We start from the raw sequence: 56020 nt of genomic DNA on the forward strand, positions 1-56020 counted from the left end.
CCCTGCTGGGAACCCGTGGAGCCCTGGCGTGGTGACGAGACAGTGGCTTGACTCACATTGCTGGAAACTCTACCCTCGATTATCGATAAACAGGCAGGACCCTTCGCAGGAGCGACGATGACGCAGATGATGCAGGCCCTGGTGGTGCGCGAGCCCAACGTGCTCGAGATCGCCGAGGTTCCTGTGCCCGAGCCCGGCCGCAACGAGGTCCTGGCCCGAGTCCGCTCCGTCTCGATCTGCGGGACGGACGCCCACCTGATCAACGGTGACTACCCCGGGTTCTGGCCGCCCCAGTTCCCCTTCACCCCAGGCCACGAATGGGCGGGTGACGTCGTGGCGCTCGGTGCGGGCGCGGACACTCTCGGCTGGCGGGTCGGCGACCGGGTCGCGGGCACGAGCCACAGCGCCTGTGGGGTCTGCCAGAAGTGTGTCGAGGGCCAGTACAACCTGTGTGAGAACTACGGCAGGCCGGCTCTCCACGCCCAGTACGGACACAATGCACAGGGCGTCAACGCCACCTACGCCGTGCACAATGTCAAGGCCATCTTCCGGCTGCCCGATGACGTGAGCTTCGACGTCGGCGCCCTCGCAGACCCGGCCAGCATCGCCCTGCACGTAGCGCGTCGCGGGAACATCAAGCCCGGGGACACGGTCGCGATCACCGGAGCCGGCGCGATCGGGCTCCTGGCCGCCGACGCTGCACTCATCGATGGGGCCGCGCGCGTGGTCGTGGTGGGGCGCGGCCACCGCCTCGAGCGGGCTGCCGCCCTCGGGTTCGAGACCGTCGACACCCGCGCAGGCGACCCGGTCGCCGAGGTGCGTGAGCTGACGGGCGGACTCGGCGCGGACGTGGTCCTCGAGTGTGCGGGGGTTCCCGAGACCCTGACCTGGGGGATGGCGATGCTGCGTCGTGGCGGTCGCTGCGCGATGGTCGGCATCCCGACGGAAGACGTCAGCCTGAAGTGTCAGGCCCTCGTGCTCGATGAGCTCGAGCTGGTCGGTTCGCGCGCCTCCGCCGGTGAGATGCGCCGCGTCATGCCCTTCATCTCCAACGGGAGGATGCGAGCCGAGGAGCTGATCACCCACCACTTCCCGCTCTCGGAGTACGACAAGGCGCTGGCCACGTTCAACGATCGGTCCAGCGGCGCGATCAAGATCATCGTCAACCCCTAGGTCCCACGGTCTCCCGAGCTGAGAGGAGGGTCGGTGCGCTACTACCGTCCAGCGACGACCGCACAGGCGGTGGCCGCTCTGGCCAGCCAGCCGCACACGTCCCGCATCCTGGTAGGTGGGACCGACCTCCTGGTCGCCGTGCGCCATCGGAGCGCGCAGCCCACGCTCGTGGTCGACATCAAGGGGGTACGGGACCTGACGGCGCCGATCAGCGTCGACGAGCAGGGGATCACCTTCGGCCCCACGGCGACGATGGGTGACGTCATCGCCCACCCCACGGTCCGTGAGTGGTTCCCGGCGCTCGTCGAAGCTGCAGGGCTGGTGGGATCGGTGGCCATCCGGAATCGGGCCAGCCTGATCGCGAACTCCGCCAACGGGTCTCCCGCGGCGGACACGTCACCGCCGCTGGTGTCGTTCAACGCCTCGGTCACCATCACCTCGGTCTCCGGAGAGCGGACGAGTCTCCTGCGGGAGTTCTTCCTCGCCCCGCGCCGGACCCTGTGCGAGCCAGGCGAGATGGTGACCTCTCTGCGGGTACCTCGGCCTTCGCCAGGTAGCTCCTCCGCCTTCGAGCGGATGACCCGCCGCCGCGGCGTGGACCTGGCGACCTGCAGCGTCGGCGCGGTCGTGGACGCCGACGGTGCCATGACGGTCGGGCTCGGAGCCCTGGGCCCGACCACCCTCCTGGGCGGACCGGTCGCGCCGATCGACCTGACGTCTCAGGAGCAGCTGGAGCGAGCCGTCGACGCTCTGCTGGCGCCGGCGACGCCGATCGGCGACATCCGTGCCGGCAAGGCGTACCGGACCGCGATGGCCCGCGTGCTCGCCCGACGTGCCGTCCTCCGAGCCGCCGCGCGCCGCACCGACCCCGACCGACTGACAGGGAGAAGCTCATGATCCCTACCGAGGACCAGTCCGCCGACGAGGTCGGAGCCGACCTCGTCGTTGTCACGTGCAGCGTCAACGGGGAGTCGGCCAGGGTCTCCGTACCCCCCCATCGCACGCTGATGGACGCGCTCCGCAACGAGCTGGGTCTGACGGGTACCAAGACCTGTTGTGCCGAGGGGGAGTGCGGCGCCTGCACCGTGATCGTCGACGGCGCCACCGTGAACAGCTGCCTGATGCTCGCGGCTGAGGCAGAGGGCTGCGACATCCTCACGGTCGAGGGTCTGGGCGCCGGGGAGCCGGGCGGCCTGTGCGATCTGCAGGAGTCCTTCCTCGAGGCCGGCGCCGTGCAGTGCGGCTTCTGCATCCCGGGCCAGGTCATGGCAGCCGAGTACCTCCTGCGCACCAACCCGGATCCGTCCGTCGACGAGATCCGCGAAGGAATGTCGGGCAACCTGTGCCGTTGCGCGGGCTACCAGCGCATCGTCGCCGCAGTCGAGCTGACGGCGCGGAAGCGGGCGACCCGATGATCGAGCAGCACGGCTCCGAGCGGGAGGCACTGCGGACGGTGGGAGCGCCGATCCGGCGCTACGGCGGCGCGGCCCGGGTCAGCGGCCAGCAGGACTTCCTGGCCGACCTCCCCTTCCCGGATGCAGCCGCGGTGGCACTGGTCACCCTCCCGGTGGCGTGCGCAACCGTCACCGGCATCGATGGCAAGCGAGCCATGGAGATGCCGGGTGTGATCGCGGTGGTCAGCGCGGCCGACCTGCCGCAGCCGGTTCCTCGCTTCGGCATCTCCCATCAGGATCGCCCCGTGCTCGCGGACGGGGAGGTCCTCTTCCACGGAGAGCCGGTCGCGGCGGTGGTCGCCGAAACCCTCGACCAGGCCGAGGCCGGTGCGCGGGAGGTGGAGGTGGCCTTCGAGGAGAGGCCGGGCGTCTACAACGTGGATCAGGCGTTGGCGACCGGGGCCCCGCTCGTGAGGGATCCCTCCCGGCGCCCCGAGGACGACGAGAACCGCGACTCCAACGTCTTGGAGACCGCGTTGTACGAGTGGGGCGACACGACAGCCGCGGCCGGTGAGGCGGCGGTCATCGTGGAGAACACGTACACGTTCCCGATGGTGACCCACTTCCCGATCGAGCCGGGCGGCACCGTGGCGGTACCCACGGATGCGGGCGGCCTGGACATCTACTCCCCGGTGCAGCACCCCTATCTGCTGCAACGCACCATCGCCACGGTCACCGGTCTGCCGCTGTCCCAGGTCAGGGTCTTCGCCCCCGATCCGGGTGGTGGCTTCGGAGGCAAGCAGACCCCCCGGCTCGAGCCGCTGCTGGCGTTCTTGGCGCTGCAGACCGGTCGGCCCTGCCGGCTGGTGCTCTCGCTCGAGCAGACCTTCCAGATGATGCGGCGGGCGGCGTGCCGGGTCAAGGCCCGCACGGGCTTCGCCGACGACGGGGCGCTGATCTTCCACGAGCTGCACTGCGACTTCCTCATCGGGGCGTACGCCGACGTCGCCCCGCGGGTCATGACGAAGGGCAGCTACGTCGGTGCCGGCCCGTACCGGATCCCCCATGCCCGCACCGCCTCGCGCGCCGTCATGTCGAACACCACCCCCAGTACTGCCTTCCGTGGCTTCGGCGCCCCCCAGGTCGCATGGGCCACCGAGTCGCAGCTGGATGCCGGTGCCCGAGCGCTGGGGTTGGACGGGCTCCAGATCCGCCGACGGAACCTCGTGAACGTGGGTGAGGCGTTCTTCCGGGGCCCGTACGAGGCCACCGCTGACGGGCACTGGCACGAGGCGCTGGAGAAGGCGGCCGAGCTGATCGGGTGGGGGCAGCCACTCGCACCCGGTCGGGGTCGAGGCATCGCCGTCGCCATCAAGCCCGGGGCGACCTCCGGCCTCTCCCAGAGCCTGGTGCGCTTCCTCGCGGACGGCAGTGCCATCGCCTACGCCGGCACCTCCGACATGGGACAGGGCGCTCGGACGCTCTGGCAGCAGATCCTCGCTGACGAGCTCGGCAGCCCGCTGGACAAGATCCGCGTGGTGAGTGGGGACACCGGTGTCGTCCCGTTCGACCTGCAGACCTCGGCCAGCCGCTCCACGGTCTTCATGGGGAACGCGGTCCTCGAGGCGTGTCGTGACATCAGGAAGCGGGTGTTGGCCCTCTTCGCCGAGTCGACCGGGGTCGACGAGGCGATGCTCTCCGAGGCTCCGGGCGTGCTGATCACTCCCGACGGCGAGCTCTCCCTGCTCGAGGCGTCCCGCATCGCGCTGGGCGCACTGGGCGGTGAGTTCGTCGGGCAGGGGACCGCCCGGATGCGCGGTCGCAAGGGACACCCGTTGGGCGGTGACGCGGCCTTCTACGAGTTCAACTGCACGGCGATCGAGGTGGAGGTCGACGTCGAGACCGGTGAGCTGCTGCTGCACCGGCACGTGTCGGTCAGCGACGTCGGCACGGAGCTCAACCCCATCCAGGTCACCTCCCAGGACGAGGGGGCCTCGATCATGGGGCTCGGTCACAGCCAGATGGAGCAGCTGCTCCTCGACGACCACGGAGTGATCCGCAACCTGGGGGCGCTCGACTACCGGATCCCCACGTTCAAGGACGTGCCCGTCGAGCTGATCACCCACGGGATCGAGAACCACGACGGGCCCGGACCCTACGGGTCGAAGGGGATCAGCGAGGGCGCGTTGCTGTGCACCGCCGGCGCGCTGGGGTCGGCGGTCAGCGATGCCATCGGCATCCCGATCCGTGACCTACCGCTGACACCCGAGCGGGTCTGGACCGCGCTGCACCCCGACGCGGCCGACCACCCCGGGGGCGAGGAACCTGCCTAGCGGTCGCGACCGGCGAGCCGAGGACCTTGCCGGCCGCGTGTCGCGCACGAACAGATCGATGCCGCGTACTGGCGGCGCCGCACCAGAGTGCTTCAACGGGTCTGAAGCAACCACAACGCAAGTGATCGGAGAAGAGTGATGGAGCGCAAGGCTGTTGTGTGCCTCGCCGGGACCTTGGACACCAAGGGTGCGGAGTACGCCTATGTCAGGGACTGTCTGCTCGCTGCCGGAGTGGACGTCCATGTGATCGACTGCGGCGTCCTCGGGGAGCCGGGCTTCACGCCGGATGTCGACGCGGCCCACGTCGCCGAGCGGGCCGGCATCCGTCTCGAGGACTTCCAGTCCGGGGTCGAGGGCGCCGGGGGCCGGGTCCTGGCTGTCACGAAGATGAGCGAGGGTCTGCAGCAGATCCTCGAGGAGCTGGTGAGCCAGGACCGCATCGACGCGGTCGTCGGTCTCGGTGGGACGGGTGGCACCGACCTCCTCAGCGGCGCGTTCAAGAACCTCGGGCTGGGCTTCCCCAAGCTGATCGTCAGCACGATGGCGTCCAACAACACCCGCCCGTACGTCGGCCACTCCGACCTGCACATGGCGAACGCAGTCACCGACATCGCCGGGCTCAACAGCATCTCCAAGCAGGTGCTCGGCAACGCCGCCAACAGTGTCGCGGGCATGGCCAGGGGGAGGGCGCGGATCCGGGCCCAGGCCGAGGCCAGCAAGCCGCTGATCGCCGTCTCGATGTTCGGCGTGACCACCCCTGGGGTGATGCGCGTCCGAAGCCGCCTCGAGGCCGAGGGCTTCGAGGTCGTCACCTTCCACGCCGTCGGCGAGGGTGCCGGCATGGAGCACCTCATCGACCAGGGCGCCATCGACGGCCTCATCGACTACACGCTCCCCGAAGTGCTCAACCACTGGAACAAGGGCATCTTCGATCCCGGGTGCGAGCGCATGGCGGCCGCGATCCGGACGGGCATCCCGCAGGTGGTCGTGCCGGGTGCGATGGAGTGCTTCAACTTCGGCGCGGTGGACACGATCCCCGCCGAGTTCAACACCCCCGAACGGAACGTGCTCGTGCACAACCCGAACATCACCTCGCTCCTCGCTACTCCCGAGGAGCTCGTCAAGCTGGGCGAGTACCTCGCCGAGCACGTCAACCAGGCGTCCGGACCCAAGGCCGTCGGGCTGCCGCTGGCTGGCCTTGACAACTACTTCAAGGAGGGCAGCCAGTGGCATGGCGTCGACGTCACGCCGCTGTTCGACGCGATCCGCCGGACCCTCGACCCCGGCATCGAGCTTATCGAGATGCAGAACAACGCCAACGACGAGGAGTTCGCGGACGCCATCTTCGAGCTCTTCATGAAGCAGTGGGCCGTACGTGAGCAGCCGACCGTGGCGGTCGGGTGAGCGAGATCGAGCCCGAGCCCACCCGAGTTCCCGGGGGCACGCCCGGCGACGTTGCGAGCGACGCCGCCACCGCGCCGGTCACCGTGCTCCTCCTGCGGCATGCCCATGTCGAAGGCCACCGAGGCGACGTGCCCATCACCGATCAGGGGCAGGCGCAGGCGAGGCTCGCCGGCGCCTGGATCAGGTCGGCAGGCTACGACGTGGGTGCGGTCCTCTACGGCGGCACCCGCAGGACCCGCGAGACCGCCGAGGGGATCGTCGAGGCCCTCGACGCGAGCGGCGCAGAAGCGACGGGGATCCTCGACAGCTTCGCCCTGCGCAACCCGGACCTCTACCTCGGGGGAGATCGCGTCTCCATGGTCAGCACGGCGGCCGCGCTCGCGGAGCAGACCGCGAGCCTCACGGCCGAGGACGTCAACCGGGTGCCGTTCTTCCGGGACTGGCTGGCCCATCCGGAGCGGGTGGGCTTCTGGGTCGCCCACCAGTCGCCCCCGGGTGACACCGCAGCGGCTGTGGCCCGGCGGATCCTCGCGTTCGCCGGGAGCCTCACGGACGTGCCGAGCTGGCGAGGCAGGACGGTCGTCGCCGTCACGCACTCCCCGGTGCTGCGGGCGCTGGGGTTGTGGCGAGACGGCTTCGACCCGGGCGAGCCGGCCCTGGTCACCGGCTATCGGCTGTCGGTCGGGTCCGGCTCGCCCGACATCGAGGACGTCGCACCCGCGACGTCTTGACCCGAGCTCGTTGAGGAGGTTCCGTGCCAGACGCGATCATCACCTGCGCCCCCACCGGGGCGATCCACACACCCTCCATGTCCCCCTATCTGCCGGTGACGCCGCACGAGATCGCTGTAGCGGCGCTCGCGGCTGCCGACGCCGGCGCCGCGATCGTGCACCTGCACGTTCGTGACCCGCAGGACGGTCACCCCGTCCAGGACGTGGGGCTGTTCAGGGAGCTGCTCGCCGAGATCCAGGGCAAGTCCGATGTCGTCGTCAACCTCACCACGGGCGGCAGCCCGCACATGACGGTCGAGGAACGCATCGAGCCGGCGATCTCCCTCGCGCCCGAGCTCGCCTCCCTGAACATGGGCAGCATGAACATGGGCCTGTACCCGATGCTGGACCGGTTCCCAGAGCTCGACCACGACTGGGAGAGACGGCACCTCGGGAACAAGGACCTCGTCTTCAAGAACACGTTCGCGGACATCGAACGGATCCTGAGGACGTGCGGTGACCAGGGAACCCGCTTCGAGTTCGAGTGCTACGACACCGCCCACCTGTACAACCTGGCGCACTTCCTGGACCGGGGACTGGTGGAGCCGCCGCTGTTCATCCAGACGGTCGTCGGCCTGCTCGGTGGCATCGGCGCCGACGTCGAAGACCTGCTGCACCTGCGACGGACCGCGACGCGGCTGTTCGGTGACCAGTTCGAGTGGTCCACCCTCGGGGCCGGCGCGGCCCAGATCCGGGTGGGGACGATCGCCCTGGCCCTGGGTGCCAACGCCCGGGTCGGGCTCGAGGACTCGTTGTGGGACGGGCCGGGCAGGCTCGCCGAGTCGAGCCGGGTCCAGGTGGAACGTCTCCGGTCGGTGGCGACCACCCTCTACCGCGAGCTCGCCACGCCGTCCGAGGCCCGCCGCCGACTTGCGCTCCGCTCGGCGAAGTAACGCAACGGCCCGGGAGACGAGTCGTGAGAACATGGGGCGTACGCGAGACGTCCGAGGAGGAGCACCGTGATCAACGGGCACGGCGTTGAGTCGGCGATCCGCGGGGAGCTGTTGTCGACCTCGGTGAAGAAGCTCCTGCTCGACAGGATCATGAGCGGCTACTACAAGCCTGGGGAACGGATCATCGAGCTGCAGCTCTCCAAGGAGCTGGGCACCAGCCAGTCCCCGGTGCGCGAGGCGCTTCGAGACCTCGCCGCGATCGGAATAGTGACGATCCATTCCCGGCGCGGAGCGCGGGTCCGGCTGCCCACCGCGAAGGAACTGTCCGACATCAGCGTCGTCCGCTCGGAGATCGATGCGCTGGCAGCGACCCTGGCGGCACCGCTGCTGGACGAGGACCTGCTCGGCCAGCTGCGGGAGACCTACGCCGAGATGCAACGCCACCACGCCGCCGGCGACCACGTGGCACTGACACAGTCCGATGCCCAGTTCCACCGGCTCATCGTCACGACCTCCACCAACCAGGCCATCGCGCACGTCTTCGACCAGCTGGAGCCGTTCGCGCGCACGTTCATCACCCTGACGCTCCCCAAGGCGAACGTCACCTCGATCATCCGCGAGCACAAGCTGATCCTCGACGCGCTCGAGAAGGGGGACGCCACCTTGGCGGCTCGGCACGCACGCGAACACCAGCTCAACGTCAGCGCCCTGTTCCGCGATCACTTCGACGACGAGAACGGCGGGGCCGGCGCCGGCCCCGACGGGGGCTAGGTCCCGTCGTCAGCACCCCCGCCGGCCCGTCGGCTTGACGGTGAACAGGCCGTGCTCGTACGATGTAATCGATTATCGACGGCACCCTCGTTTTCACGCGCGTCTCGACAGAGCGACTAGTAAGGGGTGGGTTGCGGGAGTATGGGAGCGATCCCCTGCGACCGCTCTTTCGCGACGACGACCTTGGAGGGCGCCTCATGTCCAGCTCCGACCCGCTGACGCGCAGTGTGCTGGCCGACCAGGTCAAGGAGTGGCTGCTCGAGGCGATCCTGAGCGGCGCCTATCCTCCGGACTCCCGCATCGTGGAGACCGCTGTGGCCAAGGAGCTCGGAACCAGCCAGGCCCCCGTGCGTGAGGCGTTGCGCGGGCTCGAGGCCCTGGGGATCGTCGAGATCGCCCCGTTCCGGGGGGCCCGCGTCCGCCGGCTCGAGGCGACCGAGCTGCTCGAGGCCTACGTCGTCCGGTGCACGATCGAGGTGCTGGGCGCCCGGCTGGCGATGGCTCGGCTGACCGATGACGACATCGCCGGGCTGCTGGCCATCGGCGAGCAGATGCAGCGCGCCGCCGATGCGTCCGACGGCCGGGCCCTCGCCGTCGTGGACGCCAGCCTGCACGAGCGGATCATGGAGCTGGCGGGCAACCGCACGCTGCTTCGCGTGTGGCGGTCGCTGGAGCCGATCTCTCGTACCTACATCACGCTCGCGGGCCCCGGCTCGGACCCGCAGTGGACCGCAGGCCTGCACACCCCGATCCTCGACGCGATCCGCGTGCGCGACACCGACGGCGTCATCCGCGCGATCGAGAGCCACTTCGAGGAGATCCGTGACTGGCTGGCGGACCACCTCGCGGAGGTCGTCGAGCAGCAGGCGGCCGGCGCCTCGGAACGCGAGGAGAGCATGAGCGCCGGTCGGACCCACGACTGAACACGCTCACCCCGCTGGATGGGGGAGTCCGAGGCGCTACCTCGCCGGATCGGGAAGCAGCACGTCGCGCACCACGCTCTCGAGCTCGGCGCACGCGACGAGGAACTGGCGGAGCGTGCGCCGCGTGGCGCCGAAGTCCTCGAACTCGGTGATCGACATGCCGTCCGGCTCGTAGGCTCGCCGGAACTCGGGCAGCTCCCGGTGCAGACCGTCCAGGACGGCGTCGCCGACCGGCTCGTCGATCAGCGGCAGCGGCTCGATGCCACTGGAGTTGAGGCGTAGCTGCCACTCGAACGGTGGCGAGATCACGACGTCGCCCCCGACCAGCTCGCTCCAGTGCAGGTGGTTGCGGAACGCCGCTGAGAGGAGGCGGGTCCGGAAGCCGCGCTCGCGGAAGATGCGGTAGGCGCGCTTGAACACCGCGACCCCCGCCCACTCCAGGCTTTCGGCGTCCACGGGGGCGTCGTCACGCTCGGCCACGACCTTGAGCCAGTCGTCGAGCCGCCCGACCATGATCGTGCAGACCGGCCCCATGCGGGAGACGTCGAGGCCATCGGCCTCGCGGCGATCCAGGCCGCGCTCGATGGCCTCGGCCACGGCGACTGCCTGTGGCACCGTGAACGACACGGTCGCGTTGATGCTCACCCCCCGGTAGGTGGCCTCCTCCATCGCCCGGATGCCGACCTCGGTGGCCGGGATCTTGACGATGATGTTGGGCGCGAGGGCGTCGAACCGCACCGCCTGCGCGACCAGCGCGTCCGCGTCGCGATAGTGCCGCGGATCGGTCTGCACCGACAGGCGGCCGTTGCGCCCGGCGTGCTCGGCGAACGCGTCGGTGAGCAGGCCCGCGGCCTCGATCGAGAGCTCCTCGACCATCGCCCAGCCGATCTGCGACTCCGACGCCGTGGGGTGGGCATCGGCGTACTCGCGGATCCGCCGCTGCCACTGGGGCAGGTCCTCGCGCAGTGCGGCCAGGGCGATCACCGGGTTGCACGTCGCCCCGACCGCACCCCAGCCGATCGCGGCCGAGAGCTCCTTGGCCGTCACCGAGTCGCTCCACAGCCGGGTCGGAGTCTCCTCCGTCATCCGCAGCAGCGGGGGGACGGGCAGGCCGGGGGAGGGGGCGGCCGGGCTGGTCACTGGGTCGCGCATCTGTGCTCCTCACATAGTTGTCTGCCGAGGGCGCCGGTGGCGTCCGCCCTGCTGACGGCCGGCATCCTCACGACGGGTCACCGCTCATCAGCAGCACCGGCTTGACCACGTCCCCGTCGAGGCAGTCGGTGGCTGCCTGGTTGATCTCCTCGAACGAGTAGTGGGTGATCAGCCGGTCGAACGGAAGCAGCCCGCGCTGGTGCAGCGCGAGCATGCGGGGGATCATCTGGCTCGGAGTGCTGTCGCCCTGCAGGACGCCACGCACCGTCAGGCCCTTGGTCATCGCCTCGAGCATCACGATGCCACCGGTGGCGCCGGGCGGCGCCGTGCCGACGTAGGCGCAGGTGCCGAGCGAGTCCAGCGACCGCACCGCCTGGGTCAGCACGTCCGGGACGCCGGTCGTCTCGAGCACGAAGTCGACGCCGCGGCCCCCCGTCGCGTCCCGGATCGCCTCGACCGGATCGACCGTCTCCGGGGAGAACAGATGGGTGGCCCCCAGCTCGGCCGCCATCGCGAGCCGGGAGGCCCGGCGGTTGACCGCCACGATCGTCGTGGCGCCGCACAGCCGCGCCGCCATGACGGCGCACAGGCCGACCGAGCCGGTCCCGTAGATCGCCACCGACGAGCCGGGGGTCACTCGGAGCACGTCGAGAACGGCGCCCACGCCGGTCTGCACCCCGCACGCCAACGGTCCGGCGATGCGCAGGTCGGTGTCGTCCGGGACCTTCACGACACTACGAGCGTTGGCGACGCAGAGCGTTCCGAAGGACGACTGGCCGAAGAAGTGGTCCCCGATCGGGCGGTGGTCCAGGTCGGTCGTGGCCACCGAGCCGTCGGCGCGACAGCAGCCGAACTTCAACTGTGCGATGGAGTCGCAGTACGCCGACCGGCCGGTGTGGCAGCGCCGGCACTGGCCGCAGGACGGGAAGCTGAGCACCACCTTGTCGCCGATCGTGACTCCGCGGACCGCGCTTCCCGTCTCCCTCACGATCCCTGCTCCCTCGTGGCCGAGCACCGCGGGAAGCGACTCCGGCCGGGAGTCGCGCACCAGCAGGTCGGTGTGGCACAAGCCGGACGCCACCACCTCCACGAGCACCTCGTCCGACCGGGGCCCCGAGATCTCGACCTGCTCGAGCCGGAACGGCCCGCCCGTCTCGCGGACGACGGCGCACGTCGCCGTGGTGGCCACCGACCGGTCGCTCACTGGGTGGCCGTGAGGCCGCCGTCGAGCGTGAGCAGCTGTCCGGTCACGAAGGACGAGGCCTCGGAGCAGAAGAAGAGGACGGCGCCCACCAGGTCGTCGGTCTCCGCGATCCGGTGCAGCGGGATCCGGCTGACCAGGTTGTCGTAGAACCCCGGGGCGGCGAGCAGCTCCGCCGCCTGCTCGGTGCGCACGAACGTCGGCGCGATGGTGTTCACCCGGATGCCGTGCTTCGCCCACTCCGTGGCGTGCTGCCGGGTCAACGCGTCCAGTGCGCCCTTGGCCGCGACGTAGGCGGAGAAGCCCGCGTCGATGCCGAGCTGGCCGCGCACGGAGCTGATGTTGAGGATGGCGCCGCCTCGTCCGCCGGCGACCATCGCCCGGGCGGCGGCTTGGGAGACCAGCAGCGCTGTCGTCAGGTTCAGGTCGAGGATCCGATTCCAGTCCGCCTGCGGGTAGTCCTCGGCGGCGTGCAGGGCGGTTCCGGCGCCTCCGCCGATCCCGTTGACCAGGACGTCGACGCGGCCGAAGGCATCGAGGGTCTGCTGGACGGCGTCATCGGCGGCTGCCTTCTCCGACATGTCCCCGGCGATCACGAGAGCTTCGCCGCCGGCCTCCTCGACGGCACCGCGGGCCGTGGCGAGCCCCGCCTCGGACCGGCCGATGATGGCCACCTTGGCGCCGACCCCGGCGAGCGCAGCGCAGGTCCGGACCCCGACGCCGCCCGAGCCGCCCGCGACGACGGCCACGCGATCGTCGAGCCTGAAGCGCTGCAGTTCGGTCGTGTTGACGTGGGCCGTGGCCATGAGGTTCCTCCGGTCGAAGTGGGTGTGCAGGTTCAGCGGGCGGGAGAGCGCTTGGTGGTGAACTTGTCCCACAACGACGCGGCGTTGAGCGTCTGGATGTGGTCCATCATGTAGCCCTGGCCGATGTCGACCGGGCCGAACTTGTCGCGGAAGTCGATGCGAGCGATGGTCTCCTCACGCGACCAGCCCAACGCCACGGCCTCGGCGACGGCACCGGTCCACTCCAGGAGCACAGCGCGTTGGGTGGCCAGGTACGCCGGGGTGGTCACCGGTCCGTGACCGGGGACCACGTGGTCGACGTCGAGGCTGCCGATCACATCGAGCGCGCCGATCCACTGCTCGACGTCGGAGGTCATCAGCCAGGTCTGACACTCGGAGAACACCGTGTCGCCGGTGAAGACCACCCGCTCGTCCGGTACGTACACCGCGATCTGGCCGGGGGTGTGGCCGGGGGTGTGGATGAGGTGGAAGGTCTTCTCGCCGACCTTGAGCTCCAGGTCGCCGGTGAACACGAGGTCACCCCGGTTCGGATCCTCGTAGTAGGTGTCCCGGTCGGGCACGATGGCCGCCGCCTCCGGGTCGTCGGTGGGGATCGCCTCGATGGCGTACGCGAACGGGTCCAGGTCGGGGGTCGGGACCATGAAGTTGTCCGCGACACCCTGATGGTGGACCACCTCGCCGGCGCCCTTGAAGAAGTAGTTGCCGAAGATGTGGTCGACGTGGTGCTCGGTGTTGATCACGAACCGGATCGGGCCCTCGGCCTCGGCCTGCTTGCGCATCTGGACTGCCTTGGTCGGCAGCTGCGGCGTGTCGATGAGGACGACGCCGGCGGTGGTCACGACGTAGCTGGGGTTGCAGCCACGGATCGTGGTGGACGTGAAGACATGCGGCGTGACGCGCTGCACGTGGACCTCCTAGGGACTCGAGCCTGGGCCATCCCGGAAAGCGATCGCTCGTGCTCTCGTCCGGTTTCTAGACATAATCGATTCTCGATGTGAGGCTGTCAAGCGCGGCTAGCGGGCCGATTCCGGGGCCTTGACGGGTCATGTGACCACGGTTACATTCCATCTATTATCGAGAATCGACTGATTGAGACCTGGGTCCGAGACCCAGGAGATTGGGTGGAGATGGACGCGACTCACCTGACCGGGCGAGGCATGGCGAGCTCCCTCGCGTGCCGCGCTGTTGGCGGGCTGACGTGAGCGGCCGCTCGTCAGATCGGACCGTGAGCGCACGAGTTCCGGTGCCCTCGCCGGGGGGACTGGCGAGTCGCAACCTCGGCGGTCCGGGGAGGCTGGCGGCTGCCGCCGTAGCCGTGCTGGCCCTGATCTGGATGACCGGGAACCTGTCCTCGGTCGTCCCTTCCCTGGTCATCGGACTCACCGAGCATGCCCCCCTGGTGCTGGCCGCCACCGGCTTCGCGCTGCTGTACCGCCTGACCGGGCTGATCAACGTGGCCTACGCGGAGACGGTCACGTTGGGGGCCTACTTCGCCATGCACCTCAACACGACCTACGGGCTCGGCTTCTTCGCGGTGCTGGTCCCGGCAGGAGTCCTCGCCGGTCTCCTGAGCGTGGCGACCTACCTGCTGATCTTCCGGCCCGCGAAGCTCCGCGGCGTGGGGGTGCTCGAGCTGATCATCATCTCGTTCGGGTTGTCGATCGCGTTGCGGTACGGACTCCAGTTCGTCTTCGGCACGCCGGTGCGGTTCTTCGACGTCCCGCCGCCCGACAGCGTCAACATTCTCGGTGTCGGGGTGGCGTCATTCCGCCTGGTGGCCCTGATCAGCGTCCTGGTCCTCGCCGTCGGCCTCTACCTGTTCATCCAGCGGTCTCGCTACGGCCTGATGGTCCGCGCGTTGGCCGGGGACGAGGCGCTCGCCCAGGTCAGCGGGATCCGGCCGTTCGCGGTGACGGTATTGATCTGGTTCATCGCCGGACTCGCGGGTGGCATGGCCGGTGCGTTCTACGGCGTCGGGTCCTCGGTCAGTCCGATGCTCGGGAGCCGGGTCTTCATCCTCATCCTTCTCGTCGTCCTCGTCGGTGGGATCTGGGGCCTCAACGGCGTGATGGTCGTCGGCATCGGGACGGGCATCGTGCTCGCCTTCATGACCCTGACCCTGGGCCAGGTCCTGTACGCGCACGTGGTCCTCATCATCGGCTTCCTGGTCGTGCTCAAGGCGCGCGGACGCCGGCTCACCGAGAGCACGAAGGTCTGACGCCATGGTCCTCGACACGTTCCTCATCTCAGGCCTGTTCCACGTCGTCATGCTGATCGGGCTGGCGCTCCTGCTGCACCTGCAGCTCGGCCTCAGCCGGATCGCCAACTTCGGCGTCGTCGGGTTCTGGGGGGTCGGCCTCTACGCCTTCGGTGTGCTCTACGTCCGGGTCGACTGGCCGTTCGGGGATCCGATCCAGTTCGTCGTGTGCGCAGCGTTGGCCACCGTGGCCGCGGGCCTGTGCGGACTTCTTGTCGGCTGGCTGATCGCCGACCTCGACGTCGACGGTGTGATGGTCGGGACCCTGGGCTTCGCGACTGCCGTAGCGCTCCTCGCGACGACCGAACAGGACCTGACGGGCGGGGCGCTCGGCATGGGGGGCCTGCGCTTCCCCTACGACACGGGCGACGTGGCCGTCAACGAGCTGATCTGGCTACTGGTGCTGGTCGCACTCGTCGCCGGGATCCTCGCCTACGTCTGGCTCGTCCATCGCAACCCCTACGGTCGGCTGCTCATCGCGATCGGGAGCAACGAGCCGCTCGCCAAGAGTCTCGGCAAGCCCGCGACACGCACCAAGCTCGGGCTGTTCACCGTCACCTCGGCGCTCATGGGCCTGCTCGGGGCGATGTACGGCGTGATGGTGCGGTTCCTCGAGGTCTCCAGCCTCGGCATCGAGCTGACTCTCGCCGCCGTCGTCGGTCTCGTCGTCGGCGGCTCGGTGCGCGTTCTCGGGGCGGTGGTCGGGGTGCTGCTGACGGTCGGCGTGTTCGACATCGTCATCCAGTCCTACATCCCGCTGCCGGCGGACTGGTACACCCAGACGATCCCGCTGCTGCGCGAGGTCATGTTCGGACTGGCGCTGATCCTGGTCCTCGTCTTCCGGCCCCTCGGCCTGCTCGGCCACATGCGGCGCGACCGACTCATGAAGAGGATCCATGGTGCCTGAATCCACCACGACGGTTCGGCCCGAGCTGGCAGCTCGGACCGCGCCGCGCCCCCGGCTCACCCTCGCCAACGTGGTCAAGAGCTTCGCAGGCCGCACGGTGGTCGATGTCGAGGACCTGAGCCTCGGCAACCACCCCATCGAGGGCCTCATCGGACCGAACGGTGCGGGCAAGACGACCCTGATGCGCCTGATCATGGGCTCCCTCAAGGCCGACTCGGGGCAGATCCGCCTCGAACGAGCCGGGCATCGCGACGTCGTGCTCTCCCGGCTCCACGCCCACAAGATCGCTCAGTGCGGAGTGGTGAAGACCAACCAGGTGATCACCGACTTCGATGGGCTGACGATCCTCGACTCGCTCCTGCTGTCGGTCACTCCGGAACGCCGTGAGTTCCCGCTTCATCTGATGGGGGAGCGCGCGACGTACGAGGAGCACCGCGCCGAGATCGAGCGCCAGCTCGATCACTTCGGGCTCGAGAACACGCGTCGGCTGGCGCTCTCGGCCGGCGAGAAGAAGCTCGTCGACATCATCCGGTGCCTGCTGCTGAAGCCCGCCGTCCTGCTCCTGGACGAGCCGACGGCTGGACTTCCGGGTGAGGTGACCCAGAAGGTCATGGACGCCGTGGACGACCTGGCCGGCAACGGCACCACCGTCGTCATCATCGAGCACGACCTCGACGTGATCTGGAACCTCTGCACGCAGGTGACCTTCATGGCCGAGGGCCGGGTGATGCTCCGCGGTGAACCGTCGGAGATCCGAGAACACAGCACCGTCGTCGAGAGCTACTTGGGGCAGGGTCATGTCTGATACCACCAGGGTGCTCGAGGTCAGTGGCCTGCGAGCCGGCTACGACGGGATCGCCGTTCTCGACGAGGTCGACTTCACCGTCGGCGACGAGGTCTTCGCGATCCTGGGCGCCAACGGTGCCGGGAAGACGACCCTGCTCGCGACGCTGGCGCGCCTCAACCCGCTGATGGCGGGGACCGTCACCTTCCGAGGCACCGACATCAGCCGGATGCGGGCCTACCAGAGCGCGGGTCTCGGCGTGGGGTACGTGCCTCAGGAACGCGGTGTCTTCCCCGACCTGACCGTCATGGACAACCTGCGAGTGGGCGGGATGTTCGGCGACCGGTCCGTGTCCGAGCGCATCGACGAGGTCTTCGCCTTCTTCCCGGATCTCAAGCGCAAGCTGAACCTGCGCGCCGGCACGCTCAGCGGGGGCGAGTCGCGCATGGTCGCCTGCGGTCGAGCCCTCATGCAGGAACCCACGCTCCTCCTCCTCGACGAACCGACCGCGGGACTTTCTCCGCTGTACGTCAGCACGTTCTTCGAGGCGATCCGCCGCATCCGCGTCGAACGGCAGGTAGCCATCGTCGTTGCGGAGCAGAACGCCACGCAGGCACTCGGGGTTGCCGACCGCGTGATGGTGCTCAGCCTCGGCCAGAAGTCGGCCGTGATGGACGCATCCGAGCTCACCACCGAGCAGCTGAAGCACGCCTATCAGATCTGACCAGGAAAGAACTGGCACGGAGAGAGGAACACCCCGATGAAGCGTTCTGTCCCGGTGGGCCGCGCACTCGTTGCGCTGCTCGCCATCACGCTGGTGGCCGCTGGCTGCACCACCAGCTCCGGCAAGGAGAAGGAGGCGACGGGCGACGTGGCCGTCTGTGAGCTGGCCTACTACACCGGCGAGTTCGGCTCCTACGGCAAGTCCCTGACCGCCGACGTCGTGTTCCCGGTCGAGGAGGTCATCAACGAGGATCCCCCGCTCGGCCGGTCCTGGAAGCTGTTCCACGAGGACCTCGGCACGGTCGGCGAGGCACAGGCCGCGCGCACCTGCCTGGACCGTCACGGTGCGGAGATCCTGGTCAGCATCGCTCACGGCTACCGGACCTACCGCGACCTGATGTTGGAGCGGTGGCAGGAGGAGGACAGCCCCCTCGCACCCTCGGTCCACGGTGGCGCGATCCCCGGAAACCTCGGTGGCAAGGCCGAAGAGCCCATCTTCCGCGCCCAGGGCCTGGACGAGACGCTCGGCATGACCGGCGCCCTCTACGCCGAGCAGATCGGCGCCGAGTCGGTGGCCATCTTCGCGACCAACGTCGAAGGCTTCCAGCTCGCGGCCGACGCTGCGGAGAAGACCGCCGAGTACCTCGGACTCGAGGTCGTCGGGCGGATCGATGCCGGCGCCGAGCAGCCGTCCTATGTTGCCGAGGCACGGAAGATCGCCGACCTGGACCCCGACGTGGTCATCGTCCAGGCCGGCTCCGTCGAGTCCGCAACGCTGATCAAGCAGGCCACCGAGGCGGGCATCTCGCTGGAGTGGATCGGCGAGACCGGCTGGGTCCAGCCCGAGTTCATCAAGACGCTGGGCACCGGACCGCTCGCCAAGCAGCAGGGGATCGGCTTCGCAGCCTTCTCCTACAACGATGAGTCGCCGGCCTGGGACTTCTTCTCCGAGCTCTGGGAGAGCACACCCGGGTACGCCGACGAGTTCGGCCCGCCGAGCGACGCCTACCACTACTCCACCTACGACCTGATGGTGCAGACCGCGCTCGCGGTCGAGGCCGGTGGCTCCTACAAGGTGAGTGACTGGGCGCCGGCCATGCACGAGGTCGGGGAGGCACCCGGAACGATCTGCTACACCTACGCCGACTGCCTGAAGCTCATTCGGGACGGTGAGGAGATCGACTACGACGGCATCACCGGCTCCGGTGATTACACCGACGGCGGCGTGAACCAGATCGTCCAGTCCTACACGCCCTTCGCCGAGGACGGCAGCCACGGCGAGCCGATCGAGCTCGACCCGGAGCGCGCGTTGGAGGTCGTCCAGGCCATCGCCACCGAGGCCAAGTGCGACCCCGAGAACCCGCCGAACGTCTGCGAGTGGTGAGCCGGCTCACCGATGCCTGACGGCCGCGACCCCGGGGCAGCCGCCCCGGGGTCGCGGGCCCGGCTTGACGAGTGACTCACATCACTCTAGATTATCGATAATCCATTGTAGTGCCGTCGTCACGACGCCGACGCCACCCACCAGGAGGGGCCCTCGATGACCCAGACCGTAGCGACCTTCTTCGGGGACGAGGAGTTCCCCGTCCACTGGGAGAACGGGCAACAGGACCTCCTGTGGGTCCACGACGACCTGCACATCCCCAACCCGGTCTCGCCGATGTACGCCGATATCGGCGGCTGGTGGCTCAAGTGCGACTACATGTTCCGCCGGTTCGGGACGCCCTTCGCCTCGGACTGGATCTCCAAGATCGTCAACGGGTACGTCTACACCGCTGCCATCCCGGCGCAGCCCGGCCTGTCCGCGGAGACGACCGAGTACGGCGCCCGGTACGTGCCCCGCGTCCCGGACAACGACGAGTACGCCGCGGAGATCGGTGGCTACCTCGGCTGGACGTTGCCCTACTACGCGGAGAACTTCCTGCACTGGTGGCGTGACCGCCTCGTGCCCGAGATGACCCGCAACTTCGAGCGCTTCGACGCCTACGACTACGACTCCGCCAGCCTGGTCGAGCTCGCGATCCTGCTCGAGGACGCGATCGACATGCACGATCGTCACTGGCAGATCCACTGGGTGCTCAACTTCGCCCAGTTCTCCTCCACCACGAACCTCAACGCGATCATCGCCGAGGTGAAGGGTGAAGGCGACCACTCCGACCTGACGGGTCGCCTGCAGAGCTCCCTCGACAACCGCAACTGGGACTCCATCGAGGAGCTGTGGAAGATCAAGGAGCAGATCAAGAAGGTCGTCGGACCGGTCGCCGATGCCTTCACCAGGGACACCGCGGCCGAGATCCGTGTGGAGTTGGAGTCGACACCCGAGGGCCGGGCCTTCCTGGCGGAGGAGATCGAGTCCTACCAGGCCGTCTTCGGGTACAAGTCCATGTACGCCCACGAGTTCTCGTTCAAGACCTGGCGCGAGGACCCCGCTCCCGTCCTGGAGTCGATCCGCAGCTACCTCGAGTCCGACTACGACTACCCGGCCGAGATCGCCGCCGTGGGCACGGACCTCGAGGCGGCCAAGGCCGAGGCGATCGAGGGCGTCCAGGGCGAGGACCTCGAGCGACTCCGAGGCGCGCTCGACCTCAGCTTGCGGATGAACCCGTTGACGCCCGATCACCACTTCTACATCGACCAAGGAACCAACGCCCGGGTCCGGCTCGTGCTGATCGCGATCGGCAAGATGCTCGTCGATCTCGGCAAGCTCAGCGATGCGGAGGACGTCATGTACCTGCGCTACAACGAGCTGCGCACCCTCATGGCCGGCAGCAACGGATTCGACGCCGAAGCGCTGGTCGGTGATCGACGCGACGACCGTGAGACGGCCTACGAGCTGCGCCCGCGTGACTGGCTGGGGACCGCGACGGAGGAGAACCTGGCGTTCCCGTACCTGGCGCTGTGGGCGTTCCCGGACAAGGTCTACCGCAAGCCGTCCGAGGTCGAGGGGGAGATCCAGGGCCTGGGAGCATCGAAGGGTGTCATCGAGGGGACCGCTCGTGTCGTGCTGTCGCCTGAGCAGTTCAGCCAGGTGGAGCAGGGCGAGATCATCATCTGCCGGATGACCAGTCCCTCCTGGGTCGTGCTGTTCACGAAGATCGGAGGCCTCGTCACCGATGCCGGTGGCATGGCGTCGCACCCCGCGGTGGTCTCTCGCGAGTTCGGCATCCCGGCTGTCGTCGGCACGTCGGACGCCACCCGCAAGATCAAGACCGGCGACAAGATCCGCGTGAACGGGGCGACCGGCATGGTCCAGGTGCTCTCGACCGACCCGAACGACGGCGCGACAGATCGGGCCGCGCACGTGCGAGGTCAGCTGTGAGCACGATGATCCGGTCGGAAGCGCCCCGTCGGAAGGAAGCCTCCATGCCCGAGACCCCCCTCGTCCTCGCCTTCACCGACGAGCGATGCCGCGAGGTCGCGTTGTCGGGCGGCAAGGGCGCGAGCCTCGCGTCCATGACCCAGAACGGGCTTCCGGTGCCGCCCGGCTTCGTCATCACGTCGACGGCGTTCGCGGAGGCGGTCGACGCCGAGAGGCTCTTGGGCTGCCTCGAGGTCCGAGACCTGGAGGGTGCCCGTGCCGTCGTCGCGCAGACCGTGCCCCCTGCCGGGCTGATCAAGGCCGCCTACGACGAGCTGCCCCGAGGCACCTCCGTCGCGGTGCGGTCCTCGGCCTGCGCCGAGGACGGGAACGACGCGTCCTACGCCGGCCAGCAGGAGACCTACCTGTTCGTCGAGACGCTCGACGACGTCCTGGCGAAGGTCGTGGACTGCTGGCTCTCCTTCTTCTCCGAGCGTGCGCTCTTCTACCGCGAGCACAAGGGGGACCTGCGAGACATCTCGATGGCCGTCGTCGTCCAGCAGATGGTCGACGCGGAGAAGGCCGGCGTGATGTTCACCGTAGATCCGGTGAACCACCGCAGGGACCGCATCGTCGTCGAGGCCGCCCGCGGGGTCGGGGAGTACGTCGTCTCCGGCGAGGTCACCCCGGACTACTACACGCTGGATCGCCAGGGGACGCTGAAGAAGGCGCGGGTCGTCGACGAGCCGGTGCTCTCGGCGTCCGAGCTGGCCGACCTCGCGAGGCTGGGACTCCACCTCGCCGAGCTGAACGGTGGCCCCCAGGACATCGAGTGGGCCTACGACTCCACGGGCCTGTACATGCTGCAGTCGCGGCCCGTGACGACGCTCTAGTGACCACGTGATGACCATCGGCAGAGTCGGGGAGCCCGGCGAGTGAGGTATGTGACCTACGAGTCCCCGGACATCCGCGGTCGCAGGGTCGGCTACCTCGACGGCGACGCCGTGGTCGATGCAGGTTTCGATGGCGACATGGTCGCCTTCATCGAGGCCGGGGCACCGATCGGGAGCACCCGCGGCGTGCCGAACGCCGTGCTGCGCGCCCCCCTGCGGCCGCGCACCCTGCGTGACTTCCTCGCCTTCGAGGGCCACCTGCTCAATGTCTTCCCGGCCCTCGGCAAGGCGATACCCGAGGAGTGGTACCGGATACCGGCCTACTACAAAGGGCTGCCGGACACCGTCATCGGACCGGACGAGGAGATCCCGTGGCCGGCGTACACCGAGAGGCTCGACCACGAGCTCGAGCTCGCCGCGGTCATCGGCCGTCCGGGGAAGGACATCGCCGAGGCCAGTGCCCTCGACCACGTCTTCGGCTACACGATCTGGAACGACCTGTCCGCTCGTGACGTCCAGGTGGGCGAGCTGGCGGTGGGGATGGGGCCGGGCAAGGCCAAGGACTGGGACGGCTCGAACGTCCTCGGCCCCTGCATCGTCTCCGCTGACGAGATCGACCCGCACGACGTCGACCTCGACGTCCGCGTCAACGGCGAGCGCTGGGGTGGCGCCAACACCCGAGACATGCACCATGCGTTCGAGTCGATGATCGCCTATGCGTCCCAAGCGCTCGTGCTGCACCCCGGCGAGGTGCTCGGGTCCGGCACGGCCACCGGTGGCAGCGGCATGGAGCTCGACCGCTGGCTCAGCGCCGGCGACATCATCGAGATGGAGGCCTCCGGTATCGGAGTGCTCCGCAACGTCATCGGGCCTCGACCGGCCTGACCCCGAGTCAGCACACCGGTACGACCCCACCAGAGGAAGAAGAGGTATCGCTCATGGCATTCGTCGTAGCCGCCATCTGGAAGGCCAAGGAAGGCGAGCAGCAGCGGGTCGAGGACGTCATCCGAAAGATGACACCGCTCTCTCGCGGCGAGGAGGCCAACCTCTTCTACCAGGCACAGGTCTCCCCTGAGGACCCGCGCACCTTCTTCCTCTACGAGCAGTACTCCGACGAAGCCGGGTACGAGGCACACAAGGCCACGCCGTACTTCCAGGAGAACGTCTTCGGCTACATCCTCGAGTACCTCGAGGAGCGATCGGTCAAGACGTACACCACCATCGATGTCTGAGGTCCGGCGGGTGCCGAACACCCATAGGGAGAGGGGGTCTCGACATGGCCGCTGACCCGATCATCACCGTCGACCCCGCGACCGGCCGTGAGCTGGGCCGCTACGACGTCATGACGGACACGGACATCGAGGGCGTGCTCACCCAGGTCACCGTGGCCCAGAAGCTCTGGGCTGACTCGTCGATCGACGTCCGCACCGCCGTACTGCTCAGGACCGCTGGGATCCTCCGGGACCGTGCCGCCGAGCTCGGCGCTCTTGCCACCGCCGAGATGGGCAAGCCGATAACGGAGGCCATCGCGGAGGTCGAGAAGTGTGCGTGGGTGTGCGAGTACTACGCCGAGACCTCACCCGGGCAGCTGGCGGACGAAGAGGTCGCCGCCAGCGGCTCCCGGAGCTTCATCCGCTACGAGGCTCTCGGCACGGTGCTCGCGGTGATGCCGTGGAACTACCCGTTCTGGCAGGTGTTCCGCTTCGTCGCGCCCACGCTCGCCGCGGGCAACGCGGGCATCCTCAAGCACTCGCCCAACGTGACCGGGGTCGCGCTCGCCATCGAGCAGGTGCTGACCGAGGCGGGTCTTCCCGCTGGTGTCTTCCGCACCCTTCTCGTGGCCGAGGATGAGGTTGCCAGCATCGTGGACCGGCTCATCCAGGACGACCGCGTTGCTGCGGTGACCCTGACCGGCAGCAACAGGGCGGGAGCAAGCGTCGCCGCGAGTGCCGGCCGCGCCGCCAAGAAGACCGTCCTGGAGCTGGGCGGATCCGACCCGTTCGTCGTGCTCGCCGACGCCGATCTCGACCTCGTCATCCCCAGGGCGGTGGCCGGGCGCTTCCTCAACACGGGCCAGTCCTGCCTGTGCGCCAAGCGGTTCATCGTGCACGAGACCCTGGCCGCCGAGTTCGCTCGACGGTTCGCTGCCGCGGTGGAGGACCTGGTGATCGGGCCGCCGGACGAGGAAGGCACCAGGATCGGGCCGCTCGCCCGGGCCGACCTGGCCGAGAACCTCGGGCGCCAGGTCGACGAGTCGGTCGCAGCCGGCGCGGTCGTCCTCACCGGGGGCAAGCCGCTGGACCGAGGACCCGCCTGGTACGCCCCCACCGTCCTGGTGAACGTCACGCCCGACATGCCGGTGATGGCCGAAGAGACCTTCGGCCCGGCAGCAGCAGTCATCGAGTTCGGCACCGATGACGAGGCGGTCGCGCTGGCCAACGCCACCCCGTACGGGCTGGGGGCCAGCGTGTGGTCCGCGGATGCTGGCCGCGCGCTCGAGATCGGGTCCCGCATCAGCTCGGGCGCGCTCTTCGTCAACGCCACCACCGCGTCCGACCCGCGGCTCCCCTTCGGCGGCGTGAAGCAGAGCGGCTACGGGCGCGAACTGGGTGCACTCGGCGCGCGAGAGTTCACCAACATCCGCACCGTCGTCATCGGGTGAACCCGACGATCGTTGCCGCCGTCAGGGGGTGAGCCGGGTCAGGTCGCGCGGGAAGAGCGTCACCTCGCGGATGTTCGTCACCCCGGTGAGCCGGGCCGTCCACCGCTCGAGGCCGATCGCGAAGCCACCGTGCGGCGGCATGCCGTGCTCGAAGGCCTGCAGGTACGACGCGTACGCCGCCGGGTCCTCGCCCCGAGCGCGGATCGCCGCGTCGTACTCCGAGGGCCGGTGCAGGCGCTGCCCGCCGGTGACCAGCTCGAGCCCGCGGAACAGCAGGTCGAAGCTGTTCGACCACCGCTCGTCGCCCGGCCACGGGTGGGTGTAGAACGGCCGCTTCGCCATCGGGTAGCCCTCGACGGCCACGAGGTCGCTGCCGTGCTCGGCGAGCGCCCAGGCACCGATCGCCCGCTCGTGCTCGGGCGCCAGGTCCGGCTCGTCCTCGGGGGCGCCCACCAGCGCCAGCGCGTCGCGGAAGTGCAGGACCGGGATCTCCTCGGGCACGACCGGCAGCTCGGCGCCGCACCGCTCCACCGCCGCGCCGGCGTGCTCGCGCACCGCGGCGACCATCCCGGCCAGCACCTCGCGCAGCACCGCGAGCACGTCGCGGTGGTCGCGGACGAAGCCGAGCTCGACGTCGAGCGAGACGTACTCCGCCAGGTGGCGCACCGTGTCGTGCGGCTCGGCGCGGAAGACCGGGCCGACCTCGTAGACGCGCTCGAAGACGCCGACCAGCTGCTGCTTGTAGAACTGCGGGCTCTGGGCGAGGTACGCCGGGCGCCCGAAGTAGTCGACCTCGAACACGTTCGCCCCGGACTCGGTCGCGGACGCCACGAACTTCGGGGTCTGCACCTCGGTGAAGCCGGCGGCGTCCAGCGTCGCGCGGAAGCCGCGGACCGACGCCGCGGCCAGCTCCCACCGGGCCCGCTGCCGCGGGTGCCGCCAGGTGACCGGCGCGTGGTCGAGCAGGGTCGGCAGCGCCACGTCGAGGCCCGGTCGCCACAGCTCGACCGGCGGCGTCGCCGCCGGTTCGGTCAGCGCGGTGACGGTCGGGCCGGTCAGCTCCATCCCGCCCGGCGCCTGGGCGTTCGCGGTCGCGGTGCCGACCACCTCGACGGTCGTCTCCTCGGGCGGCACGGCCGAGCCGTCGCGGACCACGACCTGCGCCAGGCCGCTCCGGTCGCGCACGACCAGGAACGTCAGCTCGCGCAGCACCCGGCGGCGGTGCACCCAGCCCTGCAGCCGGACCACCTCCCCGGGCCTCGCGGCGGCCAGGGCGGAGCAGAGCGTGCGGGGTGGTACGGATGTCATGGCTGCCTCCAGTCGCGTGAAGCCCTGGAGGTGTGGGCGGGGGCAAGGTCGCGGTGCCACCACACCTTCGCCGATTTCCCGTTGTCGGGGCTCGGCCTCTCGTCGGTACGCCGATCCGCGCGGGCCGGACTGTCACGAGGGTCGTCACGCCTCACCCGGCCACCCCGATCGTAGGTCGGCACGGCGCCGGGGCGCCAACCGATTGCCGCCGTACGCTCGACGGGTGCTGGCCCACCTGCGTCTCACCGTGCCCCGCGAGCTGTCCGAGCCGGTCCGCACGCTGCTCCTCGAGCACGCGTGCACCACCAACGTCACCGTGGCCGAGGGGGCGTGCCTGCGGCCCGAGGGCGACCTCGTGGAGTGCGATGTTGCGCGAGAGCAGGCCGGCCAGTTGCTCGACGAGCTCGACCGGCTGGGGCTCGACGAGTCCGGGGGCATCGTGATCATGACGCCGACGGGGACACCGTTCGCGGCCGCCCGCCGGCTCGAGGCCGCCGCCCCGGGGCATCCCGACGACGCGGTGATCTGGGAGTCGGTCGAGGCGCAGGCCGAGTCGGGTGCGGTGCCGACCGTGTCCTACCTGGTGTTCCTGGTGATCGCGGTCTCGCTGGCTGCGGTCGCGGTGATCACCGACTCCGCGGTGCTCGTGGTCGGCGCGATGGTCGTCGGCCCCGAGTTCAGCGCGATCGCCGCGGCCTGCGCCGGCCTGGTCCTGGGCCGCTGGGGCCTGGTCGGGCGCAGCCTGCGGCTGCTCGTGCTCACGTTCGCCTTCGCGATCGCCGTGGTCACCGTGCTCGCCCTGCTCGCCACCTGGACCGGGGCGATCACCGCGGCGGACGTCACCCGGCCGCGGCCGAACACCGGCTTCATCTGGCACCCCGACCTCTGGTCGTTCGTGGTCGCGCTGCTGGCCGGCGCCGCCGGGGCGCTGGCGTTGGCGGTCGAGAAGACCGCAACCATGGTCGGTGTCTTCATCAGCGTCACGACGGTGCCGGCGGCCGGCAACCTCGCGCTCGGCCTGGCAGTCGGCGAGCCCAGCGAGATCCTCGGGTCGCTGGCCCAGCTCGGCGCCAACATCGGGAGCATGATCGTCTCCGGGACGCTGCTGCTCGCTGTGGTGCGGGTGGCCTGGCCCTGGATCACCGCGCGCAGCGAGCGGCTCCTCGGCGCTCAGGGACCGGCAACGGGCGGCGGCGCCAGGTAGCGGTAGGCGTGGTGCGTGGTGAACCCCAGCCGCTCATAGAGGGCGACGGCGGGCTCGTTGTCGCCGAGCACCTGGAGGTACGCCGTGGTCGCGCCGCGCTCGGCGCCCCACTCCAGCAGCGCCGCCATCACCGCGAGCCCCAGCCCCCGCCGGCGGTGCTCCGGCGCGACCTCGATGCCCCGGAAGCCCACCCAGTCCCGGTCGTACGCCGCCACCCCGCGGGCCCGGTCGCCGAACCGGACGGTCGCCAGGTCGCCGTGCTCCTCGAGCTCGGCCGCCCCGGTCGGCTCCGCCGGCCGGGCACCTCGCAGCGCCCGCCGGACCTGGGCGACCCCGGCCAGCTGGAAGTGGGTGTCGGCGTCGTGGCTCTCGACGACCCAGCCGTGCGAGCGGAACAGCTCGTCCTCGGCCGAGTCCGGCAGCACCGCCGCGATCGGCCGCCCGGTCCGGCCGGCGTAGAACTCGAGCACCTGGGCGTAGTCGTCGGCCACCCCGGACGGCGCCATCGCCAGCACCGAGTTGGCCCGCCGCGCGGTGGTGGCCGGGGAGTGCCGCAGCAGCCAGTCGCCCAGCGGCCGGGTCTCCAGCCCGGGCCACAGCGCGAGCGCCCGCAGCTGCGCCTCCTGGGCGGGCACCCGGTGCCGGGGCGAGGGCCGTGGCGGCACCGGCTTGCCGGAGACGATGTCGGCCGTGGCGATGGTCACCGACTCGCCCGACCCATCCGAGTCGCGGCGCACGACACAGACGCCGTCCGCCCACGACACGCACACGCCCAGGACGTCGGTGAACGCCGGTCCGCCCGACGGCCCGGTCCGGCCGTGCAGCACTCGGCGTACCACCACTCGCTCGCCCACGACGTGCGGCCCCAGGGAGTGCGATCCGAGCGGGTGTCCGCCCACATCTTGGGGTCCTGCCGCCTCAGCCACGTTTCGGATACTAGGCTGTGCCGAGCAGCGCTTCCGCTACGCCCTACAGGAGGATTCGGTGACCTACGTCATCTCTCAGCCGTGCGTCGACGTGAAGGACCGGGCGTGTGTCGACGAATGCCCCGTCGACTGCATCTACGAGGGCAAGCGGATGCTCTACATCCACCCGGACGAGTGCGTGGACTGCGGGGCCTGCGAGCCGGTGTGCCCGGTCGAGGCGATCTTCTACGAGGACGACACCCCGGAGGAGTGGAAGGCGTACTACGACGCCAACGTGCACTTCTTCGACGACCTCGGCTCCCCGGGCGGCGCGGCGAAGCTGGGTGAGATCGACCACGACCACCCGATGATCGCCGAGCTGCCCCCGCAGAACCAGGACCATTGAGGCACCCGTTGGTTGAGGTGCGAGCGACGCGAGCCTCGAAACCAACGGTCTCCGCCCGGCTGCCGGACTTCCCCTGGGACCACCTGCTCGCGTATGGCGAGCGGGCCCGGTCGCACCCCGACGGCATCGTCGACCTCTCGGTCGGCACCCCGGTCGACCCCACGCCCGAGGTCGTCCAGGAGGCGCTGCGGGCTGCGGCGGACTCGCCGGGCTACCCGCTGACCGTCGGGCGGGCCGACCTGCGGGAGTCCTGCCTGGACTGGCTGGCCCGGCGGCACGGCGTGACCTGCCTGGACACCGCAGACGGAACCGTGCTGCCGGTGATCGGCTCGAAGGAGCTGATCGCCTCGATGCCGGTGCACCTCGGCCTCGGCCCCGGTGACCTGGTCGTCTACCCCGAGCTGGCCTACCCGACGTACGAGGTCGGCGCGGCGCTCGCCGGGGCCCGCGCCGTCGCCACCGACTCGCTGACCTCCCTCGGCCCGGAGCGGCCCGCGCTGCTGTGGCTGAACTCCCCGTCGAACCCGACCGGCCGGGTGCTGCCCCGCGAGCACCTGAAGAAGGTCGTGGACTGGTGCCGCGAGCGCGGCACGATCCTGGTCTCCGACGAGTGCTACCTGGAGTGCGCCTGGGAGGACCGCCCGCTCTCCGTGCTGCACCCGTCGGTCTCCGGCGGCTCGGCCGAGGGCATCCTCGCCGTGCACTCGCTGTCCAAGCGCTCCAACCTGGCCGGCTACCGGTGCGGCTTCGTCGCCGGCGACCCGGCGCTGATCGGCGAGCTGCTCGCGGTGCGGAAGAACCTCGGGCTGATGATGCCCGGCCCGCAGCAGGTCGCGATGAAGGCCGCCCTCGACGACGACGCCCACGCGCTGGAGCAGCACGCCCGCTACGCCGCCCGCCGGGCCAGGCTGCGCGAGGCCCTGACCGGGGCCGGGTTCCGCATCGAGCACTCCGAGGCCTCGCTGTACCTGTGGGCCAGCCGCGACGAGGACTGCTGGGACACCGTCTCCTGGCTGGCCGAGCGCGGCGTCCTGGTCGCCCCCGGCGCCTTCTACGGCCGGGCCGGTGCCCGCCACGTGCGCGTCGCCTTCACCGCCACCGACGAGCGGGTCGACGCCGCCGTCGCCCGGCTGGCCTCCTAGACCAGGACGTCATGCGGACGGAGCCGCAGGTGACACCCTCCGTCTGACGTCCCGCCGATCAGTCGAAGACGTCGACGTGCACGTGGTCGCGGTGCTCGAGGACCGCGCGGTCCCCGGCGCGCTCGGGCGGGTCGTAGTCGCGCCAGCCCTCGTCCGAGGCGGACCCGGAGGTCCAGATCCGGTCGTCGAAGATCACGTGCTGGATGCCGAGCCGGTCGGCCATCGCGACGAGGTACTGCGCGATCGCCCAGCCGCGGACCTTGTTCTCCGCGTCGACCGGCCGCACGAAGACGTCGATCGCGCGGCCGTCGTAGTGGGCCGACCCCTCCATGTGCCCGGTCGAGACCCCGCCGGGGGCGAAGCCCCCCATCGGCGGCCCGCCGAACAGCTGACCGACCTCCCGGCGTACGACGTCGGCGCGACGAGTCAGCCCCGAGTCCATCAGCCGGTCGGGCGCGGACTCGGGAGCGTCCGAGATCCGGCAGCTGAACGCGCGGCGGGAGTTGCCGCTGAGCGCCGAGGCGAGGACGCGGGCGTCGGCCTCGTGGTCGGCGTACGCCTCCGGGAAGCCGGAGCGCTGCACCTCCTGGGCGGCCACGGTCACCCGCATCGACTCGTAGTCGCCGATCTTCTCCAGGGCGTCGTAGAACGCGTTGGTCGCGTAGTAGGGGTCGAGCACCTGCGCGGCGGTGCCCCAGCCCTGCGAGGGCCGCTGCTGGAAGAGCCCGAGGGAGTCGCGGTCGCCGGCCTCGACGTTGTAGAGCTTCGACTCCTGGTACGCCGTGGCCAGGGCGATCGTCGCCGCCCGCGCGGGCATCCCGCGCCCGACCGAGATCGCGGTGATCAGGGCGGCGTTCTCGGCCTGCTCGACGCTGAGCCGCACCGTGCGGTCGCTGACGGTCGCCGTGCACCCGTCCTGCTGCAGCAACGGCGAGACGTGGTCGAGCACGCCGTACCCCACGGCCGCGACCACGCCGACGGCGGCGAGCCCCAGCAGCGCGACGCCCGTGCGCATCCTCATGCCGTCACCATGAGGCAAGTGTCAGGGTCGGGGGAAACGCGGGTCAGCCGGTGATCAGTTGGCGTGCAGCGCCGCGTTGAGCTCGATGCCGCCGCCCTGCCACGGCACCGCCTCGATCGCCCCGGTGACGGAGTTGCGGCGGAACAGCACGTTGCTGGCGCCGGAGAGCTCCAGCGCCTTGACGACCTTGGGCTTGCCGTCGAGGTCGCGCATGGTGACCTTGGTACCGGCGGTGACGTAGCAGCCGGCCTCGACCACGCAGTCGTCGCCCAGGGAGATGCCGACGCCGGAGTTGGCGCCGAGCAGGCAGCGCCGGCCGATCGAGATGATCTCCTTGCCTCCGCCGGAGAGGGTCCCCATGATCGACGCGCCGCCGCCGACGTCGGAGCCGTCGCCGACCACCACGCCCGCGGAGATGCGGCCCTCGACCATCGAGGCGCCCAGCGTCCCGGCGTTGTAGTTGACGAAGCCCTCGTGCATCACCGTGGTGCCCTCGGCCAGGTGCGCGCCCAGCCGCACCCGGTCGCCGTCGGCCACCCGGACACCGCTCGGCAGCACGTAGTCGACCATCCGCGGGAACTTGTCGACGCCGAAGACCGTGAGGTGCCGGCCGTTCGCGCGCAGCCGCGCCCGGATCGCCTCGAAGCCCTCCACGGGGCAGGGCCCGGCGCTGGTCCACACCACGTTGATGAGCAGGCCGAAGAGGCCGTCGAGGTTCACCGCGTGGGGTACGACGAGCCGCGTGGACAGCAGGTGCAGCCGCAGCCACACGTCCTCGGTCGTCGTCGGCGGCGCCTGGAGGTCGGCGATCTCGACCAGCAGCACGTCGCGGGTCACCCCGCGGTCCTTGTCGCTGCTCTGCAGCGCGCTCAGCTCGGCGGGCGTCACCGCGTCGGCGGGCGCCGGACCCAGCGCGGGGGAGGGGAACCAGACGTCGAGGACGGTGCCGGCGGCGTCGATCGTCGCGAGGCCGAAGCCCCAGGCCGGGCCGGGCGTGCTGGCTGTCGCAGGTGTCGCAGTCACGGCGTACACCCTAGGGCGCGGCGGTCACTGACCGGTGCGGCCGTCCACGGACTCCCGGAGCAGGTCGGCGTGGCCGCAGTGTCGCGCGTGCTCCTCGACCAGGTGCACGGCGATGTCGCGCACCTCGGTCGGCTCGCCGTGCACGGCGACCAGCCGGCCCCAGTCCTCCTCCGCGGCCAGCCACGCGTCGGCGTCGGCGACCTCCCGGCGCCACGACTCCCAGGCGTCGGCCACCACGTCGGGATCGGCCACGGCGCCGTCGAAGTCCGCGTCGGGAGTGTCGGGCGACCAGTAGAGCCGTGGCAGGTCCGGCTGCTCCTGCAGGACCCGCCGGCTCCAGCTGTGCTCGACCTTCGCGAGGTGCCGGAGGAGGCCCAGCAGCGACAGCGTCGAGGGCGGCACGGCGCGGCGGGCCAGCTGCTCGGCGTCCAGGCCCTCGCACTTCATCTCGAAGGTGATCCGGTAGTTGCGCAGGTACGTCAGCACGGTGTCCCGCTCGCCGTGGGTGGACCGGTAGTCGCGGCGGTCCGGCCGCTCGGGCTCGCTCATGCGCCTACTCGACCAGCCCGGCGTGGAGAGCGCAATCGGGTTGTCGGTCCGCGCTGACACGCTGTCCCTCTCCCCGCCCTCGGGTCCAGAACGGAAGGAGCACCAGGGTGCCGACCGGTCGAGGAGACACCGTGTCCGTCAGGCGTGAGGAGCTGTTGCGACGGGTGCGCATGTCGTGGGAGGAGTTCCTCGAGCTGCCCCATCCGCCCAAGGCGGAGTGGGTCACAGGGCCAGTACCGGGTGGTCGACCCCGACCTCCGGGCGATCGACGTGCGGCGCACCGCGACGGCGAGTGGGAGCCGGTCGGCCGGCTGGACGAAGCTGATCCGACCGCCGAGGTCGAGCTGGCGGACGTCACCGTGCCGATCGACCTGCGGCAGGTCCTGCGCGACTGAATGCGATTGGCGGGGCGACGAGCGCACGCCGTACTGTGTGCCTCACAGGCGTTCGAGCCGTCATCAGCGGCGAGCCTCCGGAAGAACGGTCCACCGGGACCCAGTAGAACCGGACGGGTAGGCCCGTCACAGCCGTCAACGAGTGGCTCCTCCGGGAGCAAACGAGGTGGTACCGCGGCAGTCCGCAGTCAGGGATGTCGTCCTCGTGGCAGAAGCCCGAGACGAGCCGCAGGAGAGCCACCCATGACCTATCCGTTGGTCTCGACGTCCGACACCGGCGCCGTCCCCTCGAGCCCGAAGTTCCCCGCGATCGAGGAGCGGGTGCTGGAGTACTGGAAGGCCGACGACACCTTCCAGGCGAGCATCGACCAGCGCGACCCCGGTGAGAACGGCGCCAACGAGTTCGTCTTCTACGACGGGCCGCCGTTCGCCAACGGGCTGCCGCACTACGGCCACCTGCTGACCGGCTACGTCAAGGACCTGATCCCGCGCTACCAGACCATGCGCGGCAAGCGCGTCGAGCGGCGCTTCGGCTGGGACACCCACGGGCTGCCCGCCGAGCTGGAGGCGATGCGCCTCAACGGCATCAAGACCACCGACGAGATCCTCGAGCTGGGCATCGAGAAGTTCAACGCGGCGTGCCGGGCGTCGGTGATGAAGTACACCGGCGAGTGGCGCGAGTACGTCACCCGGCAGGCGCGCTGGGTCGACTTCGACAACGACTACCGCACGATGAACCCCGACTACATGGAGTCGGTGATCTGGGCGTTCAAGCAGCTCTTCGAGAAGGGCTGGGTCTACGAGGGCTTCCGGGTGCTGCCCTACTGCTGGAACGACGAGACCCCGCTGTCCAACCACGAGCTGCGGATGGACGACGACGTCTACCAGGTGCGGCAGGACCCGGCGGTCACGGTCGGCTACGAGGTCACCACGCCCGCCCCCGTCGACGGGTTCAGTTTCCAGGGAGTGAAGCTGCTCGTCTGGACGACCACCCCGTGGACGCTGCCGAGCAACCTCGCGGTGATGGTCGGCGAGGACATCGAGTACGTCGTGGTCGAGGCTCCGTCGGACTCCGGGGCGGGCGTGCGCTACCTGCTCGCCGACGCGCGGCTCCCGTCGTACGCCCGTGAGCTGGGGGAGACCCCGGAGGTCGTGTGGCGCGGGCCAGGCTCGGAGCTGGTCGGGCTGACCTACGCGCCGCCGTTCTCCTACTACCTCGGCCACGAGAACGCCTTCCGCGTCGTGCCGGCAGAGTTCGTCACCACCACCGACGGCACCGGGCTGGTGCACACCGCGGGTGCGTTCGGTGAGGACGACAAGATCGTCACCGACCGCGAGAACATCGAGGCGGTGATGCCGGTCGGCAAGGACGGACGGTTCACGTTCCCCGTCGTCGAGTACGAGGGCATGCTGGTCTTCGACGCCAACCTGCACGTGATCGACCACCTCAAGGCCGCGACCACGGGCACGGGGGAGACCGGCTCGGTCACGCCGGGCACCGTGCTGCTGCGGCGCGAGACCTACGACCACAGCTACCCGCACTGCTGGCGCTGCCGCGAGCCCCTGATCTACAAGGGCGTGTCGTCGTGGTTCGTCGAGGTGACCGCGTTCAAGCAGCGGATGCTCGAGCTCAACCAGCAGATCAACTGGGTGCCCGACCACATCAAGGACGGCCAGTTCGGCAAGTGGCTCGAGAACGCCCGTGACTGGTCGATCACCCGCAACCGCTTCTGGGGCAGCCCGGTGCCGGTGTGGAAGAGCGACGACCCGACGTACCCCCGCGTCGACGTCTACGGGTCCTTCGAGGAGCTCGAGCGCGACTTCGGCACGCTGCCGCGCAACCAGGACGGTCAGCCCGACCTGCACCGGCCGTACGTCGACGACCTGGTGCGCCCCAACCCCGACGACCCGGCCGGGAAGTCGATGATGCGCCGGGTGCCCGACGTGCTCGACGTGTGGTTCGACTCGGGCTCGATGAGCTTCGCGCAGAACCACGTGCCGTTCGAGAACGCCGACTGGTTCGCCCACCACTTCCCGGCCGACTTCATCGTCGAGTACATCGGCCAGACCCGCGGCTGGTTCTACACGCTGCACATCCTGGCGACCGCGATCTTCGACAAGCCGGCGTTCGAGAACTGCATCAGCCACGGCATCGTGCTCGGCTCGGACGGCAACAAGATGTCCAAGTCGCTGCGCAACTACCCCGACGTGCGCGAGGTGTTCGACCGCGACGGCGCGGACGCGATGCGCTGGTTCCTGATGTCCTCGCCGATCCTGCGCGGCGGCAACCTGGTCGTCACCGAGCAGGGCATCCGCGACTCGGTGCGCCAGGTGCTGATCCCGCTGTGGAACAGCTGGTACTTCTTCCAGCTCTACGCGAACGCTGCCGACGGTGGGCAGGGGCACGACGCGGTGGCGCGCACCGACTCCGAGCACCCGATGGACCGCTACATCCTGGCCAAGCTGCGCGACTTCGTGGACGAGATGACCGGGTCGCTCGACGCGTACGCCGTGGCCGAGGCGTGCGACGCGACCCGGTCGTTCCTCGACGTGCTCACGAACTGGTACATCCGCCGCTCGCGGGACCGGTTCTGGGAGGGCGACGCCGACGGGTTCGACACGCTGTTCACGGTGCTCGAGACCGTCTGCCGGGCGACCGCGCCGCTGATGCCGCTGGCGACCGAGGAGGTCTGGCGCGGGCTGACCGGCGAGCGCTCGGTGCACCTGGCGGACTGGCCGCTGGCCGAGTCGCTGCCGGCCGACCCGGTGCTGGTGGCCGCGATGGACCAGGTCCGGGAGGTCTGCTCGGCCACGTCGGCGCTGCGGAAGGCCGGCAACCTGCGCAACCGGCTGCCGCTGGCGACCCTGACCGTGGTCGTCGACGACCCGGCCGCGCTGGCCGGGTTCGAGGCGATCGTCCGCGACGAGGTCAACGTGAAGGAGGTCCGGCTGCTCGCGGCCGAGTCGCCCGAGGCTTCGTCGTACGGCGTGGAGCAGCGGCTGACCGTCAACGCGCGCGCGGCCGGCCCTCGGCTGGGTCGCGACGTGCAGACGGCGATCAAGGGCTCGAAGTCCGGCGACTGGTCGGTCGCCGATGACGGCACCGTCACCTCCGGTGGGCTGGTGCTGGCGGAGGGGGAGTACACCCTCGAGACGGTCGCCGGCTCGGCCGACGGCGGCTCGGCCACGGGCGTGCTGCGCAGCGGCGGGTTCGTGGTCCTCGACACCGCGGTGACGCCCGAGCTCGCAGCCGAGGGCCTGGCCCGCGACCTGGTCCGCGCCGTCCAGCAGGCGCGCAAGGATGCCGGACTGGACGTCTCCGACCGGATCAGCCTGACCATCGGCGGCTCGGATGAGGTGCAGGCCGCGGCTCGCACCCACGAGCAGCTGATCACCGGCGAGACCCTCGCGACGTCGTACGACGTGGTCGCCGCCGACGGTCCCGAGCCGACCGTGACCGTGGCGAAGGCCTAGGCATCGGCTCGAGTCGGCGCAAACTGCCCGCTGAGGAGGCTCGAGTCGGCGCAAACTGCCCGCTGAGCAGGCTCGAGTCGGCGCAAACTGCCCGCTGAGCAGGCTCGAGTCGGCGCAAACTGCCCGCCTTGTCCACAGCGCCTGGGGATGGCGCGGGCAAGATGCGCCGACTCGGCGTCGTGGGGCGGGCAAGATGCGCCGACTCGGCGGTGGGGTCAGGCGAGGCCGAGGCGCCCGGCCAGGCGGTCGAGCGAGGCGAGGACCTCGTCCGGGGCCTTGTCGGGGACGCCCCAGATCAGCTCGGTGGCGCCGGCCTCGGCCCAGCCCATCAGGTCCTCGGGGTTCGGCTTGAACGCGATGAGGATTCGGATCTCGGGGGAGCCGTCGCGGCCGGCGTCGGCCCAGGCCTTCTTCAGTGCCTCGATGTTGGCGGAGATGTCGGCCTGGGTGGGGGTGGTCATCCAGCCGTCGGCGTTCTCGGAGATCCACCGGAACGTCTTGGGCCCGCCGCCGGCCCCGATGATGAGCGGGATGTGCCGGGCCGGCTTGGGGTAGGCCCAGGACGGCCCGAACGAGACGAACTCCCCGTCGTAGGACGCCTCCTCCTGGGTCCACAGCGCCCGCATCGCCTCGACGTACTCCTTGAGGACCGTACGGCGACGGGCGGCCGGGACGTGGTGGTCGGCGAGCTCGTCGGTGTTCCAGCCGAAGCCGGCCCCGATGTCGACGCGGCCGCCGGAGAGGTGGTCGAGCGTGGCGATCTGCTTGGCGAGCGTGATCGGGTCGGACTCGACCGGCAGGGCGACCGCGGTGGAGAGCCGGATCCGGGACGTGACCGCGGCGACCGTCGCCAGCGACACCCAGGGGTCGAGGGTGCGCAGGTAGCGGTCGTCGGGCAGCGACTCGTCACCGGTGCCGGGGTGCGCGGCCTCGCGCTTGACCGGGATGTGGGTGTGCTCGGGCACGTAGAACGTGTCGAAGCCCCGCTCCTCGGCCGCGGCGCCCAGCGCGGCGGGTGTGATCCCGCGGTCGGAGGTGAACAGGACGAGGCCGTTGCGCATGCGCCGATACTAGAACGTGTTTCAGTTCTCGGGAACCTGTGACCGTCGAGTGACGCGGACTGGCTGCATCCGAGGCCTCAGGGGAGCCAGTTGGCGTCACTCGACGATCCCCGGCGCCAGCCGGGGACCGCGCCGGGCTGGTTGGATAGGCACCGTGACCACGACCCCGCTCGACCTCACGACCGACGTCGTCACGCTGACCGAGCAGCTGGTGAACATCGAGTCGGTCAGCCGCAACGAGCAGGCGATCGCGGACGCGGTCCAGGCCGCGCTCGCGCCGTACGACCATCTCACCGTGACCCGGCACGGCAACACCGTGGTCGCCCGCACCGACCTCGGCCGCCCCGAGCGGGTGGTGATCGCCGGCCACCTCGACACCGTGCCGGTCAACGACAACCTCCCCGCCCGCCGAGAGGGCGGCCTTCTGCACGGCCTCGGCAGCTGCGACATGAAGGGCGGGGACGCGGTGATCCTCCGGCTGGCGGCCACGGTCGCCGAGCCCACCCGCGACGTCACCTACCTGCTCTACGACGCCGAGGAGATCGAGGCCGAGCACAACGGGCTGCGGCTGCTCTCCCTGACCCATCCCGAGCTGATGGCCGCGGACTTCGCGATCCTGATGGAGCCGTCCAACGCCGGCGTCGAGGCGGGCTGCCAGGGCACGCTGCGCGTCGACGTGCGCACGACCGGCGAGCGCGCCCACTCCGCGCGCAGCTGGCGGGGCGTCAACGCCATCCACCGGGCCGGCGAGGTGCTCCGCCGCCTGGAGGGGTACGACGCCCGGCGGCCGGTCATCGACGGCCTGGAGTACCACGAGGGCCTGAACGCGGTGGCCGTCCGCGGCGGCGTGGCCGGCAACGTCATCCCCGACGAGTGCGTGGTCGAGGTCAACTACCGGTTCGCCCCGGACCGCTCCGAGGCCGAGGCGGAGGCGTTCGTCCGGGAGTTCTTCGACGGCTTCGACGTCACCCTCACCGACTCGGCGCCGGGCGCGCTGCCCGGGCTCGACCGGCCGGCCGCGAAGGCATTCGTCGAGGCCGTCGGCGGCGAGGTCAACCCGAAGTTCGGGTGGACCGACGTGGCCCGCTTCAGCGGGCTCGGCATCCCGGCGGTGAACTACGGGCCCGGGGACCCCCTCCTCGCGCACAAGCAGGAGGAGCACGTGCCCGTCGAGCAGATCGAGCACTGCGAGACCCGGCTCCGGACCTGGCTGGAGGGCCGCTGAGATGGTGCGTTCGAAGTCCAAGGGCCCGATCCTCCAGCGGCGCGCGCAGGTCGACGCCGTCACCACCGACCAGCGGCTGCTCGACGGCCGCGGGCCGGCCGACTGGGTACACACGGATCCGTGGCGGGTGCTGCGCATCCAGGCCGAGTTCATCGAGGGCTTCGGCGCGCTGGCCGAGCTGGGCCCCGCGATCTCGGTGTTCGGCTCCGCCCGCACCCCCGCCGACCACCCGGCGTACGCCGTCGGCGAGGAGGTGGGCCGCAGGCTCGTCGAGGCCGGGTTCGCGGTGATCACCGGCGGCGGGCCGGGCGTGATGGAGGCGGCCAACAAGGGCGCGAGCGAGGCGGGCGGGATCAGCGTCGGGCTCGGGATCGAGGTGCCCTGGGAGGCCGAGCTCAACGACTGGGTCGACGTCGGCATCGACTTCCGCTACTTCTTCGTCCGCAAGACGATGTTCGTGAAGTACTCCCAGGGCTACATCGCGCTGCCCGGCGGCCTGGGCACCCTCGACGAGCTGTTCGAGGCGATGACCCTGGTCCAGACCCAGAAGATCACCTCGTTCCCGATCGTGCTCCTCGGTGTCGCGGAGTGGAGCGGCCTGCTGGACTGGATGGCCGACTCGATGCTCTCCGACGGCCGGATCAAGCAGAGCGACCTCGACTCGCTACTGCTCACCGACGACATCGACGAGGCGATCGCGTGGATCGTCGCCGGCCGCCGGGACGGTGAGTAGGCCGTGATGTGGTTCTTCGCGGTGCTGATCGTGCTGGCGCTGGGCGGGATCGCGATGGTCGCGGCGGGCCGCGGGGCGCCGCTGGCCGAGGCGTACGACGACCGCCCCGACGCCGGCGTGCCCGCGAAGGGCCCGCTCGCGGCCGAGGACCTGCGGCGGGTGCGCTTCTCGCTGGCGGTCCGCGGCTACCGGATGTCGGAGGTCGACGCGCTGCTCGACCGCCTCGCCACCCAGCTGGAGGACGGCAGCGACCCGGAGGGCGAACGCCCCGGCCCCACGAGGGGTCATGGCGGTGAACCCCGCGCGTAGGGCACACTTCGCAGCGTGTCGACCGAGGTGATCGTCTACGTCCTCACCGTGCTGGCGGCTGTCGTGATCGTGCTGACCCGGCTCCGGCTCGGCCGGCAGGACGGCGGCGCCGGGCGTCTCCAGATGGGCAACGGGCTGCTCAACGTGCACACCGGCGCCGGTGCGGTGGCCCTGGTGCTGTGGTTGGTCTTCCTGGTGGCGGGCGAGGACTCCGCGGCCGGCAGCGAGACCGTCGGCATCATCGCCCTCGCGCTGTGGTGGGTCGTGGTGGTGGCCGGGCTGCTGATCCTGGTGCGTTGGCTGCCCAGCCGCGGTCGGCACGCCTCCGAGGGTCGCGACGACAGCTGGTCCGAGGGCCCGGGCCTCTCGATCCTGGCCCACGTCGGGATGCTGGTCGGCGTCGGCGTGTTCACCTGGGCCTACCTGACTGCCGCGGTCTGACCCCCGCGTCCCGATGTTCTAGGGTCGGTGCCCATGCGTCTCGGGACCCTGATCGCCACCGCACTCGCCGCCACGCTCGTCACCGGGCTGCTCGCCGGCACGCCGACGGCGTCGTACGCCGTGCGCGCCCCCGACGGTCGGCCCGCCGTCATGGAGAAGCGCGTGATCGGGCACTCCGTGCGCGGCCGGCCGATCAAGGCCTTCCGGCTCGGCGAGCGCGGCCAGCCCAAGGTGCTGCTGATCTCGACGATGCATGGCAACGAGGGGCACCCGCGGCAGATCCTGGCGACCCTGCGCGACGGCAAGCCGATCCACGGGCTCAACCTGTGGGTGCTGCCCATCTACAACCCCGACGGGCTCGCCCGGCACACCCGCAAGAACGCGCACGGCGTCGACCTGAACCGCAACTTCCCCTACCGCTGGGCCGACCTCGACGGCAGCTACGAGTCCGGACCGCGGCCCGGCTCCGAGCCGGAGACCCGCGCGGTCATCCGGTTCCTCAAGCAGATCAAGCCCCGCTGGATCGTCAGCTTCCACCAGCCCCTGCACGGCGTCGACACCGACACCAAGAACGCCCGCTTCTCCCGCCGGGTGGCCGACAAGCTGAACCTGCCGCGCAAGTCGTTCACCTGCGGCGGCGTGTGCCACGGCACGATGACCGGCTGGTTCAACCACCACTTCACGGGCTCCGCGCTCACCGTCGAGTACGGGGCGCACCCCTCCAAGCGGCTGATGCGCAGGATCGCGCCCACGCAGGTGCTCTCGATCTGGGGCGCGCGGCGCAGGTAGTCGACCCCTGAGTGGACTGGGTCTCGACACTCCGGTCGCGCCCTCGTTCCTCGGACGCGCGGCTCGCTCGACCACCATCAGCGGATCCGCTTCGCGTCTCCGCTAGCGGCCCTCGAACACCGGCTTCTGCTTGGCGACGAAGGCGGCCACCGCGGCCCGGTGGTCGGCGGTGGCGCCGGTCCTCTGCATCATCGCGCTCTCGACCTCGAGGGACTCCTCGAAGGAGTGCCCGGCGGCGTAGGCGACCGACTGGCGGATCGCCCCGAGCGCGACAGTGGGGCCGGCGGCCAGGCGGGCGGCCAGCGCGCCGACCTCGGCGGCCAGCTCGTCGGTCGGCACCACCCGCGTGGCCAGGCCGAGCTCGAGGGCGTCGGCGGCGGGGACGGTGCTCGGGAAGTACAGCAGCTCCAGCGCCTTCGCCCGGCCGACCAGCCGCTGGAGGTGGTAGCTCGCGCCGGTGTCGCAGGACAGCGCGACGTTCGCGAAGGCCAGGTTGAAGCCGGCCGTGTCCGCCACGATCCGCAGGTCGCAGGCGAAGGCCAGGCTCGCCCCGGCGCCGGCCGCGACGCCGTTGACGGCCGCGATGACCGGCTTGGCCATCCCCGCCAGCGTGCTGACGATCGGGTTGTAGTGCTTCTCCACGGTCGTGAACAGCAGGTCGCTGCCGCCGTTCTCGAGCAGCTCGATGTGCTCCTTGAGGTCCTGGCCGGTGCAGAAGGCCTTGCCGCTGCCGGTCAGCACGACGCAGCGCACCGCGGGGTCGTCGGCCACCGCGCGCACGGTCTCGAGGAGCAGCTCCTTCGTGGCGACGTCGAGGCTGTTGTAGGCCTCCGGACGGTTGAGCGTGATGGTCCCGACGCCGTCGGTGACGTCGAGGAGGACGGAGGGCTCGGTCATGCGGGCATCCTGTCAGGTCGGGCCGGTCCAGGCCGGTGGGGTCGGACTGGCGGGGTCGGCCGGCGGGGTCGGCCGGCGGGGTCGGCCGGTCGCGCTCAGCCGTCCAGGCAGCGCGCGACGAACCGGTCGGCGCCCGGCTTGAGCCGTCCGGCCGCGCCGGCGAACAGCTCGGCGGCGGCCCGGCCCGGCCAGTCGCCCGGGAGCAGCGCCGGCGGGAGCCCGGGGTCGGTGAACAGGAACTTGCGCCACTCGTGCACCAGGTGGAAGCGCGCCGCGAACGCCGCCTCGTCGGCGTCCTCGTGCGCCCCGAGGTGCTGCTCGACCAGGTCGTCGGAGGCCCGCAGCCAGCCGTCGTAGGCCAGGCGCAGGGCGGCCAGGTCCCACGCGCCGGTCGGTGGGGGGTCGAAGCGGTCCGCCCGTGCGGTGGTGGCGCTCGCGCCCTCGCGGTCGAGCACCGACCCGAGCTCGGCGCGCTCGAACGGGCTGACCCACACGTGGTCGGCGAGCTCGGCGTACCCGATGAAGGTGAGCCCGGCGCGCAGCCGCGCCCGGGCGGTCCGGCCGGACGGCGGGCTGACGAACGCCAGGTGCCAGTGCCCGTCCCAGGCCGGCGCCTCGCGACGGTAGACGCGGCGTCCGGTCTCGTCGAGCCGCCGGTCCGCCCGCGCGGTGGTGCGGTAGCCCCGGCCGCCGTCGAGCTGGACCGACTCGAGCCAGCCCTGCATGACCATCCGGGAGATCGCGGTGCGCACCGCCGGGGCCGCGATGCCGACCGGGTCGAGGAGCCGCACCAGGGCGGCCACGGGAGCCTCGCTGCCGCGGGCGCGCAGGTGGTCGCCGTAGACGTCGAAGAGCGCCGAGCGGGCCTGCATGGCAGGAGTGTGCCAGGTGCGCGTCCGGGCTCCGGACGGGCTGTGCTCCGCGTCACCGTCCGATAGGGGATAATGGTCCGTGCGTACGGCGCAGCCGGGCCCTCGGAGACCCGCTGCCACATGACAAGAGGAAGGTGCGCGGATGGCGGCGATGAAGCCGCGGACAGGCGACGGTCCGCTGGAGGTCACCAAGGAAGGACGCGGCATCGTGATGCGCGTCCCGCTCGAGGGCGGTGGTCGCCTGGTTGTCGAGCTGAACGCCGAGGAGGCCGGCGCTCTGGGAGATGCCCTCAAGGCCGTCGTCGGCTGACCCCGGTGCCCACGACCCCGTCATCGGCCCCATCATCGGCCCCGTCATCGGCCCCGTCATCGGCCCCGTCATCGGCCCCGTCATCGCCGCAGTCACCTAGCCTGCCGAGCCAGGTCTCCCCGCCCGAGTTCGCGCTGAGCGGGGCGCTTCCGCACACCATCCTCGGCGTCGAGGTGATCGCGATCCCCGTGCTCCCCGGTGGGGAGGGCGAGGCCCTGGCGCTCGGTCCCGGGGCGGACGAGCTCGGCGAGCGGCTCGGCATCGACCTGCTCGCGATCCTCGAGGCAGACGGCGCGACCGGCCGGGCCGGGGAGGTCACCGCGCTCCCCGTGCCGCTGGGTGCCCCGGACGACGCCGGCCTGCGGCGGGTGCTGCTCGTCGGGGTCGGGGCCCAGACCCTCGAGGACTTCCGCCGCGCCGGGGCGGCCCTCGCGCGGGCGTCGTACGACCGCGGGTCGCTGGCGACCACGGTGCCCGCGATCGCCCCGGACGAGGGGCTCGAGGCGTTCGTCGTCGGCGCGATGCTCGGCTCGTTCGGCTTCAGCTGGCGCTCCGGTCCGCCCCCGCACGTCCCGGTGAAGCGGGTCGTGCTCGCGGGGCTGCCCGACCCGAAGCCGCTCGCGCCCGTGCTGGACCGGGCGGTGGCCGTCGGCGGCGCGGGCTGGCGCTCGCGGATGCTGGCCACCGTGCCCTCGAACCTCAAGAACCCGCCGTGGCTCGCCGACCAGGCCGAGCAGATCGGGCGCGACGCCGGCCTCGACGTCACCGTCTGGGACGAGCACCGGCTCGCGGAGGAGGGGTTCGGCGGCCTGTTGGGCGTCGGCCGGGCCTCGGCCACCCCGCCGCGGCTGATCCGCCTCGACTACCACCCGCGCAAGGCTGGCCGGCGTACGCCCACCGTCGTGCTGGTCGGCAAGGGCATCACCTTCGACACCGGCGGCCTGTCGATCAAGCCCGGCGAGGCGATGGTCAACATGAAGCGGGACATGACCGGCGGCGCGGTCGTGCTCGCGACGATGGCCGCACTGCGCGCCGTCGACTGCCCGGTCCGGGTGGTCGGGCTGGTCGCCTCCGCCGAGAACGCGATCGGCGGCGCCGCACTGCGGCCCGGCGACGTGATCCGCCACTACGGCGGCCGCACCAGCGAGGTCACCAACACCGATGCCGAGGGGCGGCTGGTGCTCGCCGACGCGATCGCGTACGCCGTCGCCGAGGTCAAGCCGGACGTCGTCGTCGACGTGGCGACGCTGACCGGCGCGATGAAGGTCGCGCTCGGACAGCAGACCGGCGGCCTGTTCGCCAACGACGACGCGCTGGCCGCGACCCTGGTGGCCGCCGCCGAGCGGGCCGGCGAGCCGCTGTGGCGGTTCCCGCTGGCGAGCGCCTACGAGCCCAAGCTCTCCTCCACCGTGGCCGACGCCGACAACGCCCCCAGCGGTCCGGGCGCGATCGTGGCCGCCCTGTTCCTGCAGCACTTCGTCGGCGACCTGCCGTGGGCGCACCTGGACGTCGCCTCCGTCGGCGACGCCCCGGAGGAGCGGCACGAGTGGACCACCGGCCCTACCGGGTTCGGCGCCCGCGCCCTGCTCGCCTGGCTCGGCACCGAGCACCCCCTCGAAGGAGTCGGATCATGAAGGGTCTCACCGTCCGCTGGTCGCTCACCGACGCACCCGCCGGGGTCGAGGAGCAGCTCGCGTCGTACGTCGCCGACAGCTCCTATGACCGGTTCACCGGCCAGGAGGGGCTCCGGTTCAAGACCTGGCGGTGCCGTCCGGGCGAGTGGTTCGAGGGCTGCTACGTCTTCGTCAGCGACGAGGCGCGGACCGAGTTCCAGCGCGCGTTCTCCCGCACCGCCGCCGAGTCGCCCGGCTCCCAGATCGTCGGCAGCGCCCCGATCCTGATCGAGGAGTGCGACATCGTCGCCGTCGCCGAGGGCGGGGACGGGTTCCTCGCCGCCGGCCGGTACTGACCTCACAGCGGCCGCGAGACCCGGCGGTTTCCCCGGGTACCCGGGGAAACCAGTACTCCTAGGCCGAAACTTCGGCCGAAGAGTGACAACTTCCCCGGGTACCCGGGGAAACCAACGCGGGCGGCTACGCCCCCGGGTTCCACTCCTTCTTGGCGACCAGCAGGCCGTCGCCGACGGGCAGCAGGACGGCGACCAGGTCGTCGTGCTCGGCGACCTGGCGGCCGAGCTCGCGGATCGCCACGGTGTCCTCGTCGCGCTGGGCCGGGTCGGCCACCCGGTCGTGCCACAGCGCGTTGTCGAACGCGACCACGCCACCGGGGCGCAGCAGCCGCAGCGCCTCCTGGAGGTAGGCGGAGTACTCCGCCTTGTCGCCGTCGCAGAAGACCAGGTCGTAGTGGCCGTCGGTGAGCCGGGGGAGTACGTCGAGCGCCGAGCCGGAGATGGTCCGCGCCCGCTGGGCGGCGACGCCGTCCTCGGTGAACGACTGGCGCGCCAGGCGCTGGTGCTCGGCCTCGATGTCGACGGTCGTCAGCACGCCGTCGGCGCGCATGCCGCGCAGCAGCCACAGCCCCGAGACGCCGGTGCCGGTGCCGATCTCGACGACCGCCCGCGCATCGAGCACGGAGGCGAGGAACCGGAGCGCGGCGCCCCCGCCCGGACCGATCGGGACGACCCCGACCTCCTCGGCACGGGACCGGGCCGCGGCGAGGACGTCGTCCTCCGCGACGTACGCCTCGGCGTAGGACCAGCTCGCGGGCTTGATCGGCGTGGTGATGGTGGCCTCCTGGGGTCGCGGGCTCACCGTACCGCGATCGACGGGAACGTCGCGGGAGCCGCGCACGTTGTCCTGGATGAGGTCGTCCCGGCCGCCGGCGACGAGCCCGGCGAGGGCACCGGCCCGGACACCGGCGAAGAGACATGATGCTCACAGGTTCCTCTCAGCAGAGGTCTCTACCGTGAGGAAGGACAAGACGCTGTTCCCCCAGGCACGCAAGCGCCAGCAGCCCCTCCAGGAGGCACCCATGGACACCCCGGTGGCGCCCGCTGCTGACCCCGCGGACGGCCCGATCGAGGGTGTCCCGTCCTGGGAGGAGATCGTCGAGCAGCACTCCGACCGGGTCTTCCGGCTCGCGTACCGCCTGACCGGCAACCGCCACGACGCCGAGGACCTCACCCAGGAGGTCTTCGTCCGGGTGTTCCGCTCGCTGTCCACCTACACCCCCGGCACCTTCGAGGGCTGGCTGCACCGGATCACCACCAACCTGTTCCTCGACCAGGCCCGGCGCAAGCAGCGGATCCGCTTCGACGCGCTCTCCGACGAGCGCGCCGAGCGGCTCACCAGCTCCTCGCCGGCGCCCGACGCGGCGTACGCCGACCGCACCTTCGACGACGACATCGAGCGGGCGCTCGCGACCCTGCCCCCCGACTTCCGGGCCGCGGTGGTCCTCTGCGACGTCGAGGGTCTCGCCTACGAGGAGATCGCCGAGATCCTCGGCGCCAAGCTCGGCACCGTGCGCTCGCGCATCCACCGCGGCCGCGCCATGCTGCGCTCGGCGCTCGCGCACCGGGCGCCCAGTGCCGGCCGGGTGCGGTACGCCGGTCCCGCGGCCGGCCCGCTCCTCTCGGGCTGGCGGTCGACGACGTGATCGGCCACCACCTGGGCTCACGGACCAGCGCGCTGCTGGACGGCCAGCTCTCGGTCGATGAGACCGAGCGCGCGTGGGAGCACGTGCACGGGTGCCACGCGTGCCGAGACCTCGTCGAGCGCGAAGGCTGGATCAAGACCCGGCTCGCGGGGCTCTCCTTCGAGGTCGCGGCTCCGGCGACCCCGTCCTGGCTGAAGGGCTCGCTGATCGACGCCTCGTCCGGCTGCGGCTCGTCGGCCGCGTACGTCGGCCTGGGGGCGCCCGCCGACCACCGGCGCCGCACCCTCGGGCTCGCCGCCATCGGCGGCAGCGCCGTCGGCGCGGCGGTGATGGGCGTGCTCGTCCTCGGGGTGGCGCCCGCCGACGCCCCGACCATCGACCGCCGGGCACCGCTCACCTCGATCACGAACACCCAGGTCCCGCGGACGCCGGCGCCGACGGTCCCGGTCGCCCACGTCACCCGTGAGGCGAGACAGAAGTAGCGAGCCCGGCGCTGCCGGATTTCGCGGCACGCGACAAGATGGTGCTGTGACGCAGGACGAGCCCCGCGACGACGAGTCGACACAGCCCTTGGCGGCCGCGCCGCTCGCGCCGCTCGCGCCGCTCGCGCCGCCGCCATCGATGCCGCCATCGGCGCCGCCATCCGCGCCCCCCAGCTGGGTGCCGCCCACGGTGCAGTCGCCGCCGCACCGGTGGCCGGGCCTGCCGCCCGGTTCGCCGTACGCCGGCCAGCAGCCGGCGTACGACCCGACGTTCGGGCCGACGTTCGGGCCGCCGATGGGCCCGCCGCCGCGCCACCTGGCACCGCGAGGCCGGGTCCCGGGCTGGCTGTGGCCGGTGGTCTGCGTGCTCGCCCTCACCGTCGGGCTGGTGGGCGGCGCGCTCGGCGGCCTGGCCTACGAGCGGATCACCGACGAGCAGCCCGGCACCGTGAGTGGCGGCCTGGCCGACGTCGACACGGTCTCCGAGGCACCGCTCGCGGCGGACAACGGCTCGATCGAGGAGGTCGCCGCGCGGCTGCTGCCGAGCACCGTCCAGATCTCCGCCGAGTACGAGGGCCAGCGCGGCGGGGCGACCGGATCCGGCTTCGTGCTGGATCGGCAGGGCCACGTGATCACCAACAACCACGTGGTGGCTGACGCCGACGAGGCCAAGGGCCCGATCGAGATCGTCGACCAGGACGGCAACCGCTACCCCGCGACGGTGGTGGGGCGCAGCGCGGTCTACGACCTCGCGGTGCTCTTCTCCCCGAAGGCCCGGGGCCTGACCCCGGCCGCCCTGGGCGCCTCCCAGGCGCTGCGGGTCGGCGAGGGCGTGGTCGCGATCGGCTCGCCGCTCGGGCTCAGCTCGACGGTGACGGCTGGGATCGTGAGCGCGCTGCACCGGCCGGTCACCACCGGTGACGCCGGCAACGACTCCTCCTACATCAACGCGGTGCAGACCGACGCGGCGATCAACCCGGGCAACTCCGGCGGGCCGCTGGTCAACCTGCGCGGCCAGGTCGTGGGCGTCAACTCGGCGATCGCCACGACCGGCGGCGGCCTCGGGGGCGAGGCTGGCAACATCGGCGTCGGCTTCGCGATCCCGATCGAGCAGGTCCGGGTCACCGCGGACCAGATCCTGCGCACCGGCGAGGCGGAGTACCCGGTCATCGGCGCGCAGGTGCAGACCGGCCAGAACGACGGCCACGGCGCCGAGGTCGACTCGGTCCTGCCGGACACCCCCGCCGAGCAGGGTGGCCTGCGCGAGGGCGACGTGATCACCGAGGTCGAGGGTGAGCGGGTCACCGACGGCATCGCGCTGATCGTGGCGATCCGGGCGCACCAGCCGGGCGAGACCGTGGAGTTCACGATCGTCCGCGACGGCCAGGAGCGGACGATCTCGCTCACCCTGGGCGCCGAGACCGGCTGATCTCCTCGCCGTGGCTGCCGCTCCCGCCCCGGGCGTCGGTTTCCCCGGGTACCCGGGGAAACCAGTACTTCTGGGCCGAAACTTCGGCCGATATGTGCAGGTTTCGGCCGAAGAGTCCGGGCCGCGACGACGTCAGGTCCGATCCCGAGGCTGGCGGGGCGGCGAAGCCGACACGCCGGCCTCGGACTCCACGTAGGGGTGCTCGTCGACGAAGGTCCGGGTCTCGGCGTACATCCGCTGGATGAACTCCTCGAGCTGGGCCGACTCCACGCGCCACTGGCCCCGGCCGCCGATCTTGATCGCGGGCAGGTCGCCGCGCCGGACCAGCGCGTAGACCTGCGCGCTGGAGGTGTTGAGGACCTCGGCGACGTCGGCGAGCGTGAGGAAGCGGGGGCCGGCCATGGGCTCATCGTCGCACCCCGCGGCGCCCCGCGCGGGCCCGACCCGCGCCGCTGTGGACGACGGGCGGACGAGCGGTGGGACCACGGTTGTGGATGACGGGGTTTCGAGGCGCCCGAGTGTGGCGATGATGTGCGGGTGACCCGGCGGCCGGTGCAGCGTCCGGGGATCGGGGGAGTCGCTCCGGTCCCGCCCGCGACGCGCGCGAGCCGCCCCGGCTGGCGCGACCCGCGGCTGTGGGTCGGGGTCCTGATCGTCACGGTCTCCGTGGTGGCGGGTGCGCGGCTGCTGGCCGCGGCCGACGACACGGTCTCGGTGTGGGCGGTCGCCGCCGACGCCGGTCCGGGTGCCGAGCTGGACGCCGGCGACCTGGTCGCCCACCGGGTCCGGTTCGCGGACGCCGCGGACCTCGGGCGCTACTTCAGCCTCGAGGACGAGCTGCCCGCCGACCTGCGGCTGGTCCGGGGGGTCACGGCCGGGGAGCTGCTCCCGCGGGCCGCCCTCGGCGCCGCCGACGACGGGGCCGACACCGTCGAGCTGCCGGTGACGGTCGACACCGAGCTGGTGCCGCCCTCCGTACGCGCCGGGTCGGTGGTCGACGTCTACCTCGTCGGCCGCGGCGCCCGCGACCGCAGCGGCCCGGCCCTGGCCGCGGCGACCGTCGTCGACGCGCCCGGCATGGACACGACGTTCGGCTCGGCGACCGGGCACCGGCAGCTGGTGCTCGCCGTCCCGGAGGCCGACGCGACCGCGTTCCTCGACGAGCTCGGCCGCACCGAGGCCCCGGTGCTCACCGTGGTACGCCGGGGCTGACCCCGTGGCCGACCGTGCGCTCGTCCTGATCGTCGCCTCGGGCGCGGCCTGGGAGCCGACCGCCCTCCTCCGGCTCGGGGACCACCCCGGCATCGTCGTGCTCAAGCGCTGCGTCGACGTCGACGACCTGCTCGCGGCCGCGACGGCCGGGCAGGCGGACGTGGCCGTGCTCGGCCTGGACGCCCCCGGGCTGGATCGCAGCGCGGTCGACCTGCTGCGCAAGCACGGGGTCCGGCCGGTCGCCATCGCGCCCGGCGGCGCCACCCTCGACGGTGGGCGGCTCCGGGCGGCTCGGATCGGCGTGCACCGGGTCGTCACCGACGACGACCTCGACCGCCTGGTCGAGACGGTGCTCGCCGACGAGTCCCCGGCCACCGCGGTCCGGCCGCCGGCCCCGCTCGGGCCGCCGCCCTCCGGGCCTCCGAGTCCGCAGCCGTCGGGACCGCCCGCCGGTGCGCCCTCGCCACCCGGCCGCGTGATCGCCGTCTGGGGACCGGCCGGCGCCCCGGGGCGGACCACCCTCGCGACCGCGCTGGCGGCCGAGTCCGCCCGCCGGCAGCGGCGTACCGTCCTGGTCGACGCCGACCCGTACGGCGGGGCCGTGGCCCAGCAGCTCGGCATCCTCGACGAGGTCTCCGGCCTGCTGTCCGCGGCACGGCTCGCCTCCTCGGGTCAGCTCGAGGAGCGGTTCGCCTCGGTGCAGCGCGGCCTCGACCCCCACCTCAGCGTGGTCACCGGCCTGCCCCGGGGCGATCGGTGGGTGGAGGTGCGGGCGGGCGCCATCGAGCACCTGCTCGAGGTCGGCCGCGAGCGCGGCGACGTGGTCGTCGACACCGGCTTCAGCCTCGAGGACGACGCGACGCCGGACTTCGGCACCCGGCCGGGCCGCAACCAGATGACCCTCGGCGCGCTCGAGGTGGCCGACGAGGTGCTCGTCGTCGGCGTGGCCGACCCGGTCGGCCTGTCCCGGCTGGCCCGCGCCCTCGTCGAGCTGCGCGACCTGACCGCCGGTCGCCCGGTCCACGTCGTCGTCAACCGGATGCGCGCGACGCTCGGCTGGTCCGAGCGCGACATCGCCGGGATGGTCGGCGGCTTCGCGCGGGTCGCGGGCCTGCACTTCCTCCCCGAGGACCAGGCGACCGTCGACCGGGCCCTGGTGAGCGGCCGCACGCTCGTCGAGGTCGGGGACTCGCCGCTCGGTCGCGCCGTCGCGCGGCTGGCCGACGCCCTGTCGCCCGGGGCCCCGGGGGGCGCGTCCGCGGAGGCGCCGGCGGGCGTCGCTCAGGCGGCGAACAGCAGGTAGAGCCCGCCGACGGTGAAGGCCACCATCGCGAACAGCAGCGGGAGCTGACCGGTGAGCTGGTGCCGCGGCGGCAGGAGCCTGATCGCCCGGTCGTGCGCCGCGATCACCCCCAGCACGTGCCCGGCGACCACGGCGAGCACCTTGAGGTTCGCCAGGAACGTCGGGTGGTAGGCCAGCCAGTAGATCGGGTCGAGGTTCGCCGTGCCGAGGTAGTTGCTGCCGTCGCTGAACGGGTCGCTGGCCTGCACCAGCGTCAGCTGGCCGACCTCGACCAGGTAGCGCAGGTAGTGGGCGATGATGTAGCCGACGATGATCGGCACCACCGAGTGGGCCAGCCGGTTCGGCAGCTCGCGGCGCCGCAGGTCGTCGCCCAGCCCGGTGAGCACGCAGCCGGCCACGAACACCAGGCCGACGCCGACGCAGAACGCCAGCAGCGCGAGGTTGTTCAGCAGGTACGACGACGTGTCGGTCGACTGCACGAAGGACAGCCACCGGGTGGAGTCCTTGAACGAGTCGAACGCCGTACTGCCGAACAGGACCGCGACGACCGCGACCAGCCCCGGACGGGCCGGCGTCGTGTCCAGGTTCGCGAGCGGGCTCCGGACCACGAGCAGGTCACCGCGCCGGCCCCACACCGAGAGGTGCGAGACCAGCGTGGAGTAGACCTCGAACGGGTCGGCGCGCTCGTAGAACGTGGACCCGAACAGGGCGCCGCCCACCAGCATCACCGCGACGTACGCCGCGCACCACAGCCGGACCGGACCGAGCTCGGTGGAGAACGGGTAGACGAGCTCCATCCACACGAAGGCGAACAGGCCGACCGCGGCCGGCCAGTAGCCGAGCCGGTCGGGGTAGGCCAGCAGCCCGCGGTCCGGGTCGCTGCCGGACACCTTGGCGAAGGCCAGGTTGATGGTGCGGACCGGGCTGATCGCCTTCCACACCGGGCCGAGCAGCACCGAGAGCGGGACCAGCCCGACCCACCACCACACGTAGAAGATGCCGAAGATCGGGTTGATCACCAGGTCCTTGCCGAGCACGGCGGCCATCGCGGCGTAGAGGAACACCACGAAGCCCAGGACCCGGCACCCGACCCGCCAGCCGGCGGAGTCCACCAGGCGGCGGACCAGCGCCGGGGCCGGCCGGCCGCTCGTGGCCGCGTCGTACCGCGGCGTGCGCCAGGCGACCGCCAGCACCGTGAACGAGACGACCAGAGCGGCGCTGGCGCCCGCGATCGCCAGCTCGGGGGAGATCGGGAGGTCCTTCGCGCCGCCGATCCCGTGCGCGAGGGTGATGCCGTCGGGCGACATCTCAGCGAGCCCTCATCGGATCTCGAGCTGGACGATGACCTTCTCGAGGTTGTGCGACTCGACGTCGACGGTCCCCGGCCGGTCGATGCCCTCGATCGTCAGCGTGGACTCGCCGACGTCGTACTCGAGCTCCTGCTCGGGCGTGGAGTGCACGTGGATCTCGCCCGGTGCGTCCGCGGTCACGTCGAGCTCGACGTCCTGCCCGACGGCGACCTCGACCCGCTCGCCGTTGGGAGTGACGCTCTCGCCCTCGATCGTCACCTCGATCACCTTCGGCCCCGAGTCCGTCTCGCCGGGGGAGTCGCTGCCACCGCATGCGGTGAGGGCGGCGAGGGAACACAGGAGTACGGCCAGGGCGGCCAGCACACGGCGCATCGTCCAGTCCTTCTGCTCGGCCCTGCTGCTGGGGCTGCGTCGACGGTAACGTCTGTCAGAATCGCACGTCGGGCCGACGCCCGGCACGCCGCCCCAGCGCTGCGACGAGAGGACACCATGACCGAGAGGCTCCGTCCGCGGGACGTCGCCGTCCTGGCCGAGGAGTCCGCGTCCACGCCGATGCACAACGCGACCGTCGAGATCTTCGAGCCCGGCCAGTCCGGCTTCGACTACGCCCGGCTGGTCGGGCTCGTGCAGGAGCGGATCTCCTTCGTCCCCCGCTACCGCCAGCGCGTCCAGCCGGTGCCGGGCCGGATCGCCAACCCGGTGTGGGTCGACGACGAGCACTTCGACCTCGGCTACCACGTACGCCGCTCCGCGCTGCCCCGACCGGGCACCCTCGACCAGCTCCGCGACCTGGTGGCGCGCATCGTCTCGCGCCCGCTGGACCGCAGCCGCCCGCTGTGGGAGATGTACTTCGTCGAGGGCCTGGCCGACGGGCAGGTCGCGATCCTCACCAAGTCCCACCAAGTGCTGGTCGACGGCATCGAGACCGTCGACCTGGGCCAGGTGCTGCTCGACAAGTCGCCGGTGCCCAAGGAGCTGGGCGCCGACGGGTGGCGGGCCCGCACCCGCCCCTCGTCGCTCGCGCTGATGGCCGGCGCGGTGCACGACTCGCTCACCGGCCCGGAGACGGTGGCCGACACGCTGCTCAGCACGACCGGGTCGGTGCTGCGCGGCGCCGCCTCGACCGCCCGGTCCGCGGGCCGGGTGCTCGACGCGCTCGCCAACCGCAGCGCCAGCGGCGACTCGCCGATCATCGGGCCGCTGTCCCAGCAGCGCCGGGTCGTCGCGGTGCGCACCGACCTCGCCGACTACCGCAAGGTCCGCGAGGCGCACGGCGGCACCGTCAACGACGTGGTGCTCGCGACCGTCACCGGGGCACTGCGGGCCTGGCTGATGACCCGCGGGGAGTCGATGCGCGGGGTCCGGCAGATTCGGGCCGTCGTCCCGGTCTCGGTCATCGACGAGGAGCTCGAGGCGACCTCGCTCGGCAGCCAGATCGCCGCCCACTTCGTCGACCTGCCGGTGCGGGAGGCCAGCCCCGTGGTGCGCCTGCACCAGGTCTCCTACTCCTTCCAGGCGCACAAGGAGACCGGGCGGGCGGTCGCCGCCACCCGGCTGATCGGCATCCCTGGCTTCGCGCCGGCGACGTTCCATGCGGTCGGCTCCCGTGTCGCCGCGGTCGAGCGCCGCCGCGGCTACCAGCTCAGCGTCACCAACGTCCCCGGCCCGCAGGCGCCGCTGTACGCCGCCGGCGCCCGGATGGTCGCGACCTACCCGGTGCCACCGCTGCTCGAGGGCCATCCGCTGGCGATCGGCGTGACGTCGTACGACGGGCACGTCTACTACGGCCTCACCGCCGACCGCGACATGCTGCCCGACGCGGACCTCCTCGGCCCCTGCCTGCACGAGGCGCTCGACGAGCTCGTGGACTCGGCCTCCGGCAGCCGCACCCGCGTGCCCCGGGGCCGCAAGAAGCGCCGCCCGCCCGAGGAGACGCCGTGACCGTCCGCGCCTACCTGCCGACCACGATCGCGGTGCTCGCCGAGCAGTACGAGCAGGGCGCGTTCGTGGTCAGCGACGACGTCGTGGTGCTCGCCAGCGCCGCCGACGACGAGGAGGCGGAGTACGACGCCCTGATGACCGCGGCGGCCGTCTCGGCCGCCCTGGTGGCCGGCGCCGGGCGCCGCGTGGTCGTCGTCGCGGAGCTCGACCGGTCGCCCGAGACCGGGTGGACGGTCCCGCTCAAGCGGGTCGTCGCCGTGCACGCCGACACCGAGGACCGCCCGGCCGACGCGGACCCCGACGGCGACCTCGGCTGGTTCGCCACCCAGGAGATCCCCCAGCTCCTCACCTGACCCCTCGGGCAGCGCCGAGTCGGCGCGTCTTGCCCGTTGGGGAGGGTCGAGTCGGCGCGTCTTGCCCGCCGGCGCGGGCAGTTGGCGCCGACTCGGCTGTGGTGGGTGGGCAGTTAGCGCCGACTCGGCCGTTGTGGGCGGGCAACTGGCGCCGAGTCGGCGTCGCCTGCCACTCCTCGCTACGCTCGCAGGCATGGACGCTGTGACCCACCCGCCGGTTCCCACGAACGAGCCGAACCTGACCTACGCGCCGGGCACCCCTGAGCGCGAGTCGTTGCTGGTCGAGATCGAGAAGCTCGAGAAGAAGCAGAAGAACCTGCGGGCCTACGTCGGTGGCCGGTGGCGGGCCGGGGGTGGCGCGGAGATCAACGTGGTGCAGCCGCACGACCACCAGCACGTGCTCGGCACCCTGAAGAACTCCACCCAGGCCGATGCCCGGGCGGCGGTCAAGGCCGCGGCCGACGCCGCCCCGGAGTGGCGGGCGATGGACTTCGACGACCGCGCCGCGATCCTGCTCAAGGCCGCGGACCTGCTGGCCGGGCCGTGGCGCCAGCGGGTGAACGCGGCCACGGTCCTGGGCCAGTCCAAGACGCCGTTCCAGGCCGAGATCGACGCCGCCTGCGAGCTGATCGACTTCTGGCGCTACAACGTGCACTACGCCCGCGAGATCCTGGCCGACCAGCCGATCGCGAACAGCCCGGGGGTCTGGAACCGCACGGACCACCGGCCGCTGGAGGGGTTCGTCTACGCGATCACGCCGTTCAACTTCACCGCGATCGCCGGCAACCTGCCGACCGCGCCGGCGCTGATGGGCAACACGGTGATCTGGAAGCCGTCCCCGACCCAGCAGCTCGCGGCTTCGTTGACGATGGAGCTGCTCGAGGAGGCCGGCCTCCCGCCGGGCGTGATCAACATGCTGCCCGGCGACGGGGTCGACGTCTCGGCGGTGGCGTTGGCGCACCCGGACCTGGCCGGGATCCACTTCACCGGCTCGACCCCGACCTTCCAGCACCTGTGGCGCACCGTGGGGGAGAACATCGCCGGCTACCGGTCCTACCCGCGGATCGTGGGGGAGACCGGCGGCAAGGACTTCATCGTCGCGCACGCCTCGGCCGACCCGGGTGTGGTGCGGACCGCGATGATCCGCGGCGCGTTCGAGTTCCAGGGCCAGAAGTGCTCGGCCGCCTCGCGGGCGTACGTCGCCCGGTCGGTGTGGACCAAGATGAAGGACTCGTTCCTCTCCGAGATCGAGTCCATCACGGTCGGTGACCCCACCGACTTCTCCAACTTCATGGGCGCGGTCATCGACGACCGGGCGTTCGCCAAGCACCGCAAGGCGATCGACCGGGCCAAGCGGTCCCGCAAGCTCGACATCGTCGCCGGCGGGACCCTGGACGACTCGACCGGCTGGTTCGTCGACCCGACCGTGGTCGAGGGCGGCGACCCGACCGACGAGATGTTCACCACCGAGTACTTCGGCCCGATCCTGGCGGTCCACGTCTTCGAGGACGGGGACTTCGAGAAGGTCGTGCGCGGCATGGAGTCCATCGCGCCGTACGCGCTGACCGGCTCGATCATCGCCCGGGACCGCCGCGCGATCGCCTGGGCCCAGGACGAGCTGCGGTTCGCAGCCGGCAACTTCTACATCAACGACAAGCCCACCGGTGCGGTCGTGGGCCAGCAGCCCTTCGGTGGCGGCCGCGCCTCGGGCACCAACGACAAGGCCGGCGCCGCGGTCAACCTCCTGCGCTGGACCTCGCCCCGCTCGATCAAGGAGACGTTCGTCCCGCCGACGGACTACCGCTACCCCTACCTCGGCTGATGATCCTGCTGCACATGGGCGCGCTCCACCCGGTGGAGAAGGCGCTCACGCTCGTGCTGGCGTTCGGCCCGTTCCTGCTGCTCGGCCTGGTGGTCTGGCTGCGGGGCCGGGCCGAGCGCCGCGAGGACGCCCCGGCCGAGAGCAT

At 71.3% G+C, this 56020-nt stretch carries 57 protein-coding genes (1 of these 57 running past the window's edge); 41 read left to right on the plus strand and 16 right to left on the minus strand.

Features of this window, described 5'->3' with window-relative positions:
* The first annotated feature begins 117 nt into the window (after nucleotides 1-117).
* The 9 genes from QMC84_RS18740 to QMC84_RS18780 all read left to right on the plus strand — a co-directional run bounded on the left by QMC84_RS18740 (nucleotide 118) and on the right by QMC84_RS18780 (nucleotide 9661).
* Nucleotides 118-1173 (plus strand): zinc-binding dehydrogenase, encoded by a 1056-nt coding sequence (locus tag QMC84_RS18740; RefSeq protein WP_300377389.1) that lies wholly within the window; start codon nucleotides 118-120, stop codon nucleotides 1171-1173.
* Between the two features lie 33 nt (nucleotides 1174-1206).
* On the plus strand, nucleotides 1207-2070 hold the full coding sequence (locus QMC84_RS18745) for an FAD binding domain-containing protein (protein ID WP_300377391.1): 864 nt from the start codon (nucleotides 1207-1209) through the stop codon (nucleotides 2068-2070).
* The gene (locus QMC84_RS18750; protein ID WP_300377393.1) at nucleotides 2067-2588 is read left to right on the plus strand and encodes a (2Fe-2S)-binding protein; all 522 of its coding nucleotides are present in this window, start codon (nucleotides 2067-2069) and stop codon (nucleotides 2586-2588) included. Before QMC84_RS18745 ends, QMC84_RS18750 begins: the two co-directional genes overlap by 4 nt.
* Nucleotides 2585-4900 carry a xanthine dehydrogenase family protein molybdopterin-binding subunit gene (locus tag QMC84_RS18755; RefSeq protein WP_300377395.1) on the plus strand — a complete coding sequence of 772 codons (2316 nt, stop codon included), beginning with the start codon at nucleotides 2585-2587 and terminating at the stop codon, nucleotides 4898-4900. The genes QMC84_RS18750 and QMC84_RS18755 overlap by 4 nt, the downstream gene beginning before the upstream one ends.
* A gap of 138 nt (nucleotides 4901-5038) precedes the next feature.
* Nucleotides 5039-6304, plus strand: a complete 1266-nt coding sequence (locus QMC84_RS18760; RefSeq protein WP_300377397.1) for a Tm-1-like ATP-binding domain-containing protein — start codon at nucleotides 5039-5041, stop codon at nucleotides 6302-6304.
* Nucleotides 6301-7035, plus strand: coding sequence for a phosphoglycerate mutase family protein (locus tag QMC84_RS18765; protein ID WP_300377399.1), 735 nt, complete (start codon nucleotides 6301-6303; stop codon nucleotides 7033-7035). The genes QMC84_RS18760 and QMC84_RS18765 overlap by 4 nt, the downstream gene beginning before the upstream one ends.
* A gap of 23 nt (nucleotides 7036-7058) precedes the next feature.
* Nucleotides 7059-7967 (plus strand): 3-keto-5-aminohexanoate cleavage protein, encoded by a 909-nt coding sequence (locus QMC84_RS18770; RefSeq protein ID WP_300377401.1) that lies wholly within the window; start codon nucleotides 7059-7061, stop codon nucleotides 7965-7967.
* Nucleotides 7968-8033: 66 nt separating this feature from the next.
* Nucleotides 8034-8738 (plus strand): GntR family transcriptional regulator, encoded by a 705-nt coding sequence (locus tag QMC84_RS18775; protein WP_300377403.1) that lies wholly within the window; start codon nucleotides 8034-8036, stop codon nucleotides 8736-8738.
* Between the two features lie 197 nt (nucleotides 8739-8935).
* Nucleotides 8936-9661 carry a GntR family transcriptional regulator gene (locus QMC84_RS18780; RefSeq protein ID WP_300377405.1) on the plus strand — a complete coding sequence of 242 codons (726 nt, stop codon included), beginning with the start codon at nucleotides 8936-8938 and terminating at the stop codon, nucleotides 9659-9661.
* 36 nt (nucleotides 9662-9697) lie between these two features.
* Here the strand turns inward: QMC84_RS18780 and QMC84_RS18785 are convergent, their stop codons facing one another.
* The 4 genes from QMC84_RS18785 to QMC84_RS18800 all read right to left on the minus strand — a co-directional run bounded on the left by QMC84_RS18785 (nucleotide 9698) and on the right by QMC84_RS18800 (nucleotide 13725).
* Nucleotides 9698-10813 carry a transaldolase family protein gene (locus QMC84_RS18785; protein WP_300377407.1) on the minus strand — a complete coding sequence of 372 codons (1116 nt, stop codon included), beginning with the start codon at nucleotides 10811-10813 and terminating at the stop codon, nucleotides 9698-9700.
* Between the two features lie 67 nt (nucleotides 10814-10880).
* The gene (locus QMC84_RS18790) at nucleotides 10881-12017 is read right to left on the minus strand and encodes an NAD(P)-dependent alcohol dehydrogenase (protein WP_300377409.1); all 1137 of its coding nucleotides are present in this window, start codon (nucleotides 12015-12017) and stop codon (nucleotides 10881-10883) included.
* Nucleotides 12014-12820 carry an SDR family oxidoreductase gene (locus QMC84_RS18795; protein WP_300377410.1) on the minus strand — a complete coding sequence of 269 codons (807 nt, stop codon included), beginning with the start codon at nucleotides 12818-12820 and terminating at the stop codon, nucleotides 12014-12016. Before QMC84_RS18795 ends, QMC84_RS18790 begins: the two co-directional genes overlap by 4 nt.
* Nucleotides 12821-12852: 32 nt before the next feature.
* On the minus strand, nucleotides 12853-13725 hold the full coding sequence (locus tag QMC84_RS18800; RefSeq protein WP_300377412.1) for an MBL fold metallo-hydrolase: 873 nt from the start codon (nucleotides 13723-13725) through the stop codon (nucleotides 12853-12855).
* A gap of 320 nt (nucleotides 13726-14045) precedes the next feature.
* Between QMC84_RS18800 and QMC84_RS18805 the strand changes: the two genes are divergently transcribed.
* The 10 genes from QMC84_RS18805 (at nucleotide 14046) to QMC84_RS18850 (ending at nucleotide 24344) form a co-directional block, all read left to right on the plus strand.
* The gene (locus tag QMC84_RS18805; protein WP_300377414.1) at nucleotides 14046-15038 is read left to right on the plus strand and encodes a branched-chain amino acid ABC transporter permease; all 993 of its coding nucleotides are present in this window, start codon (nucleotides 14046-14048) and stop codon (nucleotides 15036-15038) included.
* A gap of 4 nt (nucleotides 15039-15042) precedes the next feature.
* Nucleotides 15043-15984: a branched-chain amino acid ABC transporter permease gene (locus tag QMC84_RS18810; RefSeq protein ID WP_300377416.1), complete on the plus strand. Its 942-nt coding sequence runs from the start codon at nucleotides 15043-15045 to the stop codon at nucleotides 15982-15984.
* Entirely contained in the window at nucleotides 15977-16789 is an 813-nt protein-coding gene (locus QMC84_RS18815) for an ATP-binding cassette domain-containing protein (protein WP_300377418.1), read from the plus strand. Before QMC84_RS18810 ends, QMC84_RS18815 begins: the two co-directional genes overlap by 8 nt.
* Nucleotides 16782-17492: an ABC transporter ATP-binding protein gene (locus tag QMC84_RS18820; protein WP_300377420.1), complete on the plus strand. Its 711-nt coding sequence runs from the start codon at nucleotides 16782-16784 to the stop codon at nucleotides 17490-17492. The genes QMC84_RS18815 and QMC84_RS18820 overlap by 8 nt, the downstream gene beginning before the upstream one ends.
* A gap of 36 nt (nucleotides 17493-17528) precedes the next feature.
* Nucleotides 17529-18875: an ABC transporter substrate-binding protein gene (locus QMC84_RS18825; protein ID WP_300377422.1), complete on the plus strand. Its 1347-nt coding sequence runs from the start codon at nucleotides 17529-17531 to the stop codon at nucleotides 18873-18875.
* Between the two features lie 156 nt (nucleotides 18876-19031).
* Nucleotides 19032-20810: a PEP-utilizing enzyme gene (locus QMC84_RS18830; RefSeq protein WP_300377424.1), complete on the plus strand. Its 1779-nt coding sequence runs from the start codon at nucleotides 19032-19034 to the stop codon at nucleotides 20808-20810.
* Between the two features lie 44 nt (nucleotides 20811-20854).
* Nucleotides 20855-21682: a PEP/pyruvate-binding domain-containing protein gene (locus QMC84_RS18835; RefSeq protein ID WP_300377426.1), complete on the plus strand. Its 828-nt coding sequence runs from the start codon at nucleotides 20855-20857 to the stop codon at nucleotides 21680-21682.
* Nucleotides 21683-21733: 51 nt separating this feature from the next.
* A complete protein-coding gene (locus QMC84_RS18840; RefSeq protein WP_300377428.1) occupies nucleotides 21734-22567 on the plus strand; it encodes a fumarylacetoacetate hydrolase family protein in 834 nt (277 codons plus the stop codon).
* A gap of 53 nt (nucleotides 22568-22620) precedes the next feature.
* The gene (locus tag QMC84_RS18845; protein WP_300377430.1) at nucleotides 22621-22914 is read left to right on the plus strand and encodes a putative quinol monooxygenase; all 294 of its coding nucleotides are present in this window, start codon (nucleotides 22621-22623) and stop codon (nucleotides 22912-22914) included.
* Between the two features lie 44 nt (nucleotides 22915-22958).
* Nucleotides 22959-24344, plus strand: a complete 1386-nt coding sequence (locus QMC84_RS18850) for an NAD-dependent succinate-semialdehyde dehydrogenase (protein ID WP_300377432.1) — start codon at nucleotides 22959-22961, stop codon at nucleotides 24342-24344.
* 21 nt (nucleotides 24345-24365) lie between these two features.
* On the opposite strand, the gene aspS is transcribed toward QMC84_RS18850, so the two are convergent.
* Nucleotides 24366-25652, minus strand: a complete 1287-nt coding sequence (gene aspS / locus QMC84_RS18855; protein WP_300377434.1) for an aspartate--tRNA(Asn) ligase — start codon at nucleotides 25650-25652, stop codon at nucleotides 24366-24368.
* Nucleotides 25653-25875: 223 nt separating this feature from the next.
* Between aspS and QMC84_RS18860 the strand changes: the two genes are divergently transcribed.
* Nucleotides 25876-26856: a DUF389 domain-containing protein gene (locus QMC84_RS18860; RefSeq protein WP_300377436.1), complete on the plus strand. Its 981-nt coding sequence runs from the start codon at nucleotides 25876-25878 to the stop codon at nucleotides 26854-26856.
* Here QMC84_RS18860 and QMC84_RS18865 read toward each other — a convergent pair.
* A complete protein-coding gene (locus QMC84_RS18865) occupies nucleotides 26823-27782 on the minus strand; it encodes a GNAT family N-acetyltransferase (protein WP_300377437.1) in 960 nt (319 codons plus the stop codon). The genes QMC84_RS18860 and QMC84_RS18865 overlap by 34 nt on opposite strands.
* 58 nt (nucleotides 27783-27840) lie before the next feature.
* Here QMC84_RS18865 and fdxA point away from each other — a divergent pair, with 58 nt between their 5' ends.
* On the plus strand, nucleotides 27841-28167 hold the full coding sequence (gene fdxA / locus QMC84_RS18870) for a ferredoxin (RefSeq protein WP_011754654.1): 327 nt from the start codon (nucleotides 27841-27843) through the stop codon (nucleotides 28165-28167).
* A gap of 17 nt (nucleotides 28168-28184) precedes the next feature.
* Nucleotides 28185-29309, plus strand: coding sequence for a succinyldiaminopimelate transaminase (gene dapC / locus QMC84_RS18875; protein ID WP_300377444.1), 1125 nt, complete (start codon nucleotides 28185-28187; stop codon nucleotides 29307-29309).
* A gap of 58 nt (nucleotides 29310-29367) precedes the next feature.
* On the opposite strand, the gene QMC84_RS18880 is transcribed toward dapC, so the two are convergent.
* From QMC84_RS18880 to QMC84_RS18890, 3 genes are read right to left on the minus strand one after another with little or no spacing between them, the layout of a single operon-like run.
* Nucleotides 29368-30330 (minus strand): hypothetical protein, encoded by a 963-nt coding sequence (locus QMC84_RS18880; RefSeq protein WP_300377446.1) that lies wholly within the window; start codon nucleotides 30328-30330, stop codon nucleotides 29368-29370.
* Nucleotides 30331-30384: 54 nt separating this feature from the next.
* Nucleotides 30385-31353: a 2,3,4,5-tetrahydropyridine-2,6-dicarboxylate N-succinyltransferase gene (gene dapD, locus QMC84_RS18885; protein WP_300377448.1), complete on the minus strand. Its 969-nt coding sequence runs from the start codon at nucleotides 31351-31353 to the stop codon at nucleotides 30385-30387.
* Nucleotides 31354-31377: 24 nt separating this feature from the next.
* Nucleotides 31378-31902 (minus strand): DinB family protein, encoded by a 525-nt coding sequence (locus QMC84_RS18890; RefSeq protein ID WP_300377450.1) that lies wholly within the window; start codon nucleotides 31900-31902, stop codon nucleotides 31378-31380.
* Between the two features lie 131 nt (nucleotides 31903-32033).
* On the opposite strand from QMC84_RS18890, the gene QMC84_RS18895 reads away from it, so the two are divergent.
* Together QMC84_RS18895 and ileS are read left to right on the plus strand one after the other, a co-directional pair.
* A complete protein-coding gene (locus QMC84_RS18895; protein ID WP_300377452.1) occupies nucleotides 32034-32297 on the plus strand; it encodes a hypothetical protein in 264 nt (87 codons plus the stop codon).
* A 243-nt stretch (nucleotides 32298-32540) separates the two neighbouring features.
* Complete coding sequence (gene ileS, locus QMC84_RS18900) at nucleotides 32541-35771, plus strand: isoleucine--tRNA ligase (protein ID WP_300377454.1); 3231 nt, start codon at nucleotides 32541-32543, stop codon at nucleotides 35769-35771.
* A gap of 215 nt (nucleotides 35772-35986) precedes the next feature.
* Here ileS and QMC84_RS18905 read toward each other — a convergent pair whose 3' ends face one another.
* On the minus strand, nucleotides 35987-36832 hold the full coding sequence (locus tag QMC84_RS18905) for an LLM class F420-dependent oxidoreductase (RefSeq protein ID WP_300377456.1): 846 nt from the start codon (nucleotides 36830-36832) through the stop codon (nucleotides 35987-35989).
* Between the two features lie 154 nt (nucleotides 36833-36986).
* On the opposite strand from QMC84_RS18905, the gene dapE reads away from it, so the two are divergent.
* From dapE to QMC84_RS18930, 5 genes are read left to right on the plus strand one after another with little or no spacing between them, the layout of a single operon-like run.
* On the plus strand, nucleotides 36987-38057 hold the full coding sequence (dapE, locus tag QMC84_RS18910) for a succinyl-diaminopimelate desuccinylase (protein ID WP_300377458.1): 1071 nt from the start codon (nucleotides 36987-36989) through the stop codon (nucleotides 38055-38057).
* 1 nt (nucleotide 38058) lies between these two features.
* Complete coding sequence (locus QMC84_RS18915) at nucleotides 38059-38790, plus strand: TIGR00730 family Rossman fold protein (RefSeq protein WP_300377460.1); 732 nt, start codon at nucleotides 38059-38061, stop codon at nucleotides 38788-38790.
* Between the two features lie 6 nt (nucleotides 38791-38796).
* The gene (locus QMC84_RS18920) at nucleotides 38797-39099 is read left to right on the plus strand and encodes a DivIVA domain-containing protein (RefSeq protein ID WP_300377462.1); all 303 of its coding nucleotides are present in this window, start codon (nucleotides 38797-38799) and stop codon (nucleotides 39097-39099) included.
* A gap of 15 nt (nucleotides 39100-39114) precedes the next feature.
* Nucleotides 39115-39540, plus strand: a complete 426-nt coding sequence (locus QMC84_RS18925; protein ID WP_300377464.1) for a hypothetical protein — start codon at nucleotides 39115-39117, stop codon at nucleotides 39538-39540.
* A 33-nt stretch (nucleotides 39541-39573) separates the two neighbouring features.
* Nucleotides 39574-40329 (plus strand): M14 family zinc carboxypeptidase, encoded by a 756-nt coding sequence (locus QMC84_RS18930; protein WP_300377466.1) that lies wholly within the window; start codon nucleotides 39574-39576, stop codon nucleotides 40327-40329.
* A 102-nt stretch (nucleotides 40330-40431) separates the two neighbouring features.
* On the opposite strand, the gene QMC84_RS18935 is transcribed toward QMC84_RS18930, so the two are convergent.
* Together QMC84_RS18935 and QMC84_RS18940 are read right to left on the minus strand one after the other, a co-directional pair.
* Nucleotides 40432-41226, minus strand: coding sequence for an enoyl-CoA hydratase-related protein (locus tag QMC84_RS18935; RefSeq protein WP_300377468.1), 795 nt, complete (start codon nucleotides 41224-41226; stop codon nucleotides 40432-40434).
* A gap of 95 nt (nucleotides 41227-41321) precedes the next feature.
* A complete protein-coding gene (locus QMC84_RS18940; RefSeq protein ID WP_300377470.1) occupies nucleotides 41322-42098 on the minus strand; it encodes a PaaX family transcriptional regulator C-terminal domain-containing protein in 777 nt (258 codons plus the stop codon).
* A gap of 142 nt (nucleotides 42099-42240) precedes the next feature.
* Here QMC84_RS18940 and QMC84_RS18945 point away from each other — a divergent pair, with 142 nt between their 5' ends.
* The 3 genes from QMC84_RS18945 to QMC84_RS18955 all read left to right on the plus strand — a co-directional run bounded on the left by QMC84_RS18945 (nucleotide 42241) and on the right by QMC84_RS18955 (nucleotide 44377).
* Entirely contained in the window at nucleotides 42241-42408 is a 168-nt protein-coding gene (locus tag QMC84_RS18945; protein WP_166191440.1) for a DUF3117 domain-containing protein, read from the plus strand.
* 173 nt (nucleotides 42409-42581) lie between these two features.
* The gene (locus QMC84_RS18950; RefSeq protein ID WP_300377472.1) at nucleotides 42582-44042 is read left to right on the plus strand and encodes a M17 family metallopeptidase; all 1461 of its coding nucleotides are present in this window, start codon (nucleotides 42582-42584) and stop codon (nucleotides 44040-44042) included.
* Nucleotides 44039-44377, plus strand: a complete 339-nt coding sequence (locus QMC84_RS18955) for a hypothetical protein (RefSeq protein ID WP_300377474.1) — start codon at nucleotides 44039-44041, stop codon at nucleotides 44375-44377. The genes QMC84_RS18950 and QMC84_RS18955 overlap by 4 nt, the downstream gene beginning before the upstream one ends.
* Before the next feature lie 124 nt (nucleotides 44378-44501).
* On the opposite strand, the gene QMC84_RS18960 is transcribed toward QMC84_RS18955, so the two are convergent.
* Nucleotides 44502-45179: an O-methyltransferase gene (locus QMC84_RS18960; protein WP_300377476.1), complete on the minus strand. Its 678-nt coding sequence runs from the start codon at nucleotides 45177-45179 to the stop codon at nucleotides 44502-44504.
* Nucleotides 45180-45333: 154 nt separating this feature from the next.
* Here QMC84_RS18960 and sigE point away from each other — a divergent pair, with 154 nt between their 5' ends.
* Genes sigE through QMC84_RS18975 form a run of 3 tightly spaced genes read left to right on the plus strand, consistent with a single transcriptional unit; the run spans nucleotide 45334 to nucleotide 47934 of the window.
* Complete coding sequence (sigE, locus tag QMC84_RS18965) at nucleotides 45334-46023, plus strand: RNA polymerase sigma factor SigE (RefSeq protein ID WP_300377478.1); 690 nt, start codon at nucleotides 45334-45336, stop codon at nucleotides 46021-46023.
* Entirely contained in the window at nucleotides 46020-46505 is a 486-nt protein-coding gene (locus QMC84_RS18970) for a hypothetical protein (protein ID WP_300377480.1), read from the plus strand. Before sigE ends, QMC84_RS18970 begins: the two co-directional genes overlap by 4 nt.
* 46 nt (nucleotides 46506-46551) lie before the next feature.
* The gene (locus tag QMC84_RS18975) at nucleotides 46552-47934 is read left to right on the plus strand and encodes a trypsin-like peptidase domain-containing protein (protein WP_300377482.1); all 1383 of its coding nucleotides are present in this window, start codon (nucleotides 46552-46554) and stop codon (nucleotides 47932-47934) included.
* Nucleotides 47935-48066: 132 nt separating this feature from the next.
* On the opposite strand, the gene QMC84_RS18980 is transcribed toward QMC84_RS18975, so the two are convergent.
* Nucleotides 48067-48336: a helix-turn-helix domain-containing protein gene (locus QMC84_RS18980; RefSeq protein ID WP_300377484.1), complete on the minus strand. Its 270-nt coding sequence runs from the start codon at nucleotides 48334-48336 to the stop codon at nucleotides 48067-48069.
* A 135-nt stretch (nucleotides 48337-48471) separates the two neighbouring features.
* On the opposite strand from QMC84_RS18980, the gene QMC84_RS18985 reads away from it, so the two are divergent.
* Both QMC84_RS18985 and QMC84_RS18990 read left to right on the plus strand, forming a co-directional pair.
* Entirely contained in the window at nucleotides 48472-49146 is a 675-nt protein-coding gene (locus tag QMC84_RS18985) for a hypothetical protein (protein ID WP_300377486.1), read from the plus strand.
* A 4-nt stretch (nucleotides 49147-49150) separates the two neighbouring features.
* Nucleotides 49151-50449 (plus strand): hypothetical protein, encoded by a 1299-nt coding sequence (locus tag QMC84_RS18990; protein WP_300377488.1) that lies wholly within the window; start codon nucleotides 49151-49153, stop codon nucleotides 50447-50449.
* Here QMC84_RS18990 and QMC84_RS18995 read toward each other — a convergent pair.
* Together QMC84_RS18995 and QMC84_RS19000 are read right to left on the minus strand one after the other, a co-directional pair.
* Nucleotides 50428-51756: a hypothetical protein gene (locus QMC84_RS18995; RefSeq protein ID WP_300377490.1), complete on the minus strand. Its 1329-nt coding sequence runs from the start codon at nucleotides 51754-51756 to the stop codon at nucleotides 50428-50430. The two genes, QMC84_RS18990 and QMC84_RS18995, sit on opposite strands and share 22 nt — an antisense overlap.
* A 12-nt stretch (nucleotides 51757-51768) precedes the next feature.
* Nucleotides 51769-52131, minus strand: coding sequence for a hypothetical protein (locus tag QMC84_RS19000; RefSeq protein ID WP_300377492.1), 363 nt, complete (start codon nucleotides 52129-52131; stop codon nucleotides 51769-51771).
* A 117-nt stretch (nucleotides 52132-52248) separates the two neighbouring features.
* Between QMC84_RS19000 and QMC84_RS19005 the strand changes: the two genes are divergently transcribed.
* The 4 genes from QMC84_RS19005 to QMC84_RS19020 form a co-directional block, all read left to right on the plus strand.
* A complete protein-coding gene (locus tag QMC84_RS19005; RefSeq protein WP_300377494.1) occupies nucleotides 52249-53700 on the plus strand; it encodes a wax ester/triacylglycerol synthase family O-acyltransferase in 1452 nt (483 codons plus the stop codon).
* Nucleotides 53697-54053: a hypothetical protein gene (locus QMC84_RS19010; protein WP_300377496.1), complete on the plus strand. Its 357-nt coding sequence runs from the start codon at nucleotides 53697-53699 to the stop codon at nucleotides 54051-54053. The genes QMC84_RS19005 and QMC84_RS19010 overlap by 4 nt, the downstream gene beginning before the upstream one ends.
* A gap of 193 nt (nucleotides 54054-54246) precedes the next feature.
* Complete coding sequence (gene pruA, locus QMC84_RS19015) at nucleotides 54247-55875, plus strand: L-glutamate gamma-semialdehyde dehydrogenase (RefSeq protein ID WP_300377497.1); 1629 nt, start codon at nucleotides 54247-54249, stop codon at nucleotides 55873-55875.
* On the plus strand, nucleotides 55875-56020 hold the 5' portion of the coding sequence (locus QMC84_RS19020; RefSeq protein WP_300377499.1) for a hypothetical protein. Its footprint extends 121 nt past the window's final position; 146 of the gene's 267 nt are visible here — the first part of the coding sequence; its start codon is at nucleotides 55875-55877; its stop codon lies beyond the right edge, outside the window. Before pruA ends, QMC84_RS19020 begins: the two co-directional genes overlap by 1 nt.

This window comes from Nocardioides sp., from assembly GCF_030019515.1.
In the GTDB taxonomy this organism is placed as follows: domain Bacteria; phylum Actinomycetota; class Actinomycetes; order Propionibacteriales; family Nocardioidaceae; genus Nocardioides.

Excerpts from the sequence above, each read along its gene's own strand:
- QMC84_RS18740 (WP_300377389.1), top strand. The coding sequence starts at position 118 with ATGACGCAGATGATGCAGGCCCTGGTGGTGCGCGAGCCCAACGTGCTC.
- QMC84_RS18750 (WP_300377393.1), top strand. The coding sequence starts at position 2,067 with ATGATCCCTACCGAGGACCAGTCCGCCGACGAGGTCGGAGCCGACCTC.
- QMC84_RS18755 (WP_300377395.1), top strand. The coding sequence starts at position 2,585 with ATGATCGAGCAGCACGGCTCCGAGCGGGAGGCACTGCGGACGGTGGGA.
- QMC84_RS18760 (WP_300377397.1), top strand. The coding sequence starts at position 5,039 with ATGGAGCGCAAGGCTGTTGTGTGCCTCGCCGGGACCTTGGACACCAAG.
- QMC84_RS18780 (WP_300377405.1), top strand. The coding sequence starts at position 8,936 with ATGTCCAGCTCCGACCCGCTGACGCGCAGTGTGCTGGCCGACCAGGTC.
- QMC84_RS18785 (WP_300377407.1), bottom strand. The coding sequence starts at position 10,813 with ATGCGCGACCCAGTGACCAGCCCGGCCGCCCCCTCCCCCGGCCTGCCC.
- QMC84_RS18795 (WP_300377410.1), bottom strand. The coding sequence starts at position 12,820 with ATGGCCACGGCCCACGTCAACACGACCGAACTGCAGCGCTTCAGGCTC.
- QMC84_RS18810 (WP_300377416.1), top strand. The coding sequence starts at position 15,043 with ATGGTCCTCGACACGTTCCTCATCTCAGGCCTGTTCCACGTCGTCATG.
- QMC84_RS18820 (WP_300377420.1), top strand. The coding sequence starts at position 16,782 with ATGTCTGATACCACCAGGGTGCTCGAGGTCAGTGGCCTGCGAGCCGGC.
- QMC84_RS18825 (WP_300377422.1), top strand. The coding sequence starts at position 17,529 with ATGAAGCGTTCTGTCCCGGTGGGCCGCGCACTCGTTGCGCTGCTCGCC.
- QMC84_RS18830 (WP_300377424.1), top strand. The coding sequence starts at position 19,032 with ATGACCCAGACCGTAGCGACCTTCTTCGGGGACGAGGAGTTCCCCGTC.
- QMC84_RS18835 (WP_300377426.1), top strand. The coding sequence starts at position 20,855 with ATGCCCGAGACCCCCCTCGTCCTCGCCTTCACCGACGAGCGATGCCGC.
- QMC84_RS18845 (WP_300377430.1), top strand. The coding sequence starts at position 22,621 with ATGGCATTCGTCGTAGCCGCCATCTGGAAGGCCAAGGAAGGCGAGCAG.
- QMC84_RS18850 (WP_300377432.1), top strand. The coding sequence starts at position 22,959 with ATGGCCGCTGACCCGATCATCACCGTCGACCCCGCGACCGGCCGTGAG.
- aspS (WP_300377434.1), bottom strand. The coding sequence starts at position 25,652 with ATGACATCCGTACCACCCCGCACGCTCTGCTCCGCCCTGGCCGCCGCG.
- QMC84_RS18880 (WP_300377446.1), bottom strand. The coding sequence starts at position 30,330 with ATGAGGATGCGCACGGGCGTCGCGCTGCTGGGGCTCGCCGCCGTCGGC.
- QMC84_RS18890 (WP_300377450.1), bottom strand. The coding sequence starts at position 31,902 with ATGAGCGAGCCCGAGCGGCCGGACCGCCGCGACTACCGGTCCACCCAC.
- ileS (WP_300377454.1), top strand. The coding sequence starts at position 32,541 with ATGACCTATCCGTTGGTCTCGACGTCCGACACCGGCGCCGTCCCCTCG.
- QMC84_RS18905 (WP_300377456.1), bottom strand. The coding sequence starts at position 36,832 with ATGCGCAACGGCCTCGTCCTGTTCACCTCCGACCGCGGGATCACACCC.
- QMC84_RS18915 (WP_300377460.1), top strand. The coding sequence starts at position 38,059 with ATGGTGCGTTCGAAGTCCAAGGGCCCGATCCTCCAGCGGCGCGCGCAG.
- QMC84_RS18920 (WP_300377462.1), top strand. The coding sequence starts at position 38,797 with ATGTGGTTCTTCGCGGTGCTGATCGTGCTGGCGCTGGGCGGGATCGCG.
- QMC84_RS18930 (WP_300377466.1), top strand. The coding sequence starts at position 39,574 with ATGCGTCTCGGGACCCTGATCGCCACCGCACTCGCCGCCACGCTCGTC.
- QMC84_RS18935 (WP_300377468.1), bottom strand. The coding sequence starts at position 41,226 with ATGACCGAGCCCTCCGTCCTCCTCGACGTCACCGACGGCGTCGGGACC.
- QMC84_RS18940 (WP_300377470.1), bottom strand. The coding sequence starts at position 42,098 with ATGCAGGCCCGCTCGGCGCTCTTCGACGTCTACGGCGACCACCTGCGC.
- QMC84_RS18945 (WP_166191440.1), top strand. The coding sequence starts at position 42,241 with ATGGCGGCGATGAAGCCGCGGACAGGCGACGGTCCGCTGGAGGTCACC.
- QMC84_RS18955 (WP_300377474.1), top strand. The coding sequence starts at position 44,039 with ATGAAGGGTCTCACCGTCCGCTGGTCGCTCACCGACGCACCCGCCGGG.
- QMC84_RS18980 (WP_300377484.1), bottom strand. The coding sequence starts at position 48,336 with ATGGCCGGCCCCCGCTTCCTCACGCTCGCCGACGTCGCCGAGGTCCTC.
- QMC84_RS18995 (WP_300377490.1), bottom strand. The coding sequence starts at position 51,756 with ATGTCGCCCGACGGCATCACCCTCGCGCACGGGATCGGCGGCGCGAAG.
- QMC84_RS19000 (WP_300377492.1), bottom strand. The coding sequence starts at position 52,131 with ATGCGCCGTGTGCTGGCCGCCCTGGCCGTACTCCTGTGTTCCCTCGCC.
- QMC84_RS19005 (WP_300377494.1), top strand. The coding sequence starts at position 52,249 with ATGACCGAGAGGCTCCGTCCGCGGGACGTCGCCGTCCTGGCCGAGGAG.
- pruA (WP_300377497.1), top strand. The coding sequence starts at position 54,247 with ATGGACGCTGTGACCCACCCGCCGGTTCCCACGAACGAGCCGAACCTG.